This window comes from Methanococcoides sp. NM1, assembly GCF_900774285.1.
Taxonomy (GTDB): Archaea; Halobacteriota; Methanosarcinia; order Methanosarcinales; family Methanosarcinaceae; genus Methanococcoides; species Methanococcoides vulcani.
In genome coordinates this window covers 1-57,448 of sequence record NZ_CAAGTW010000001.1, presented here as the reverse complement: position 1 = coordinate 57,448, position 57,448 = coordinate 1, and the positions used below count along the sequence as shown (strand labels likewise).

The 57,448-nt window shown below is 42.9% G+C and carries 65 protein-coding genes (1 of these 65 cut by a window edge); 29 read left to right on the top strand and 36 right to left on the bottom strand.

Annotated features, from left to right (window positions below):
- The 5 genes in view from E7X56_RS00320 to E7X56_RS00300 are tightly spaced (at most 46 nt apart) and all read left to right on the top strand, a layout consistent with a single transcriptional unit that may run on beyond the window.
- On the top strand, positions 1-19 hold the 3' end of the coding sequence (locus E7X56_RS00320) for an Era-like GTP-binding protein (protein WP_135603725.1). It extends 617 nt beyond the left edge of the window; the window shows 19 of its 636 coding nt (coding positions 618-636); its start codon lies beyond the left edge, outside the window; it ends in the stop codon at positions 17-19.
- Positions 20-24: 5 nt separating this feature from the next.
- Positions 25-384: a DUF2073 domain-containing protein gene (locus tag E7X56_RS00315; protein ID WP_135603723.1), complete on the top strand. Its 360-nt coding sequence runs from the start codon at positions 25-27 to the stop codon at positions 382-384.
- Positions 385-399: 15 nt separating this feature from the next.
- The gene (locus tag E7X56_RS00310; RefSeq protein WP_135603722.1) at positions 400-885 is read left to right on the top strand and encodes a hypothetical protein; all 486 of its coding nucleotides are present in this window, start codon (positions 400-402) and stop codon (positions 883-885) included.
- Between the two features lie 46 nt (positions 886-931).
- Positions 932-1,540, top strand: coding sequence for a 6-phospho-3-hexuloisomerase (hxlB, locus tag E7X56_RS00305; RefSeq protein ID WP_135603720.1), 609 nt, complete (start codon positions 932-934; stop codon positions 1,538-1,540).
- Positions 1,541-1,552: 12 nt separating this feature from the next.
- On the top strand, positions 1,553-2,665 hold the full coding sequence (locus E7X56_RS00300) for a pyridoxal phosphate-dependent aminotransferase (protein WP_135603718.1): 1,113 nt from the start codon (positions 1,553-1,555) through the stop codon (positions 2,663-2,665).
- Here the strand turns inward: E7X56_RS00300 and E7X56_RS00295 are convergent, their stop codons facing one another.
- On the bottom strand, positions 2,666-3,658 hold the full coding sequence (locus E7X56_RS00295; RefSeq protein ID WP_210409214.1) for an NOG1 family protein: 993 nt from the start codon (positions 3,656-3,658) through the stop codon (positions 2,666-2,668).
- Between the two features lie 149 nt (positions 3,659-3,807).
- Between E7X56_RS00295 and E7X56_RS00290 the strand changes: the two genes are divergently transcribed.
- On the top strand, positions 3,808-4,683 hold the full coding sequence (locus E7X56_RS00290; protein ID WP_135603716.1) for a CBS domain-containing protein: 876 nt from the start codon (positions 3,808-3,810) through the stop codon (positions 4,681-4,683).
- Between the two features lie 7 nt (positions 4,684-4,690).
- Here E7X56_RS00290 and hisE read toward each other — a convergent pair whose 3' ends face one another.
- Positions 4,691-4,990, bottom strand: a complete 300-nt coding sequence (gene hisE / locus E7X56_RS00285; protein WP_135603714.1) for a phosphoribosyl-ATP diphosphatase — start codon at positions 4,988-4,990, stop codon at positions 4,691-4,693.
- A 221-nt stretch (positions 4,991-5,211) separates the two neighbouring features.
- On the opposite strand from hisE, the gene E7X56_RS00280 reads away from it, so the two are divergent.
- From E7X56_RS00280 to E7X56_RS00255, 6 genes are all read left to right on the top strand, one after another.
- A complete protein-coding gene (locus E7X56_RS00280; protein ID WP_091690845.1) occupies positions 5,212-5,664 on the top strand; it encodes a MarR family winged helix-turn-helix transcriptional regulator in 453 nt (150 codons plus the stop codon).
- Positions 5,665-5,910: 246 nt separating this feature from the next.
- Positions 5,911-7,098, top strand: a complete 1,188-nt coding sequence (locus E7X56_RS00275; protein WP_091690847.1) for a PGF-pre-PGF domain-containing protein — start codon at positions 5,911-5,913, stop codon at positions 7,096-7,098.
- A 4-nt stretch (positions 7,099-7,102) separates the two neighbouring features.
- Complete coding sequence (locus E7X56_RS00270; RefSeq protein ID WP_135603712.1) at positions 7,103-8,329, top strand: ABC transporter substrate-binding protein; 1,227 nt, start codon at positions 7,103-7,105, stop codon at positions 8,327-8,329.
- An 84-nt stretch (positions 8,330-8,413) separates the two neighbouring features.
- Positions 8,414-9,487 carry an iron ABC transporter permease gene (locus E7X56_RS00265; protein ID WP_091690850.1) on the top strand — a complete coding sequence of 358 codons (1,074 nt, stop codon included), beginning with the start codon at positions 8,414-8,416 and terminating at the stop codon, positions 9,485-9,487.
- Between the two features lie 30 nt (positions 9,488-9,517).
- Positions 9,518-10,282: an ABC transporter ATP-binding protein gene (locus E7X56_RS00260; RefSeq protein WP_091690851.1), complete on the top strand. Its 765-nt coding sequence runs from the start codon at positions 9,518-9,520 to the stop codon at positions 10,280-10,282.
- A gap of 130 nt (positions 10,283-10,412) precedes the next feature.
- A complete protein-coding gene (locus E7X56_RS00255) occupies positions 10,413-10,817 on the top strand; it encodes a cyclic nucleotide-binding/CBS domain-containing protein (RefSeq protein WP_244603342.1) in 405 nt (134 codons plus the stop codon).
- A 192-nt stretch (positions 10,818-11,009) separates the two neighbouring features.
- Here the strand turns inward: E7X56_RS00255 and E7X56_RS00250 are convergent, their stop codons facing one another.
- From E7X56_RS00250 to E7X56_RS00240, 3 genes are read right to left on the bottom strand one after another with little or no spacing between them, the layout of a single operon-like run.
- On the bottom strand, positions 11,010-12,296 hold the full coding sequence (locus E7X56_RS00250; RefSeq protein WP_210409213.1) for a 3-isopropylmalate dehydratase large subunit: 1,287 nt from the start codon (positions 12,294-12,296) through the stop codon (positions 11,010-11,012).
- A 54-nt stretch (positions 12,297-12,350) separates the two neighbouring features.
- Entirely contained in the window at positions 12,351-13,130 is a 780-nt protein-coding gene (locus E7X56_RS00245) for a YkgJ family cysteine cluster protein (protein WP_135603710.1), read from the bottom strand.
- 25 nt (positions 13,131-13,155) lie between these two features.
- Positions 13,156-14,604, bottom strand: a complete 1,449-nt coding sequence (locus E7X56_RS00240) for a DHH family phosphoesterase (protein WP_135603708.1) — start codon at positions 14,602-14,604, stop codon at positions 13,156-13,158.
- Positions 14,605-14,803: 199 nt separating this feature from the next.
- Here E7X56_RS00240 and E7X56_RS00235 point away from each other — a divergent pair, with 199 nt between their 5' ends.
- From E7X56_RS00235 to E7X56_RS00205, 7 genes are all read left to right on the top strand, one after another.
- A complete protein-coding gene (locus tag E7X56_RS00235) occupies positions 14,804-16,249 on the top strand; it encodes an NAD(P)H-hydrate dehydratase (protein WP_135603706.1) in 1,446 nt (481 codons plus the stop codon).
- 13 nt (positions 16,250-16,262) lie between these two features.
- Complete coding sequence (locus E7X56_RS00230; RefSeq protein WP_091689239.1) at positions 16,263-16,442, top strand: hypothetical protein; 180 nt, start codon at positions 16,263-16,265, stop codon at positions 16,440-16,442.
- Between the two features lie 17 nt (positions 16,443-16,459).
- Positions 16,460-16,939: a cyclic pyranopterin monophosphate synthase MoaC gene (moaC, locus tag E7X56_RS00225; RefSeq protein ID WP_135603704.1), complete on the top strand. Its 480-nt coding sequence runs from the start codon at positions 16,460-16,462 to the stop codon at positions 16,937-16,939.
- Positions 16,940-17,026: 87 nt separating this feature from the next.
- Complete coding sequence (locus E7X56_RS00220) at positions 17,027-17,875, top strand: ribose-phosphate diphosphokinase (protein ID WP_135603702.1); 849 nt, start codon at positions 17,027-17,029, stop codon at positions 17,873-17,875.
- 28 nt (positions 17,876-17,903) lie between these two features.
- Positions 17,904-18,389 (top strand): hypothetical protein, encoded by a 486-nt coding sequence (locus E7X56_RS00215; RefSeq protein ID WP_135603700.1) that lies wholly within the window; start codon positions 17,904-17,906, stop codon positions 18,387-18,389.
- Positions 18,390-18,524: 135 nt separating this feature from the next.
- On the top strand, positions 18,525-19,169 hold the full coding sequence (locus tag E7X56_RS00210) for an endonuclease III domain-containing protein (RefSeq protein ID WP_135603698.1): 645 nt from the start codon (positions 18,525-18,527) through the stop codon (positions 19,167-19,169).
- On the top strand, positions 19,162-19,947 hold the full coding sequence (locus E7X56_RS00205) for a C15orf41 family protein (protein WP_135603696.1): 786 nt from the start codon (positions 19,162-19,164) through the stop codon (positions 19,945-19,947). The genes E7X56_RS00210 and E7X56_RS00205 overlap by 8 nt, the downstream gene beginning before the upstream one ends.
- Positions 19,948-19,969: 22 nt before the next feature.
- Here the strand turns inward: E7X56_RS00205 and E7X56_RS00200 are convergent, their stop codons facing one another.
- The 4 genes from E7X56_RS00200 to E7X56_RS00185 all read right to left on the bottom strand — a co-directional run bounded on the left by E7X56_RS00200 (position 19,970) and on the right by E7X56_RS00185 (position 23,549).
- Positions 19,970-20,191 (bottom strand): hypothetical protein, encoded by a 222-nt coding sequence (locus tag E7X56_RS00200; RefSeq protein WP_135603694.1) that lies wholly within the window; start codon positions 20,189-20,191, stop codon positions 19,970-19,972.
- 77 nt (positions 20,192-20,268) lie between these two features.
- Positions 20,269-22,266 carry a ferrous iron transport protein B gene (gene feoB, locus E7X56_RS00195; protein WP_371413320.1) on the bottom strand — a complete coding sequence of 666 codons (1,998 nt, stop codon included), beginning with the start codon at positions 22,264-22,266 and terminating at the stop codon, positions 20,269-20,271.
- Positions 22,226-22,906, bottom strand: coding sequence for a metal-dependent transcriptional regulator (locus E7X56_RS00190; RefSeq protein WP_135603692.1), 681 nt, complete (start codon positions 22,904-22,906; stop codon positions 22,226-22,228). Before E7X56_RS00190 ends, feoB begins: the two co-directional genes overlap by 41 nt.
- Positions 22,907-23,006: 100 nt before the next feature.
- Positions 23,007-23,549: a pyruvoyl-dependent arginine decarboxylase gene (locus E7X56_RS00185; protein ID WP_135603690.1), complete on the bottom strand. Its 543-nt coding sequence runs from the start codon at positions 23,547-23,549 to the stop codon at positions 23,007-23,009.
- A 386-nt stretch (positions 23,550-23,935) separates the two neighbouring features.
- On the opposite strand from E7X56_RS00185, the gene E7X56_RS00180 reads away from it, so the two are divergent.
- The 6 genes from E7X56_RS00180 to E7X56_RS00155 all read left to right on the top strand — a co-directional run bounded on the left by E7X56_RS00180 (position 23,936) and on the right by E7X56_RS00155 (position 30,076).
- Positions 23,936-24,961 carry a hypothetical protein gene (locus E7X56_RS00180; RefSeq protein WP_135603688.1) on the top strand — a complete coding sequence of 342 codons (1,026 nt, stop codon included), beginning with the start codon at positions 23,936-23,938 and terminating at the stop codon, positions 24,959-24,961.
- A 60-nt stretch (positions 24,962-25,021) separates the two neighbouring features.
- A complete protein-coding gene (locus E7X56_RS00175) occupies positions 25,022-25,444 on the top strand; it encodes a hypothetical protein (protein WP_135603686.1) in 423 nt (140 codons plus the stop codon).
- Between the two features lie 92 nt (positions 25,445-25,536).
- The gene (locus E7X56_RS00170) at positions 25,537-26,514 is read left to right on the top strand and encodes a deoxyhypusine synthase family protein (protein ID WP_135603684.1); all 978 of its coding nucleotides are present in this window, start codon (positions 25,537-25,539) and stop codon (positions 26,512-26,514) included.
- On the top strand, positions 26,511-27,563 hold the full coding sequence (locus E7X56_RS00165; RefSeq protein WP_135603682.1) for a decarboxylase: 1,053 nt from the start codon (positions 26,511-26,513) through the stop codon (positions 27,561-27,563). The genes E7X56_RS00170 and E7X56_RS00165 overlap by 4 nt, the downstream gene beginning before the upstream one ends.
- A gap of 250 nt (positions 27,564-27,813) precedes the next feature.
- Positions 27,814-29,406: a lysine--tRNA ligase gene (gene lysS / locus E7X56_RS00160; RefSeq protein ID WP_135603680.1), complete on the top strand. Its 1,593-nt coding sequence runs from the start codon at positions 27,814-27,816 to the stop codon at positions 29,404-29,406.
- A 4-nt stretch (positions 29,407-29,410) separates the two neighbouring features.
- Positions 29,411-30,076: a bifunctional 2-polyprenyl-6-hydroxyphenol methylase/3-demethylubiquinol 3-O-methyltransferase UbiG gene (locus E7X56_RS00155; RefSeq protein WP_135603678.1), complete on the top strand. Its 666-nt coding sequence runs from the start codon at positions 29,411-29,413 to the stop codon at positions 30,074-30,076.
- Here E7X56_RS00155 and E7X56_RS00150 read toward each other — a convergent pair.
- The 5 genes from E7X56_RS00150 to hisF are packed head-to-tail and all read right to left on the bottom strand — an operon-like array spanning position 30,050 to position 34,341.
- Positions 30,050-30,295 carry a pro-sigmaK processing inhibitor BofA family protein gene (locus E7X56_RS00150; RefSeq protein WP_135603676.1) on the bottom strand — a complete coding sequence of 82 codons (246 nt, stop codon included), beginning with the start codon at positions 30,293-30,295 and terminating at the stop codon, positions 30,050-30,052. The genes E7X56_RS00155 and E7X56_RS00150 overlap by 27 nt on opposite strands.
- A gap of 44 nt (positions 30,296-30,339) precedes the next feature.
- Positions 30,340-30,714 carry a nucleoside 2-deoxyribosyltransferase gene (locus E7X56_RS00145; protein WP_244603341.1) on the bottom strand — a complete coding sequence of 125 codons (375 nt, stop codon included), beginning with the start codon at positions 30,712-30,714 and terminating at the stop codon, positions 30,340-30,342.
- 38 nt (positions 30,715-30,752) lie between these two features.
- Positions 30,753-33,188 (bottom strand): DUF3656 domain-containing protein, encoded by a 2,436-nt coding sequence (locus tag E7X56_RS00140; RefSeq protein ID WP_244603340.1) that lies wholly within the window; start codon positions 33,186-33,188, stop codon positions 30,753-30,755.
- 2 nt (positions 33,189-33,190) lie between these two features.
- On the bottom strand, positions 33,191-33,478 hold the full coding sequence (locus E7X56_RS00135; RefSeq protein ID WP_135603670.1) for a MazG nucleotide pyrophosphohydrolase domain-containing protein: 288 nt from the start codon (positions 33,476-33,478) through the stop codon (positions 33,191-33,193).
- Between the two features lie 41 nt (positions 33,479-33,519).
- Entirely contained in the window at positions 33,520-34,341 is an 822-nt protein-coding gene (gene hisF / locus E7X56_RS00130) for an imidazole glycerol phosphate synthase subunit HisF (RefSeq protein WP_135603668.1), read from the bottom strand.
- A 127-nt stretch (positions 34,342-34,468) separates the two neighbouring features.
- Here hisF and E7X56_RS00125 point away from each other — a divergent pair, with 127 nt between their 5' ends.
- Complete coding sequence (locus E7X56_RS00125) at positions 34,469-36,241, top strand: DUF11 domain-containing protein (protein ID WP_135603666.1); 1,773 nt, start codon at positions 34,469-34,471, stop codon at positions 36,239-36,241.
- Between the two features lie 95 nt (positions 36,242-36,336).
- Positions 36,337-36,621 carry a hypothetical protein gene (locus E7X56_RS00120; protein ID WP_244603339.1) on the top strand — a complete coding sequence of 95 codons (285 nt, stop codon included), beginning with the start codon at positions 36,337-36,339 and terminating at the stop codon, positions 36,619-36,621.
- A 47-nt stretch (positions 36,622-36,668) separates the two neighbouring features.
- Here E7X56_RS00120 and E7X56_RS00115 read toward each other — a convergent pair whose 3' ends face one another.
- The 20 genes from E7X56_RS00115 to E7X56_RS00020 form a co-directional block, all read right to left on the bottom strand.
- Entirely contained in the window at positions 36,669-38,435 is a 1,767-nt protein-coding gene (locus tag E7X56_RS00115; protein ID WP_135603662.1) for a ribosome biogenesis/translation initiation ATPase RLI, read from the bottom strand.
- Positions 38,436-38,537: 102 nt separating this feature from the next.
- On the bottom strand, positions 38,538-38,927 hold the full coding sequence (locus E7X56_RS00110) for a hypothetical protein (protein ID WP_091689201.1): 390 nt from the start codon (positions 38,925-38,927) through the stop codon (positions 38,538-38,540).
- 91 nt (positions 38,928-39,018) lie between these two features.
- Positions 39,019-40,014, bottom strand: coding sequence for an MBL fold metallo-hydrolase (locus tag E7X56_RS00105; RefSeq protein WP_135604274.1), 996 nt, complete (start codon positions 40,012-40,014; stop codon positions 39,019-39,021).
- Between the two features lie 137 nt (positions 40,015-40,151).
- Positions 40,152-40,421, bottom strand: coding sequence for a co-chaperone YbbN (locus E7X56_RS00100; RefSeq protein ID WP_135603660.1), 270 nt, complete (start codon positions 40,419-40,421; stop codon positions 40,152-40,154).
- A gap of 152 nt (positions 40,422-40,573) precedes the next feature.
- A complete protein-coding gene (cofE, locus tag E7X56_RS00095) occupies positions 40,574-41,350 on the bottom strand; it encodes a coenzyme F420-0:L-glutamate ligase (RefSeq protein WP_244603338.1) in 777 nt (258 codons plus the stop codon).
- A gap of 1 nt (position 41,351) precedes the next feature.
- Entirely contained in the window at positions 41,352-42,599 is a 1,248-nt protein-coding gene (thiC, locus tag E7X56_RS00090) for a phosphomethylpyrimidine synthase ThiC (RefSeq protein ID WP_135603659.1), read from the bottom strand.
- A gap of 32 nt (positions 42,600-42,631) precedes the next feature.
- Positions 42,632-43,513, bottom strand: a complete 882-nt coding sequence (locus E7X56_RS00085; protein WP_135603657.1) for a methylenetetrahydrofolate reductase — start codon at positions 43,511-43,513, stop codon at positions 42,632-42,634.
- 62 nt (positions 43,514-43,575) lie between these two features.
- Positions 43,576-43,758: a hypothetical protein gene (locus E7X56_RS00080; RefSeq protein WP_135603655.1), complete on the bottom strand. Its 183-nt coding sequence runs from the start codon at positions 43,756-43,758 to the stop codon at positions 43,576-43,578.
- A gap of 59 nt (positions 43,759-43,817) precedes the next feature.
- A complete protein-coding gene (locus E7X56_RS00075) occupies positions 43,818-44,129 on the bottom strand; it encodes a hypothetical protein (protein ID WP_135603653.1) in 312 nt (103 codons plus the stop codon).
- Between the two features lie 84 nt (positions 44,130-44,213).
- Positions 44,214-44,399, bottom strand: coding sequence for a hypothetical protein (locus tag E7X56_RS00070; RefSeq protein WP_135603651.1), 186 nt, complete (start codon positions 44,397-44,399; stop codon positions 44,214-44,216).
- Between the two features lie 285 nt (positions 44,400-44,684).
- A complete protein-coding gene (locus E7X56_RS00065; RefSeq protein ID WP_135603649.1) occupies positions 44,685-45,539 on the bottom strand; it encodes a hypothetical protein in 855 nt (284 codons plus the stop codon).
- 227 nt (positions 45,540-45,766) lie between these two features.
- Positions 45,767-46,849: a hypothetical protein gene (locus E7X56_RS00060; RefSeq protein ID WP_135603647.1), complete on the bottom strand. Its 1,083-nt coding sequence runs from the start codon at positions 46,847-46,849 to the stop codon at positions 45,767-45,769.
- A gap of 78 nt (positions 46,850-46,927) precedes the next feature.
- Positions 46,928-47,434, bottom strand: coding sequence for a hypothetical protein (locus tag E7X56_RS00055; protein WP_135603645.1), 507 nt, complete (start codon positions 47,432-47,434; stop codon positions 46,928-46,930).
- A gap of 109 nt (positions 47,435-47,543) precedes the next feature.
- On the bottom strand, positions 47,544-48,290 hold the full coding sequence (locus tag E7X56_RS00050; RefSeq protein WP_135603643.1) for a hypothetical protein: 747 nt from the start codon (positions 48,288-48,290) through the stop codon (positions 47,544-47,546).
- Positions 48,291-48,619: 329 nt separating this feature from the next.
- Complete coding sequence (locus E7X56_RS00045; RefSeq protein ID WP_135603641.1) at positions 48,620-49,561, bottom strand: ABC transporter ATP-binding protein; 942 nt, start codon at positions 49,559-49,561, stop codon at positions 48,620-48,622.
- Positions 49,562-49,565: 4 nt separating this feature from the next.
- Positions 49,566-50,771, bottom strand: coding sequence for a hypothetical protein (locus E7X56_RS00040; RefSeq protein WP_135603639.1), 1,206 nt, complete (start codon positions 50,769-50,771; stop codon positions 49,566-49,568).
- A gap of 13 nt (positions 50,772-50,784) precedes the next feature.
- Positions 50,785-51,681, bottom strand: coding sequence for an ABC transporter permease (locus tag E7X56_RS00035; protein ID WP_135603638.1), 897 nt, complete (start codon positions 51,679-51,681; stop codon positions 50,785-50,787).
- Between the two features lie 13 nt (positions 51,682-51,694).
- Positions 51,695-52,546: an ABC transporter permease gene (locus E7X56_RS00030; RefSeq protein WP_135603636.1), complete on the bottom strand. Its 852-nt coding sequence runs from the start codon at positions 52,544-52,546 to the stop codon at positions 51,695-51,697.
- Positions 52,536-54,206 carry a Tol biopolymer transporter gene (locus E7X56_RS00025; protein WP_244603337.1) on the bottom strand — a complete coding sequence of 557 codons (1,671 nt, stop codon included), beginning with the start codon at positions 54,204-54,206 and terminating at the stop codon, positions 52,536-52,538. Before E7X56_RS00025 ends, E7X56_RS00030 begins: the two co-directional genes overlap by 11 nt.
- Positions 54,207-54,277: 71 nt before the next feature.
- The gene (locus E7X56_RS00020; protein ID WP_135603634.1) at positions 54,278-54,694 is read right to left on the bottom strand and encodes a hypothetical protein; all 417 of its coding nucleotides are present in this window, start codon (positions 54,692-54,694) and stop codon (positions 54,278-54,280) included.
- Positions 54,695-54,980: 286 nt separating this feature from the next.
- Here E7X56_RS00020 and E7X56_RS00015 point away from each other — a divergent pair, with 286 nt between their 5' ends.
- Both E7X56_RS00015 and E7X56_RS00010 read left to right on the top strand, forming a co-directional pair.
- A complete protein-coding gene (locus E7X56_RS00015) occupies positions 54,981-55,403 on the top strand; it encodes a peptidase domain-containing protein (protein WP_135603632.1) in 423 nt (140 codons plus the stop codon).
- A 17-nt stretch (positions 55,404-55,420) separates the two neighbouring features.
- On the top strand, positions 55,421-56,155 hold the full coding sequence (locus E7X56_RS00010) for a winged helix-turn-helix transcriptional regulator (protein ID WP_135603630.1): 735 nt from the start codon (positions 55,421-55,423) through the stop codon (positions 56,153-56,155).
- A 16-nt stretch (positions 56,156-56,171) separates the two neighbouring features.
- Here the strand turns inward: E7X56_RS00010 and E7X56_RS11655 are convergent, their stop codons facing one another.
- Together E7X56_RS11655 and E7X56_RS00005 are read right to left on the bottom strand one after the other, a co-directional pair.
- Positions 56,172-56,333: a hypothetical protein gene (locus E7X56_RS11655; RefSeq protein ID WP_167879400.1), complete on the bottom strand. Its 162-nt coding sequence runs from the start codon at positions 56,331-56,333 to the stop codon at positions 56,172-56,174.
- A gap of 6 nt (positions 56,334-56,339) precedes the next feature.
- Entirely contained in the window at positions 56,340-57,095 is a 756-nt protein-coding gene (locus E7X56_RS00005) for a hypothetical protein (RefSeq protein ID WP_135603627.1), read from the bottom strand.
- Between the last annotated feature and the right edge of the window lie 353 nt (positions 57,096-57,448).

Below are 57,448 nucleotides of genomic sequence, written 5' to 3'. Positions count from 1 at the left end.
CGCTAAGAGGTTTGGGTGATCGCAATGCAGGGAATTCAAATGGATCTGGTCTCGGAGGACAGGCTTGCAAGGATGCCGCCTGTTGAGAAGATCAGATTTATTCTAGACGAGGTCAAGAGTGGCAAGATCCTTGTTCTTGAGAAAGGACTTACCCCGGAGGAGGAGGCAACTCTTATCGAAATGACCATGACACAGATCCAGCCGGATGATTTTGCAGGTATTGAAATGGAGAGCTACCCTTCACAGACAGATAGCTCATTGATCGGAAAGCTGTTCAAGAAGAACGTAGTACGCACCCGGCTTACTGTAATTGGTCCTGCAAATAAGTTAAAAACACTGAAAAAAGATCGCGACATGATAAGTGCGATTCTGTCAAACAAATAACCGTGTGGTACATTAATGGAAAACTCTTACGATAGATCCAGGACCAACGTCCCGGTACATTCCCTTTCATCCTATGAGATGGGAAGTGATGACGTGAACGTGGTCTGCACTTATGGTAAGATATCGGTATGGTTTGGCCGTCAGACCCCTGATGTCGTAGTAGGCCAGACCCTTATTGCCATCTCAAAAGTAGATAAATCAGCAGTTTACGAAACCGAGCTTATATGTGATTTTGATTCCATAACCAACTATGAAAGCAATGGATATGTGCTGGTATCATATGCTAAAGCAGATAATGGATATCGCGCCATGTTCAATGTGCCATTCCATAGCAACAAAGCACTGTTCCATCTGGCAGAGAATATTATCGAAGAACTGAAGACCGATGATGCCAGCCTGGACATCTACTGGAACGGCGACGATTCGGACATTACCAAGCTCTCAGATGAATTCAGAAAGATAGAAGGATGGGGCATAAAAGAAATTATATACAAAGACTAAGATAAGCGCTGATACTTGCCCTGAAATATGGGAGGAATGATAGTTAATGAAAGACATATCTTCAACAAAGTGTGAACAGTTGATCTCATCCATTGAGCTTATGGCACATCATCTCGAAAGTGTTGCCAGTAGCCTTGACAAGGAAGACATCAGACAGATGATAGCAAACATCCTGGAAGCCGACAGCATCTTTGTCATGGGTGCAGGTCGTTCCGGTCTCGTAGGAAAAGCATTCGCAATGCGCCTGATGCACCTTGGCCTTAGATCCTATGTGGTTGGAGAATCAACTACTCCTGCAGTCCGTAAAGGAGATACAGTAATTGCAATCTCAGGATCAGGAGAAACAAGATCGATCTCAGACCTTGGCAGGATCACAAAAGAGATCGGAGCGACACTTATCACAGTAACATCAAATAAGAACTCGACACTTGGCAATCTTTCTGACACCACCGTGGAGATCAAAGGAAGAACAAAGGACGATGTTGGAGGCTACCTCGAAAGGCATATGCGTGGAGAATACTCACACCTCACACCTCTTGGAACATCCTTTGAGATATCATCTGCTGTTTTCCTGGATGCGCTGGTAGCAGAACTTATCTCAATTACCGGAGCTTCCGAGGACGACCTGAAATCACGTCACGCCAAACTTGAGTGAAGAGGACTTACCATGAGTTCCAAAGAATTTGCACAAAGGGTTCTCGATGTGGATATCTCCGGCATCAGGAAGATGTTCGAAGCTGCCGGATCAGATGCTATCAACCTTGGCCTTGGCCAGCCCGATTTTGACACACCTGCACATATAAGGCAGGCAGCCATCGATGCTATTAATGAGGGCTTTACAGGATATACCTACGGATCAGGTATTGTAGAGTTAAGAGAAGCATTAAGCTGCAAGTTCGAACGGGACAATGGGTTTGAGGTCAGCCCGGACGGCATCATAGTTACATCCGGAGCATCTGAAGCACTCGAGATAGCTCTTGCAGCACTTGTCAACCCCGGTGACGAGGTCATGATCGCAGATCCGGGATTTGTATCCTACAATGCACTAACGGGATTCATGGGAGGAAAGGTGGTCGGAGTTCCACTCGGGGAAGACCTGACCATGAGACCGGAGGACGTTCTTGAGAGGATCACTCCGAAAACAAAAGCAATTATCGTTAACTCCCCATGCAATCCTACCGGCGGAGTACTTTCAAAGGCCGACATAACGGCTTATGCAGATATTGCAGACGACCATAATGTAACTCTCATTTCTGACGAGGTCTATGAGTACTTCATCTATGAAGGGGAACACGTCAGTCCTGCACAGTTCACTGATAATGTTATCACCATCAATGCAGTTTCCAAGACATACTCCATGACCGGATGGCGAGTAGGTTATACCGCTGCCAATCAGGAGTATACGGAACAGATGCTGAAAGTTCACCAGTACGTACAGGCATGTGCCAACTCAATTGCACAAAAAGCTGCACTTGCAGCCATCACCGGACCACAGGACTCGGTATTTGAAATGCGTGATGAGTTCAAAAGGCGCCGGGACGTACTTGTTAAAGGTGTTAATGAGCTTGGGATGGAATGTGAAACACCAAAAGGTGCATTTTACATGTTCCCAAAGGTGGATGACAGTGCGGAAGTTGCTGCAAAACTGATATCAAACGGTGTTGTAGTAGTACCGGGAACTGCCTTTGGACAGAACGGTGACGGTTATATAAGGATCTCTTATGCAACATCCATGGAGGATATCAACAGGGCACTTGAGATCATGAAAAAAGTGCTTTGATCAGTCAAAGATAGACTGATCCTCTTCATTTTCTTTTTTGTTCTCGTCGATCATTTCGACAAGTATGTCTACGATGGAATCAATGTTCTCACCGGTAGCGGTGGACATATTCATGTCTACAAATTCCGGCATATCAAATCTTGGATGATCAGATTTATTTGCCACCACATAGATCGGGAGGTCAAAGTTCTGGACAACTTCATCAAGCAAGCGCTTCTGATCTTCTATCTCATAGCCACAGGTCTCACTTGCATCAAGGATAAAGAGCACAACAGCATCCAGGTATTTTATGGCAGTTACTGCCTGCCTTTCAACATCATTGCGTTCAGACATAGGTCTGTCCAGAAGACCAGGTGTATCGATCACCTGATACCGTTCAAGACCTCGCATGAAATGACCGATCAGAACACCTTTAGTAGTGAAAGGATAGGATGCAACTTCTGGACTTGCACCGGTGACCATTGAAACAAAGCTGGATTTTCCCACGTTCGGATAGCCGGCCACAACAATGGTAGGCTCATCGCGCACATCAGGAAGCTTTCTTAGCAAATTGCGGGCTTCATTCAGGAAAATGAGATGCTTACTCACAGTTGACATGATAGATGCCATACGGCCAAACGCCTCTTTACGTGTTGCAACAGGATCCTTGCTACTACGGATCTTACCAACATACTCCCTGGAGATGTCATGAAGCTTGTTACTTGCCCAGTCAACCGAGCCAAGAGCTAACCGGAGATCATCAACACCGACCACTATATCAGCGAGCTGATAATAGAAATCAGGAAGATCATCAAAATTCGGGAAACGCCTGACAATGTTCGACAGGTTGTCAGAGAGAATGTTACCGGATGTCATGATCATTGATTCGTGCGCCCTCATGCCACTGTCCTTGTCCCTTATGGTCTTGCCTGCTTTTGCACGCGTAGCTCTTCGAAATGCCTTGTCTATAAGCTCATCCGAAGTCGGGACAGTATGGATCTTCTCAAATATCATGATATTTACCTTTATATTCAGGCTCAAACTCTCATAAGCTATATATTTTTGTTCCTTGAGATGTATTTTTCATTATCATCCGTTTCAAATCCTACAACATGTATATATACTTCTTTTGAGTAAGTTTATCGGAAGAAAACGGTGATCTCATGGAACTTACACCTATTCAAAAAGAGATAATTATCGAATTGATCAACCTTCAACGTCAGAAGGACTCAGCAGTAAAGGGCGAAGAGATCGCTGAGCTTATAGACAGGAATCCCGGCACCGTAAGGAACCAGATGCAATCACTCAAAATGCTGGGACTCGTCGAAGGTGTACCCGGTCCAAAAGGCGGTTATCGTGCTACAGGTGCAGCATATGAAGCACTGAATGTTGTAACCATGGACAAGGAAGCCGAAGTTCCACTATACAGAAATGAGGATATTGTCAAAGGAGCTACTGTTGCGGAGATCAGTTTTACAACGGTCAGGCATCCTGAAATGTGCAGCGGCAGACTAAAAGTGCTCGGAAATATCAAGGAATTCATCGGAGGGGACCGTGTCCAGGTAGGACCTACACCTGTAAACCGTCTGATAGTAAGGGGTGAGGTAGTTGGACGTGATGATACAGAAAATCTGTTACTGTTCAAGATCACCGAAATGGTATCCCTGCCAAAGAAATCTGTTAAACATTATATAAAGAAAGATACGATCTCTGTCGATGCAAACGCAAGCATTCAGGAAGCAGCACGCGTATTTATCAAAAATAAGGTCCATGGTGCTCCGGTAGAAGAGCATGGAAGGATCGTAGGCATAGCAACTTTTATGGATATCGGGGAAACTCTTGCAAGTGGCAAGATCAACCTCAAAGTAAAGGATATCATGACAAAGAGCATCATCACGATAGACGGTGAATCGTCCCTTAGTGATGCTGTGAAAATGTTCGATGATCACAACATCGGCAGGCTAATTGTTACAGTTGAGGGAATTCCAAAAGGAATGATCTCAAAAACAGACGTATTGCATGAACTGGTCGTATACTGATACGACCTTAATGCCTTCTTTTTTTCATTTCTTCAGAGATATCCTCAAGGCTTACACCTGTTGCGGCCAGCATGACAAGAAGATGGAACAAAAGGTCAGAAGTCTCGTAAATGATCTCTTTTTTGTCATTATCCTTGACAGCAAGAATGGTCTCTGCGGCCTCTTCACCCACTTTTTCAAGGACCTTATTGATCCCTTTCCTGTGTTCAAGAAGAGAACAAACATATGATCCCTCCACAGGATTGTTCTTGCGATCCATTATCACATCAAATACTTCGTTCAGAACAGACATATCTGCATCAGCCATTGGGAAAACTCCATTATAAACATTTTAAAACGGACTGTATGGTCCGGGTTACTTAGCTATAGCATTCCATCGTTAAAAAGTGTTTCAATGAAAGCTTAATAAAAATCAGAAACAATGAATATTTGATTAAAAACAGATAGTTGCCCTTCATCCAAAAAAAAGAGTTATCTATAGGGCCGATAGTATACTTACAATCGAGTAGAGAATAGTGTGTGAATAATATGGACAAAGAGATAATTAAAAAAATCTTTGAAAAACATCTTGAACATGACCTTTTTTTTGATAAAAAAATACTCAATGTAGCTGATAACTCTTCGCAGAAGTCATTCAATACCATCCCTAACAAAACAATAAGGATAATTCATCAAAAAAAAAGGATCAATCCTTCAAAAATTGGAAAAACGCTTGGAATCGGGAAAAGTACTGTCACTGCAACTATCGATTCTCTTGAAAATGAAGGAATGGTTGTCAGAAAAACCGACCCAAATGATAGAAGGAAACAATGGATCTCACTTACTCAAAAAGGTGAGGTATACCATGAGGAGCTTATCGAAAAAATAACTGAAAACGTAGCTAAAGTCTCAGAAAAACATGGAATGGAGTTAAAAGACCTGGAAGATTACTATAACCATCTATCAAAGATGGTTGAAATACTAGGCAAATATATCAAATAATTTCTGTATTTTACACACTATATCCTGCTTACTGTTTTTCTTTTTATTGATATCGATCATAGGGATCTGATAATCATATTTGAAAGTCTTCACCAATTCGTTATCTTTTTAGATAACTAAAGTTATCCAAAAGCGAACATTAATATAATAGTTCATATATGAACTGTTTGTCGGTGAGCTGCAGCAACATACCATCTAGAAAAATAACATCGACATACCAAATTTGACAATATCTCAGGTGAAGATATGAATAACAAAAATATGATTCATAATGGCTTTATTATGCTATCTTTGTTCCTTCTATTCATAGCAGCCACAATTGCCCCGGCATCTGCTGAATACACAGAAGTGAACAGTATCACAAGAACACTTCCAGACAACATTCCAACAAATAATGAAATTTCAGTAGTTTTGGAAATAGATAGCCAAATTCCTTTTGTTGCTGGTATCGTCGAAACGATTCCTGAAGGTTTTACATTTCCAGATAATAAAGAGGATATTTCAACATCATGCGAATTTAAACTGGACAGAGAAAACAGAAAGATATCATTTTGTTCGATCAACGTTACCAGCATAACTTATAAGGTAATCGCATCTTCAGAAAGTGGAGCTCACACTTTTTCTGGAAATTGGGTAGACCTTCTTGTCCAAAGCACAGAACTTGATGAAGGAACTGAAAGATGGGAAAAAGTGGTTGGAGATAAAACAATAATTCGAGAAGCAAAAAAGACCTCGAGCACTAGTTCCAGTACCAGCCCAAGTTTCAGCAGCAATGAAAAATACGAGAATATTGCAAAAAAGAATGTTGCACAACAATATCTCAGCATAAATAACAAAGCAGAATATACATTCAATGATGAAGCAAACCCTATAACTGAGATCTCATTCATGCCTTTAAAAAATGGCGGGACCATCAGTACAACTATCGAAGTATTAAAAGATGTTTCAGGACTAGTAGAAATCTCACCCCATGGGACTGTTTACAAGAACATGAACATATGGATAAGTAACGACTGGGCATCTGAGAGTACAATATCTGAAACTAAGATTGCTTTTTGTGTTGATAAAGAATGGCTCAATGAATATGGTATCGACAGTTCAAGCATCAAATTGATGAGATACACTTCAAAATGGACCGAACTTCCAACAACAATTACTGGTGAAGATGAAAACAGAGTATATTTCGTAGCAGAAACACCTGGTTTTTCCCCATTTGCAATAACATCGATCAGTGAAAAATCAATAGATTTAGAGCAAACCGAAACAAAATCTACTATTGAAGAACCAAATATTGAAAGTGATTTGGTCGAAGAAGAAACTGTTGAGCCACAGGAAGAACTTCCCGCAAAAACCCCCGGTTTCACTGCATTCCTTGGATGTGCGATGATGGCAGTTGGATTTATGATTACGAAGAAAATGAGCATCAGGAGATGAGAAAATGTTCAGAAATAAAATACTAATGAAAGTTTTGTTAGCACTTCTTGTAATATCAACAACTTTTGTACTGTTCACATCTCCGGTAGCAGCTTATGACAATGAATTGCCATGTGACACAAATAAAGATGCCACCCTTACAAAAGAAGAGCTGTCAACGGCCATTTGTGAGTACATGCTTGGTAATGAAACGAACAGTCTTGATGACGTGGGAGATGCATCTTACATCTACTCGTTCTGGAACGGTGAACCACTTACAATCAACGACCATTATAATGACAGAGAAGTAAAACTTTACAGACCAGTAGAGAGGGTTGCACTTGCGTCAACACCATCTGTAAGGATAGTAGCTTCATTAAATGCAGCAGACAAAATTGTTGGTGTTTACCAGAACATCATTGATGACAATGGTCTTATTGTGACAAAAGCATATCCAGAAATTCGAAACCAGCCCGCGATCGGAGGAGGAAGCAGCCCTAATGCAGAAGCAATACTCGCTGTAGAACCTGACGTGGTATTCTATTCGGCATCAAGCAACGCCGCAGTTCTAGAGGGGAATACCGGAATACCTGTTGTAGCTCTTAGTGCCACATTCGGACTTGAATTTGGCGAAACTAACGGTGCCTACAATGTATGGCAACTTGCCGGACAGATCCTTGGAAAAGAGGAACGTGCTCAACACCTAAGTGAATATTCACAAGACAAGATCGAAACAATATCAGATATTTCATCAACATTGCCTGTAGAGAATGTAAAGAATGCATACATTGCAACAGGAGGCAATAACGACATCATAAAATGTGCTCCCACATATTACTCACTTGACATTGCAGGCGGTAATAACCTTGCCGAAGGCCTCCCTTCTTCATGGGGCTCTGCAACTGTTACGAAAGAACAGATAGTCCTATGGAATCCTGATGTGATTTTTATCAGATATTACACAATAGGCCAGACCTTAACAAAGGACACTGTAAATAATGACCCTGCACTTGCGGGAATCAACGCTGTCCAAAACTCAAGTGTGTACTACATAAGAGGTTCCTCCAATGGAATGGACCCGGCAATCGCAATAGCTGATGCAAACCGCATGGCTAAACAAATGTACCCCGACCTCTTTGTAGATCTGGATGTAGAAGCAGAAGGAAATAGCATATATAATGAATTCTACAATGAGGATGGACTGTACACGCAGATGCTTGAAGACTTCGGCGTGTTCGAAAGATGGGACTAAAAAAATTGACCACATTGTGTGCTGCTTCTAAAATCAGCACACACTATTTATTTTTAATTAAAACCGTCATAGATGAGCATTTAAATGAAACCAAAATCATTAATCAGCAGCGATAGCATCAAAAAAGATTACAATGATCTTATAGGAAGAAAGATCCTTTTCATAATAGCCTTATCTATATCCATCATTGCAATAATAGGCATATCATCAACGATTGGAGTAATAGGACTTTCAGTTAAAGAAGTATATCTGACCATACTAAATGTTTTTTTCCCGGATACTTTTGTGGTATCAGATGTCGCTGCAAGAGTTGTCTGTTATATAAGACTTCCCAGAATATGCATGGGAATACTTGCAGGTATAGGATTAGGGATATCTGGTGCAGTAATGCAGGGAATACTTCGTAATCCACTTGCTTCCCCTTATACACTGGGAATATCATCAGGTGCAGGATTTGGTGCTGCAGTCGCCATTGTACTTGGAGCCGGATTCGCAGGTGGAGAATATCTAATAATTGGAAATGCATTCATTGGTGCATTGATATGTTCTATTGTAATACTACTTCTTTCAAGCAAACAAGGTACGACCACAGAAACCATGCTTCTCGCAGGAATTGCCTTAATGTATCTGTTTTCAGCCAGCACCGCATTGCTTCAATATTTTGCAGATGACGAAGCTTCAAAGGAAGTTACATTCTGGTTAATAGGCAGTCTTTCCTATGCAACATGGAATCAAATAATAGCAATTGCACTCATTATTGTGATAACATTTCCCATATTATTATGGAAATCAAATGATTTGAACCTTATAGCTGCAGGGGATGATACTGCGAAGAGCCTTGGAATAAATGTAAAAAATACCCGACTTATATTAATGATACTTGCATCACTTATTACTGCAAGTATAGTGTGTTTTACAGGAACGATCGGATTCATAGGTTTGGTTGCCCCCCACATGACACGAATGATAATTGGCGGTGATAACAGATTCGTATTCCCGGCATCCGCACTTTTGGGAGGTTTACTTCTCTGCGTTGCAGATATCTTTGCGATAACACTTGCAGAACCCACAATCCTACCAATAGGAATTATGACATCCTATATGGGCGTTCCATTATTTTTGTATCTGATATTAAGAAGAAGAAAATCTTACTGGTAAGACTCCTTATGGGCTCAGGGTGTGTCAAAAATGAAACTTATAATAAATGAACTACAGTTCAACTACTCAAGTGAACCCTTACTTGAAAACGTTAATCTTGAATTAAAACCGGGAGAACTAGTTAGTATCATTGGTCCAAACGGAGCTGGGAAATCCACTTTAATAAAGTGCATCAATAGAATACTTGAACCTGAAGGAAGCATTAAGATCGGGGAAAAAGACACAAAAAAAATGAGTAGAAACGAGATAGCAAAACATATGAGTTATGTCCCACAATCGCCAGAAAATAAGTTCCCAACAACTGTCCTTGATACTGTACTTATGGGAAGAAGACCTCATTCCTCCTGGAGATTTAGTGAAAATGACATTAACAAAGCCCTTAATTCTCTGGAACTAATGGGAATTTCTGATTTTGCATTAAAAGACTATAATGAACTTAGCGGTGGCCAACAACAAAGAGTAATAATAGCAAGGGCTATTGCACAAGAATCAAATATTGTTCTACTTGATGAACCTACCAGCAACCTGGACATCAAGCATCAATTAAGTTTGATGGAGCTATTAAAAGAACTCGTGCAAAACAAGGGAATTTCAGTGATAATGGCTATCCATGATCTGAACATCAGCGCAAGATATTCTGACAGATTGATATTAATGGAAAAAGGGAAGATTGTTGCTGCAGGAGAACCTGCCGACGTACTTACGGAAGAGAACATCGAAGAAGTATACGGGGTGAAGATCAGTGTAAGAGAAGAAAACGGATTATTGCACATCATCCCATTAAGATCCCTTTAAAAAGGATTTCAATTACCCGATGCTTATTTATAGCTAGCTCTTCAAAAACAAATATTGTAACAGTAACCATATGCTGTAGGTATCGAACGCTGAATACTGAATATTCTGGAGATAATAAGGAGGAATGAAATTGATAGCAGAAAACATGCAGGTCAAAGATGTTATGACAAGGGGAGTAGTAACGGTACCAATGGAATCAAATGCTGTTGAGATAGCCAGAACAATGGCAGATAACAATGTCTCTGCTATAGTGGCAATCGAAGACAACGGTGAGACCTTTGGCGTCATATCTGATGTGGATATCCTACGCAAGATGAAGGACAAGAACTGGGAGATCGCTTCCGTTGAAGACATTATGTCCGATTCAGTAGAAACTATCAGCCCATCCTCTACCGTTCATGATGCTGCAGACCTGATGGTGAGCAAAAAAGTACACCGCCTGATCGTCATGTCTGAAGAAACAGTAGGCGCTTCCTACCGACCGATAGGGATACTCAGCGCAAGAGATATAATAAAACAGCTGTTCCAGAAATAACGGAACAGCTTTCTTTTTTAAAAAAATAATGATGTGAATGATCAGAAGTAATGTGACGTTGGCTTGTAATCCTACAAAATATGACGGAATCTTTGTTGGTTTATAATCCAACGCCTTGACTCACTAATCAATATTCAGATATATCTGTTTTGGTCACTGCATAAAAAAAAAAAGAGAACTGAGAGACGTATCTCAGATCTTTCTTGGATCAGTTATCTCACCTGTAAGTGCAGATGCTGCAGCTGTTGCAGGTGAACTGAGATATACGAATGATTCCGGACTGCCTTCTCTTCCCTTGAAGTTACGGTTGGAGGTGGCCAGACCGACCTCACCATCGCCGAGCAGACCAAAAGACCCGCCCATGCATGGTCCACAGCATGGGGACTCTACGATCGCACCGGCTTCCATGAACTGTTCCACGTATCCTGCACGCAGTACCTTCATGTACTCGGTCCTTGATGCAGGGATAATAAGCATACGTACACCTTTTGCAACTGGCTCATCGCCCATCATCTCAGCTACGATCTTGAGGTCTTCAAAACGACCATTGGTACAGGAACCAACAAAGATCTGGTCGAGCCTGGAACCTTCAACTTCAGTTACCGGCTTCACATTGTCAACATTGTGAGGACATGCGACCTGTGGCTCAAGGTCAGATACATCATAATCATGGAACTCTGCATATTCTGCCTCATCATCGGATTTCCAGTATGGGTCCAGCTTGTAATCAGGGATGCGCTCCTGAAGATATGCCTCTGTTGTCTTGTCCGGTTCGATGATGCCTGCTTTACCACCCATTTCAATTGCCATGTTGGAAACGGTCATACGTTCTGAGATAGAAAGGCCCTCGATAGTGGAACCTGCATATTCAGCTGCCATATACCTGGCACCCTCTGCACCAACATCACCGATCAGATGCAGGATGAGATCCTTGGAATAGACATGTTTTGGCAATTTCCCATTAACTTCGAACCTGATGGTGTCAGGAACCTTGAACCAGAGCTTTCCTGATGCGAAAACTGCTGCCATATCGGTTGATCCGACACCGGTAGAGAAAGCACCAAGGGAGCCATACGCACATGTATGTGAGTCAGATCCCACGATAAGATCACCGGGTTTTACATGTCCCATTTCAGGCATGACCTGATGGCAGACACCTTCATAAACGTCATAGTTCAGTATGTCCTGCTCCTTTGCAAATTTCCTGAGCATAATGTGGTTTGCAGATGCGTAGAGGGAATCTGCAGGAACCTGATGGTCAAAAACGATCACGATCTTGCTTGGGTCCCACACCTTTTTCTCGTCCTTGTCACGCATGATATCGTAGAAACCCTCTACTGCAAGCGGTCCTGTGATATCGTGGGTCATTGCACGATCAATGTTCGCAAGTACAAACTCTCCTGCTTTCACCGTTTTTCCTGAAGCTTTGGAGAAGATCTTCTCTGAGATCGTCATTGGATGATCATTACTATTGGCCATGGTAATCACTGCAATTAAGGTATATCTTATAAATAAAACAATCGATGAACAGGATCACTTATATAATTTCAGTGAAAAGACGGAACTCCCATTATTATCGTGAATAACAAATACAAGATCCCCGACTGCAAGGTTCTTATTGAAAATATCGAACGGATCAGGAGAGGTTTGTATCTCCCCAAATTTCTCATAGAGAAGTATCGTATCTTTTATTTCTGTGACATACCTGTTAACCAGGTCCCTCGCAAGCAGAATGGAATCCTCATAAGAGATCTCATCTCCCAAACCCTCACACTCCGAGGTATTCAACTCCCCATCGTCGATATAAAAAGGATATGTCCTGCAAAGCATCGACCTGTTAGCATAGATATTGCAGCGCTTCTGTCCGCCACCTCCGCCACCTCCGCCCGCTTCATCCCCATAATCCCCTTCATCCTCCTCATCCCCTTCATCCTCTCCAATAAAGAAGCAATCCCCACACTCCTTCCTTTTAAGCATCCAGCCAAACGTGTTCAGCCGTCCTTCCGAGTCGACCTCGAACTCCTGAAGATGTTCAAGGACAGAAGAGGAAGAATACATATCCATGCCATCCGGAAGCATTGGAATAGCAGCATCTTCCGGACATATCGAACAACTTTTAAGCATTTCCTTGTCCGCAGATGTAAGAAAAACACGGTTGTCCCCACCGGACCTTTTGCAACAGCTTCCACACATCCGGCATGAGAAACCGATCTCACGTATCTGTGATGCAATATCTTCAATTATAATAGAGCCGGCAGCTTCAAGTTCTTCCTGAAGGCCTTTGATCAAAGACTGCCGGTAATTAGAGAACATGACATGTTATTAGTAATCAGAAGACTTATTCTACTGTTTCGTCAACACCTATAGCGTTGAGGAACTTCTTAACAACTGCTTCGTTAACAAGCCTCAGAAGGGTTTGACGGTCCTTTATATCGTTGAACACTCCAAGCGGGATCTGGGCTCCTGCAGCATTTGAATGTCCACCTGCGGCTTCCTCCCCGAATGCCTTTCTGAGCACTTCGCCAAGGTTGACCCTGATGTCATTGCTTCTGCCCGAAAGGAAGATCCGGTCTTCGGAAACCCCGAAAACGATGGATGTTGAAACACCTTCAAGATTAAGCAGATAATCAGCTGCCTGTGGAAGTGTATCACGGTCACGAACGATACCAACATTGGTCAGAAGATAACTGCCTATCACCTGCCTGTTCATAATGGCTTCACCAAGGATATCAAGTGTCTCAAGAGACATGGATGGCCTTTCAAGCTGGTCCAGGATCTCATGGTCAGCCAGAGGATAAAGGAATGCTGCTGCAGAGAGGTCTGCAGAGTCCGTATTTCTCCTGAAGTCCAGGGTATCGGTCCTGATACCATAAAGCAGCGCCGTTGCAAGATCGCTTCCGATCTCGATGTTAAGCTCCTGAAGGTACTTGGTAAGTATTGTGGCAGATGCTCCCACGTTCGGGCGAATATCTACAAAATCAGCATCTATCTCGACCTCCCCCAGAGGGTGATGGTCAAGAACGATACCCAGGCGCGTTCCCGAAGAAAGCATGTTATTAGCACCAGGCACAGCGCAATCCACCATTGCAATGTCGTCGAATTCAGAGATGTCGTGCTCTTCCATCCTGTTAAGGTCAATACCCAGGAGGTTTACGAATGCTTTGTTCTCCTGATGCCCGATCTCACCGTGGTACAGGATAGATGACCTCACATCAAATGAATCCGCGATCTTTTGCAGTGCAAGAGCACTGGCAATTGCATCCGGATCGGGATTATCATGAACTACAATCGCAAGATCTTTGCCGGAAATGCCTTTGAACCACTGGGATAATTTGTTTCCACGACGCAGGGATTCTGCGCGCCCGAGGGACCTTGCGACCGATCTTGCCACAAGCCTTGAAGGTATTACAACAAGATCCGCACCAAGTCCGTCCATTTCCTGCAGACTTATGACATCAGATGCCCTTGCAACACAGTACGTATCATCCAATCCCAGATTGGATATATTCTCAAGTGCCTTTTTGTTGGCCTCATTATCAGAACTCAGAACCAGTATTCCGGAAAGTTCCTTTGGATTTATGTGCTGGAATATATCCGGATCTGAAATATCACCTGTGAACGCCTCATATGCCTCTTCACGCAGTGTTTCTACCTTTTGTGCATCCCTGTCAACGATTATCAGGTCTTTATCGAGCTCACGAAGCTCCTTTGCAACAGCAAAACCGATACTTCCACTTCCAAGTATCAGATAGGTCGGATTCAACCATTTCTTGACCGGGGCATCCATTTCTTTTAAAGCGGGTATTGTTATACCTCCTCGTTAAGCTATAATTCTGTATTCAGTATTAAGGTTCTTTCGGTGAGATAATGTACAGGAATTAAAGCTCATCCGGGACAAAGGTCGAACCCGCCCCGAATTCCATCCGGCAACAGTAACATTATTGATACATCTAAATACAATGCAAACTAAGGAATAATAGAGGAATATGAGGTCGATAACATCTTCGCGAATGCGGGCAATCGATGCTAACTGTGAATATCTTGGGCTCAAAGGACTGCAACTGATGGAAAATGCAGGAGCTGCCATTGCACGTGAGGTAAAGGAACGTATCGGTAGCGGAAAGGTCATATTCATTGCAGGCAGGGGGAACAACGGAGGCGATGCGTTCGTTGCTGCGAGACATCTGGCATCCGATCCGAATGTAACAGTATATGTCGCACTTGTGGGTAATGCAACCCGCATAAGGACAGATGATGCAAGACATAACTTCAATATACTCAAACACTGCAATATCGAAGGAATAACTGAGATCACTGACGCATCACAGCTTAAGAAGAAAGGATGGATCGACGATGCAGACATTATCGTAGATGCACTGCTTGGAACCGGGATCAGTGGTAAACTGAGAGAACCTGAATCCACCGTGATCGATATGATCAACGATTCAGATAAGCCGGTAATCGCTGTTGATGTACCATCAGGATTTGAACCCGACGGCGGAGATATTGACAAAGCAGTGATAGCAGATATTACTCTCACTTTTCATGAAATGAAGACAGGACTTACAACGTCCCTTGCCAGAGAATATACTTCAGAGGTTAAAGTTGTCAACATAGGAGTGTGTACCGATGCAGAAAGATATGTAGGCTCCGGTGACCTGAAAGTCCTTCAAAAACGCCGTGAAGATAGCCACAAAGGCAACTCCGGCAGGATACTTATCATTGGAGGAGGCCCTTATTCCGGTGCACCGGCACTTGCAGCCATGGCAGCGTTGCGAACAGGTGCTGATATTGTTACCGTCGCGGCTCCTGCAAGTGTTGCAGGGACTATTGCATCATATTCCCCTAATATAATAGTAAGACCACTTTCATCAGATGTCCTTTGTGAAGAGGATGTGGGAACGATCGCTGAACTGATAACATCACATGATGTAGTGGTCATTGGAATGGGGCTTGGAAGAGCAGAACGAACAAAAACAGCGATCTCAAAGATAATACCTTTCTGTAAGAAAGTGGTTGTAGATGCCGATGCCCTCTACGGAATAGAACTGCCTGTCCCCGAAGATACAACAATGATCATCACCCCGCATGCAGGGGAATTCAGATCACTTGGAGGTCACGGGGCAGATGACGTACAGGCATTTTCCAGAGAGAACGGTCTGACCGTACTTCTTAAGGGGAAGGAAGACACCATCAGCAACGGAGAAAGGGTTGCCATCAACAGTACCGGTAATGCGGGAATGACGGTAGGTGGCACTGGCGACGTGCTCGCAGGTATTTCAGGAGCGCTCTTTGCGAGAAGTTCTCCAATCGAAGCAGCATGCTGTGCGGCTTTTATCAATGGTGCAGCAGGTGATGTTGCATTTGAAGATAAAGGATATGGATTGCTTGCAACTGATATTATAGACAGGATCACAGACGTCATGAAATAAAGGGAGTGGTAAAATGGATAAAAGTAGAAATATAACAGTAGATATTGAAAGGAACAGGGTACGCATAGTTGTCAGCCATGGGGAAGACGAAGAGATCGTGAAGCTTTCAATCGCCGAGGCACAGGAGCTACTCACAAAGGTGGGAGATGCTATCGAGGACTACGAACAGAGAAAACAGGTGCGTATCGACTAAGTGGAGAGAATTATCAGATGCAGGAATTTAGTCATATAAAAGATGACCGTGCATACATGGTCGACATCAGCAACAAGGACATTGTGAGCAGGTATGCAACGGCTTCCGGAAAGATCGGTCTTACGGGACCGACCATAGAAAGTATCAGAAGTGGAACCGTTAAAAAGGGAAATGTCCTTGCAACTGCAAGGACCGCTGCAATATTCGCGGTCAAGAGAGTGCCTGAAATGATACCCATGTGCCACCAGATACCCATCACCTCAGTAGATGTGGAATTTGAGGTTGGGGATACAGATTTGACAGCCAATGTTGAGGTCAGGTCTGTGGGAAAGACAGGAGTTGAAATGGAAGCCCTTACAGGAGTTTCCGTGGCCCTTCTTACTATATGGGATATGGTCAAATCCGCTGAAAAGGACGATACAGGCAATTATCCGTCTACTGCTATCAAAGACATACATGTTGTAAAGAAAGTCAAGGAACAACTGACAAACCAATGACTTTTAATGGTTCAATGTAATAAAGGGGAATTATTGTTAATAACACTTGATCACTATTAATAAAATGATACTAGAGAGGTACATTCTTTGAAAATCATAGCAGGACCTGCATCACAGTTGCTCGCATCACGGGTTGCAAGAGAACTAAATATGGAACCGTCACTTTGCGAGTTCAATCGTTTCCCCGATGGAGAGGGTTACACAAGAGTACTTGAAGACATAGTCGATGATGTCACGATTATCCAGAGCACACCCACTGATTCTGACCTTATTTCACTATTGCAGTTGATAGATGCATGCGAGGATGCACCCACTATCACCGTGGTCATACCCTACATGGGCTATGCCAGACAGGACAGGATCTTCAAATCCGGAGAGGCCATCAGTGCACGTGCCATTGCCCGCACCATCAAAGCGGACAGGGTCATCACCGTCAATATTCACGAGAAGAGCGTACTTGAACATTTCAGTGCTGACTCTTTCGATCTTGATGCATCCCACCTTCTGGGCAACTACATCAGGTCACTTAATCTGGAAAACCCCTTGATAGTTTCCCCTGATGCCGGTGCTATTGCACTTGCAGAAAGTGCCTCCGAAGATGTTGGTATCGAGTATGACTATCTTGAGAAGACAAGGCTTTCCGGAGATACGGTCACCATCAAGACAAAGAACATCGATGTCACCGGCAGAGATGTTATACTGATAGATGATATGATCGCAACTGGTGGGACCATGGCAGAGTCCATCAAACTATTACGCAGCCAGGGTGCAAAGGACGTGTACATCGCATGCGTACACCCGGTGCTCACCAAGAACGGTGTCCTGAGACTTTACAATGCAGGCGTACATGAGCTCATTGCGACCGACACGCTGGAAAAAGCACAAAGTCACATCAGTGTTGCACCTCTTATTGCAGATTTCCTGAAGAAATTATAACAAGATAACAGACCCGGAGTGGTTTTACATGGTGTTACCCGAAATATGCCCATTGGACAACGAATTGCAATGCAAGGGAAAGAGCTGCCACCTATTCCATGTGGATTGGAGGACAGGCGAAGAGAACTGTACCATCGGGTACCGTTCAACTCACAAACAAGGCAACAGGTCAGACGTCGTGTCCGACAATTATGCCGAAGAAACCCGCATGCGCCTTGGATATAAACCGGAACCAGTTCCGGAAAGGGCATATGAAAGGGAACCTGTACAGCCAGTTGCCAGAGTTGAAAGGGAAAAAACGGCCCCTATCAAGCCTGTGATAGAGGAAGAAGTTGTGATGGAAACCGAACATACAACGGTGATCCACTCACATGAAGCTGTTGTGGCAGAACAGGCAAATGAAGATATAACTGAGACTTCTGAAAAGGAAGATAATGCAGCAAAAAGCAAGCTTGACAAAATGATGAAGTTTGATGACCTTCCTGAAGATTATGAGAAGGAGTTCTGGAACTAAACTTCCGGATGACTTCAACTCATCCCACATATAGAAGAAGTGAGTATTTTAGAAGTTCTTCGGCTTTTTTTACATTATTACTTTTTTTAAGACAAACGCCCATATTATATAATAAGAAAACATCTTTTAAGGCAGATGCAAAACGAATTGGTCAGTGATATCTACGAGGCACTTCTCGGGATGATCGGGCATCTGCAATGGTGGCCTGCTGATACGCCTTTTGAGGTAGTGGTCGGTACAATACTGACACAGCAGACAAAATGGACAAATGTTGAGAAGGCCATAGGTGCTCTCAAAAGGTCCGATCTGATAGAGCCTGAACAACTGGCAAATGCAGATGTAGAGCATATTGAAGAGCTTGTCAGATGCTGCGGTTTCTACCGCCAGAAAGCAAAACGCCTGAAAGACATTGCACAGTTCTTTGCTACAAAAGGAATAGATAACATATTCCAGTTACCTACAGAGGAACTGAGAGAACTTATGCTTTCCCTGAACGGAGTGGGAAACGAAACTGCAGATAGTATTGTTCTCTATGCTGCGGATAAGCCAAAATTTGTTATCGATGCCTACACCACCCGTATCATGAAATGCATAGGAATTGAAGGCAATTATATGCAACTTCAAAATCTGTTCGAGACAGAACTTCCATCAGATGTACCACTATACAAAGAATACCATGCTTTGATAGTAGAATATGCCAAGAACTACTGTGGAAAGGAACAATGCGATGATTGTGTTCTCCTGCATAGCTTCAAAGACAAAGAGGTAAAGAATGGATAAAAGAACCTATCTCCGGATATATGAAAATGTAAATGATCCGGAAAACATCGATGATCTGGCGATGCAGTTCAATGAGCCTGCAGGAGTTATTGCTGCAATACTTAACCAAAAAATAGTCTCGAAGGTCAAGAGGAAGATGCATAGCCTCCAGAGCAAGAGCAAGAACTATCTCTACTTGTGGAACAAGGGCATAAGCATAATTGTACTGGCAAATGACAACGAAGTTCCGGCTACTCTCATGGCTTCAGTGATCATCAAGGAGCTTGGCTACTCTAAAAAATATATCCTGAAACACCTCGATTCGCTGGAAGATAAGCGCCTGGCAAGAGAAATAAGCGAAGCGATCAATGTGGATCATTTCTTTTCCCCTGAAGCACATAAGGCCCAGTCCATTCGGGGTAAAATGGGAGAAGACATTATTGAAAAATGGCTTAACTACAAGGAACTTGGTTACAGCACCGAAGAAGACCTGAGGGAAATGGGAATGCAAAAGACCCCGGATTTCCTGCTGGATGAGCCGATCTACATTAATGATGTGGAGATCCTCTGGATAGAGAGCAAGGCAATGTTCGGGGATGAAAGGGAGCATGCACATTATCTCAAAAAACAGTTCCAGTACTACGAAAGGGATTATGGCACAGGAATGGTGATATACTGGTATGGCCACCTTGATAGTATCACAATGGATGGGAATATCATACGTGACCACAGTTTTTACAGGGGTTCCACCCCTGAAATCAATATGGACATTGAAGAACTATTAAATTCGAGCATTTAAGCTCATATTATTTTTCGAAAACTCACTTTTTCTTCAGAGGGGCCATGATGCTCATTGTGTGAACATGGTAGATCTCTTCATCTTCATAAGCCACAGCTCCTTCTGTAATTGAACCATGAGTACCCATCACCTCAAGCATGCTACCTACCTCATCAAGGAAAGGTTCGCGCATATTGCTCATTTCAAAGATATCGATCAGAGCGCTTATAGAGTTCTTTTGTGGTGTAGCTGTAATGCGGGTCATTATAGTAAACTTCGTTTAGGTACTATTAATATCTGCCGAAATAGGAAATTTAGGCTCTCTTAACAAAAACATCCTTTTCAAAGCATCATACCTGCTATATGTATCAGGAAACCTGCCAGCAGTGCCAGACAAATAGTGAACATGGAGATAACAGCAGTATCTTTCCAGCCAAGTTCATGTTTTAGTATTGCAATGGTTGCAACACATGGGATATAGATCGTTGTTATGACCGCAAAGGAGTACATCTGTAGCGGGGTCAGCACCTGGACAAAGTTTGCAGTACCGGCAAGCACCGCCAGTATTTGCAAAGCCATTTCCTTTCGGAGTATACCAAAGATAAGAGCAGTTGCTGCAAATGCAGGCAATCCAAATAAGCCTACGGATAATGGCTCGACCGCATTCTGGAACATATCCAGGACACCTAGTGAATCAAGCAACCCAAGCAAGGCACTTCCTGCCACCAGCAAAGGGAATGCTACGTAAACGAACTCACGCACACGCAACCAGGTCTTCTGCAAAGTAGCCCTCGGGTCAGGCCTGCGCAATGGTGCCATCTCCATTATCAGACCGGTCTTTTCACCTGAAAGCCCTTTACCAAGGACCCAGCCAGTGCCGAATATGATCACAAGTTCAAGTACATATATTGAAATTGCTGCCCAGTAACCCACAAAAGTTCCCACAAGTCCCAGAATGATCACAGTTCTTGCAGAGCATGGTGTCAGCGCTATCAGCACCGATGCGATCCTTCTTTCACGCATGGTATTGAGAGCCCGGGTGGACATGATCGCAGGCACATTGCATCCCAGGCCAAGGACCAATGGAATGATCGCCCTGCCGTGAAGACCCACTTTGTGGGTCCAGTTATCCAGAAGGAAGGACGCTCTCGTCAGGTACCCCGAATCCTCGAACAATGAGAGGATGATATAGAACACCGCAATATATGGGATCGCTATAGCAAACCCGGCTTCAATTCCCAGAAGAGAATATATAAAGACATTCCTGAAGATCGGAGATGAATCTACCAGCATCTCCTCCACAGGGAAGATAAGGTAGGTTTCAAACAGAGAGACTATTCCCTCTTCAAGGAAACCACCTAGTGTAAATACAACAAAGAATGTAAGTAAAAGAGCAATGATAAGACCGGTTATTCCCACATACTCAGAGGTCAGCAGGGAATCGATCTTTTCCTTGAACGTTATCTTGTACTCGAACTGGGTCCTAACCCGGTCAACAATGTACCCTGCTTCTCCATACAGATCGCGTGCAATGGTATCCGATATATGCATCCCGTGAGCCTTTTCGATATCTTCGGTGATGGATCCGGAAGTCGCAAGCAAAAGGTCAGCATCATGAGGACGGCAGCTCAATTTAACGAACTCTTCATCCCTTTCAAGTGCCCTGACCTTGATGCCATGACCGATCTCCGGGAAATCTGCATCCAGCCTTTCGATGGCACGAAGAATATGATTGTCATAATGTACCCTGCGTCTTTTCTCAGTTGAAATATCCTCGTCAAGAGCTGAAAGAACAACATCATCAAGTCCAAGGCCTTTGGTAGCAACTGTTGGAATTACAGGCACACCCAGATAATCTGAAAGCTTCTCAACATCTATCTCGATACCCATCTCTTTTGCAGAATCCATCTGGTTTAAGGCTACCACCATTGGGATATCCAGTTCCAGAAGCTGCAATGTAAGGTAGAGATTCCTTTCAAGTCGGGTGGCATCCACAACATTGATGATAACGTCCGGATATTCCCTCAAAAGATACCTTTTTGAGACCTTCTCATCTTCCGTGGAAGCTCCCAGGGAGTATATTCCCGGCAGGTCCACGACATCCACTTTCTTAGAACCTGCATTGATACTGCCATGTGTCAGTTCCACTGTGGTTCCCGGGTAGTTTGCAATGACCACGCCAATACCTGTAAGGCGTGAAAAAAATGCACTTTTGCCCACACTCGGGTTGCCCACAAAGGCCATCGTCATATCATATTTGGAAGAAATCGCCCTTTCAGTAACAACGTCGGAACCAGAATTAATTTCTACCACTTCCACGCGGATATCTCTTTCTTGCACCCAGACGTACAAAGATCTTCCTGGCGATCTCATTTCCAAGAGCTATCTCTGTTCCGCGTGTCAGGATAGAAGTTGAACCTTGCTTCTGCTTACGCTTGACATCCACACTTTCTCCGGCTATCAGGCCAAGGCAGGTCAGACGTTCTTTGGAAGAATCAGGCAAGGTCATCATGACCACTGTTCCACTGTCCCCTTCCTTGAGATCGGACAATGCAACATAGTTCTCTTTGAAAAGACAGCATTCGTCCTCATCAACGGGGTTGCAGTCAATGTTATTACTTCCCATGAACCTGCACATGCTTTCCACAACAATGTCCGATACCGCATGTTCAAGACCACATGCTTCGTTGTGTGAGACCTCGGGGTCTATCTCCAGGACATCCGAGAGGAACTTTTCGATCACATGATGCTTGCGCTTTAACTTTTTTGCCTGCAACAGACCGACATTGGTCAGCCGGACACCATGATATGGCTGGTGATCAACAACTCCTTCCTCTGTGAGTTTTTGCACCATTTCGGAAACTGCAGCCTGCGATACGCCAAGCTCATCAGCTATATCTTTATTCTTAACAGAAAGTTCGCCGTTATTACTAAGTGAGAGTATCGTTTCAAGATATTCTTCAATGCGATCTGCAGTCATTTTCGTTCACACTATAATGTAATGAGTGGCTATAACCCATGATTTAGATATATAAATTTTGGTTCTGCATACCGAAAATCATTCGAATTTCATAACCATCTCAGATAACAAAGACCATTGCAACAACGACCGTGGTCCAGAAGCCATTTTCGTCCCCCTGGACACACTGGCAATAGTGTGTCGTATCAAATATGTAACCACTTGCCTTATAGACCTGCTCGCGCTCTTCCCAGGCAGAGTCAGCATCGAACTCGACCCCCAGTGTCGTAGCGAGCATGGTTGCTGCCAAGTCCTCAGCATAGATCCCTGCGGTCCTCTCATCCTCCCCGAAAGAATGATGCTCGGAAATGTAACCGTAATCCTTGCTGTTGACAGGAACAGCATTCCCGATGGCTGCTGCAATCTGACGTAGGGGTTCATCCGTCTGGTTCTTTGCCATGACACAATAAACGATCTGACCAAGCTTGAGATCACCAAGACCCTCTTCCTGAGAAACCACATCACAATTAGGAGGAAGTATGCTAGAAACCGTCACAAGATTGAACTTCTCGATCCCACCGTCCCTTAATGCAAGCTCAAATGAAGCCAGCTTGTCCTTATGGACACCGGTACCTTTTACCACAAATGCTTTTTTCGGGATCATAGAGAAGCCTATTAAAGAGAAAGATAAATATGTTTCGATAGACAGGACTGTGGAATTGGACTTTTGCTTTAAGATTATCTCTTTTTGGATTTGTAGAAATCCTCATCTCAGGTGATTTTCCCATCACACATAAATGTTCTGTGCAAAGTCTCGAAATAATCCCGAATACGGCAAATCACGGCAATGAAATGCAAGGATTTCAATCAGTTCGATGATATGGCCATAAAATTTATATACATTTCATATAGAGAATTTTACAGGGTTTGACTGAGCCTACCAAAGTGCAGTTGAACCCCAAAAATTGCCCAAAGGCATATTAATGACGGCTTTAAGGATACATAAAGCTTGTCTGATCCTGCCTTTTGGGAAAACAAAAGGTGAAATAAATGAAAACAAAGATGAGATTTGGATTAACCGTGCTGCTAACAGCAATGTTGCTGGTGAGCATGGCGGTTTTACCGGCTGTAAGTGCACAAGCAAATGAAAATATTGGAACAAATACTGAAAATTATGAGTACAGCATAGAAAAAGAATATGGACAGCTGTTTTTAGAAAAAATGGGTTATTCTGCAAAATTAACTTCCCCCGTCCCATTGAAAAATATGGAAGATGATGTTGAAGCTGTTGCTTTTTCGGTAAATAATGAAGGTTATATCATCATTAATGTAAACGATTTATCAGTACCCGAGTTTTCAATGACAAGCGGAAGTCCGTTTGTTGACGAAAGTAAAGACTACTATTATAATGGCCCTCTTGCTTATGTTGAAGCGGAAAAACTAAAAGATAAAAAGATGAAAACTGCGTACATTTACAAAAAGGAAAAAGTGGATAAATCTAAAAAACTCTCTGATCTGAAAAAAACAGCTATAGAAACGCCTAATATTCAATTACTTTCGTCTACAAGTGGCAGTTTACTTCATACATTAGAAACTTGGGAAGATGACAATATTTATTGTGGTCCAATTGCTGCAGGAATCACTCTAATTTATCTGGATGATTATTGTAATCCAAATTTTGTAGATCCGGGTTATGAAAATCAGCAGGATTTGCTAAATCTAATAACCACTGATTATATAAGTAATAGTCCTGATGGCGTATCCCCATATGGAATAAGAGATGGGCTGAACAGCTATATTGCAGATCAAAATCTTGACAATAGTTATAGTTCTTACGGAACTCTTTTTAATTACAACAAACTTGTCTCTCTCATAAACGACAATAAACCTGTAATAGTCTGTACCTTAAACCATCCAACTTTCATTACTCATGCTACAATAGCACATGGATACTATGTTCTGGATGTCCCATATGTTAATCCACAATTGTATATTGTGGTCAATAACGGATGGGGAGACAATAATATCAGCATTCTTGTGGATGACTATCTTAATAAACAAGTGTGGATTGAATAATTTTTTTCTGGAAATATTCTAGTAGAATATTTCCTCCTTTATTTATTAAAAGGGATGAGAATGAACAAAATAATGAGCAATTTGGTTTTAGGTCTATTATTGTGCATCACAGTCATTTATTCTGGTTGCGTATCAGAACAAACGGAGGGAGAAAGGATCACTGAATTGACAGACATCGATAAACATACAATCACAAAAGTCTCTATCAGGAACGGAATGAATGGAGAACTGACCACAACAAATGATAGACTCAAAATAGAAGAATTGATCGACCAACTTGATAGATATCCCTTGAAGATAAAAGAGAATCAAGAATCTGTGGTTGGATATCGTTATTCCATAGATTTTTTTAGCGATTCCAATAAAATTTCAAGGATAACTATTGTAGGGCCTAACAAGATAAATGTCGATGGAATTTACTATGATGTTATTGATTCACCCATTGATCTGGAAGCAATTGACGAGCTTGTCGATTCAATGTAACAATTAATTCGCCATATAGATTGTCATAAATCAGACCAACATTTATATATGATTTCGAGATTCCATCACCCCATACTTAACGGTGATCTTTAATGGTGAAAGTAAAGGACCTAAAATGGAAACAGGACATGCGAGTGTCAGAGCTTGTCGATTCCTACGAATTCATCGGATTCCAGAGCGTTGAGCTCCAGCGGGCATCCGAAGTAATAGTTAAGATGAAAAAGGATTCTGCAAAGGTATTCCTGACATTTACCTCCAACATGGTCACCTCCGGTCTGAGAGGCTTCTTTGCCCAGCTTATCGAGCTGGGAATTGCCGATGTGATCGTTACCACTGTAGGCGGTCTTGAAGAAGATATAATGAAGGCCACAGGTGAAGATTTCCAGATAGGCTCGTTCCAGACAGATGATGTGGAACTGCACGAAAAAGGCATTAACCGTGTGGGAAACCTGCTTATCAAGAACGAGAGCTACATGAACTTCGAGAGCCTTATCGAAAGGATGCTCAAGAAACTTTACGAAAAACAAAAGCGCTGGGCTGTTTCCGAGATGCTTCGCGAGATCGGGCTGATGCTCGATGACGAGAACTCGATCCTTTACCAGGCGGCAAAGAACGATGTACCGATCTTCTGTCCGGCCATCACCGACGGTGCATTCGGTTTCCACTTATACCTGTTCCAGCAGGACCATCCTGATTTCATGGTCGATGTTGTCAAGGATTTCGGCAACATTTTGTTCGCAAGCAGCTTCGATGATCGCAAAGGCGTCATCGCACTGGGCGGATCGATATCAAAACACCATGCTATCCTGAGCACACTCCTGAACGGAGGTGCCGAATACGCAGTATATATGACAACTGCCCACCGCACCTCGGGAAGCATGTCCGGAGCAAACACCAACGAAGCAAAGTCATGGGGAAAGGTCAAGGACGAAAGCGATGTTGCCACTGTTATTGGAGACGTGAGCATCACATTCCCTCTTGCGATGATACATGCACTTGATGAGCTTGCAGAGGACGGTCTGCTGAAAAGCCTGAAAAAGAGCAATGAGGACAGCGGAGTGGTCAAATGAGCAGTTCAACCGTCCCGTCCCCAAAATTCACATTATCAAAAAAGGTAGTCCTTGAGCAATACAACAAGGTAAAGGAAGTCGTGGACATCCTGGGTTTCAGCTCCAAGACGAACCCCAGGATCAGCCCGATGATCGAAGAGAACACCGACGGATTCCTCAGCGTGCACATGATCAACGAGCTCAAGCACGTAAAGGACATGTCAAGAGTACTTTTCCTGGCACAGGGCTGGAACTCGGAGATCATAGAAGACCTCTATGAGAGAGGCATTCGCTCCTTTGCCGTTGACAATGAGTTCGACCTTGACGTCCTGCTCTCAACAATTGAGCCCACCGACTGGAAGATCACACTTCTGCTCCGTTTAAAGCTCAAAGAGCATTCCCTGAGGACAGAAAGATATTTCGTTTTCGGCATGAGCTCGGACACTATCAATGAAAGGGTAGCACAACTTAAGGATGATACCCACATGGAACATCTTGGAGTACATTTCCACAGGAAGACCCAGAACGTCAACGAGTGGAAGATCCAGCAGGACATAGAGGACGTGCTGTCAGAAGAAACACTTGAAGCCATCGACATACTCAACATCGGAGGAGGCCTCCCTTCAGAATATGCCAATACCAACGTCGATGTCATCGGAGGAATTTTCAGGCGCATTACCGAACTTCGGGAATGGTTGCATGAGAAAGACATACAGCTTATGATAGAGCCGGGAAGGTTCATTTCAGCACCTGCCGGAAAGCTCATCACCTATATCACAGGCGTCTATGACAACAACATCATTGTGAACGCTTCCGTCTACAACAGTGACATGGATGCGATCCTGGTACCTGTGAAACTGAGAGTTGAAGGCGAGGTTGGCAACAATGCCGGCAAACCTTATGTGATCAAGGGATGCACACCGTGCTCAATGGATCTTTTCAGGTACCGTGTGTACCTTAAGGACGAGCCGAAGATCGGCGATGAAATTGTGTTCATCAATGCAGGAGCTTACAATTTCACTTCGAATTTCTGTGATCTGGAAGAGATCCCTACGGAAATAATAGAATGATGATCAGTTGTCGGACACATCAGTTGTCGGACACATCAGCGGTCAGACCGATCACCTACGAATACCATTGCAGCCACCACGGTGGTCCACTATCTTTTTAATCCCCGGTTGCTGCATCGTAGCAGCAAGACCTTCGGCAAAAGGAACATGTTATATATAAAATAAAACATGCAGATATTCCTCAGATCCAAAAATAGCTTTAAACATATCAACACTTATACTGATCAGATAACACACATGGTGATAATTAATGGCAGATATCAAACACTGGGCAGAAGTCATTGCTGACGAAGCTCTGGAAAATGGGACCAAACACAGGATATCCACAGGGATCACACCTTCCGGCCACATCCATATTGGAAATATGAGAGAAGTCGTAACCGCAGATGCAGCATACAGGATGCTCGTAGAAAGAGGTGCTGAGACCGAATTCATATATATGGCCGACAACTTCGACCCGCTCCGAAAAGTATACCCGTTCCTTCCTGAAAGTTATGCAGAACATGTCGGAAAACCAATCTCCGAGATACCCTGCCCATGCGGAGAATGTGAAAGCTACGCAGAGCACTTCCTCAAACCTTTCCTTGAAGGGCTTGAAAAACTTGGGATCCACCCGAAGGTCTACCGTGCAGACCAGCTTTACAAGAGCGGCAGGTTCGTTGAAGCTATCAAGACAGCACTTATCAAAAGGGATGATATCGCAAAGATCCTCAAGGAAGTATCAGGAAAGGATGTGTTGCCTGAATGGAGCCCGTTCAACCCTATCTGCCAGGAATGTAAAAAGATAAATACAGCAGTTGTCACCGGATTCGATGCAGATGCTGAGACGGTCGATTATGAATGTCCCTGTGGCCATTCCGGCACAGTTCCAATGGCCGGAGGCGGAAAGCTCACCTGGCGTGTGGACTGGCCTGCAAAATGGAAGATGCTGGATGTAACAGTTGAACCATTCGGAAAGGACCATGCTTCAAGAGGCGGTTCCTATGACACAGGAAAGAGGATCGTTCGTGAGATATTCGACCACGAGCCACCACAGCCTATCGTCTATGAGTGGATCATGCTTGGAAAGAAAGGTGCAATGTCATCATCCACCGGTGTCGTGGTATCAATTTCTGACATGCTCAAGGTCGTGCCACCTGAGGTATTGCGCTATCTTATCATGCGTACAAAACCTGAAAAACACATCAAGTTCGACCCTGGACAGCCACTGCTGACACTTGTGGACGAGTATGAACGCCTCAACGCCAATCCTGAGGTCGAAGGTCTCAACAAGCGTGTGCTGGAACTCTCACATGCAAAGGGCATCTGCCACACCGATATTCCTTTCAAGCACATGACCACCATATTCCAGGTTGCATATGGTGACTTCGAGAAGATCATGAAGATCGTGGAACGTGCAGGATATGACACCACCAACGAGAAATGTACCAGGGAACTGACAAACAATGTATCCAACTGGCTTGAGATGTATGCACCACCGTTTGCAAAGTTCAGCGTAAAGGACGTACTTCCTGAGCAGACCGCAACACTCTCTGATGTGCAGAAAGCATTCCTTGGAGCATTATCTGAGATCATTGAAGGTAGCGGTGAACTGACAGGTGAGGATTATCACAACCTTGTCTATTCCTCAAAGGAAGCAGGCTCTGACCTCCATCTTAAGATCGTAGAGAAACTTGGCGTCGCCGAAGATGAGCTGGAGATAAATCCTAAAGAGATGTTCAAGGCGATCTACACTTCAGTGCTTGGCCAGCAGTCAGGACCTAAAGCAGGATGGTTCCTGTCATCCATAGACCAGGCTTTCCTTGCAAAGCGCTTCAGGGAAGCATCAACATACAGACCATAAGAACATGACATCAGGACCGGCATCCCACCCTCATTTTTCAGCATGGGACAGGGAATATTCCCATGTCCGGTGGGGCGGGGCAGCACCGATCGAACCGATCCGCTCCCGCATTCCTGATGGATGCCGTATCCTTGATGCAGGCTCGGGGAAAGGTCGTCACCTTCTCCCCTTATCTAATTTTTACGATTGTACAGGCATCGATGTGTCCCCCACAGCACTGAAAGCTTCAAGGGACTATCTTGCAAAACGTGAACGTGAAGCACACCATGTCGTATCTTCAATAACATATCTTCCTTTTGCAGACAACAGTTTTGAAGCGATCGTTTGTTTCGGAGTATTGCAGCATCTCTTAGAAAACGAACGTGAAAAAGCGGTCATTGAGTTTAAACGAATACTGAAACCAGGCGGTACGATCTTCCTGGAAGTCTTCGGGGTAAAAGATATGCGATATGGAGGAGATGCCGTTGAACCCCATACATTCATCCGCCAGAGCGGTATAATCTACCACTATTTTACAAAAGAAGAATTGCAGCATCTTTTCCGGGACTTCGGGATGCTGGACATCAATGATGTAATTACGGTAAAAAAGTTCAAGGGCGAGTTACACACCCGCCATATGGTCAACGGAACTATCCAACTGGCATCAGAAGAAGATACCAAGATAGGCTAAAAGCACTATCAACAGTGCCCCAACAACTCCTGCAAATGCACAGACCAGTATCACAACCCATGAGAAAGCAATATTCAGACCCAGTGCAAAGTTGGCGATCAGAAGGAGGACCACACCCAATACGGTGTTCACCACCATGTTCTTGACAGTCTTCAGCACCTTGTATAGAAGAAGGGCTATTATGATAGCCACCAGTACTACTATAAATTCCATTACCATGTTTATCTATTGAAAATAGATGTCAACGATATTTAACACTTACTTCAAAAAGATGCAAGGAATTCCCGAAGGATCACTTCGAGCTCTTCAGTGTTAGAATACTCTTTTACAGTGGCGTTACCATTGGTATTTCCCAGTATCATGGCAGAGACATTCGTATCCGGCCTATGGACACAAAGTATTGGAATACCCTTGTTTATCGCTGAACAAACCTCATAACCCACACCTGTGGAAGCAAGGCTGACCTCTGCGATCATGCATTCACTTTCCTTTAAAAAGCCCATATCACGTTCGTATATCTGACTCTCGCTCATGAGTGACTCCGTCATTTCGACACCATCGTGAGCCACATGCCAGCTCAACACCTCATGGCCGTTCCTGCGAAGATATCCGCAAATGAACTGATACGTGGGAAGCATCTGTCTCCCCCCACGAATAGAGCCGGAAAGGAATACCTTCATAGAACTCCCCTCATGTAATGCCCTGAAGTGTAACCGTCAGTAATATCCTTGCATTTGCCGGGCTTTTTCCCGTCCAGAGCACCACGATAGCGTTGTGTGACCTTTTTCACCTTCGAAGCATCCATAGTCCTTGCCTCGACCCTCACCGCTGCCACACCTGCCTTGATAAGCTTGCCAATATTCTCGATCATGCAAAGCTCTTTTGAATTCAGCACATGCATCCTGCAATCGTTATCCATGAGCAACGGGAAGCAATACTCTTTCTCATCGAACAGCTCGAACTCCCCATCCTCGCACGGACGGGAACAGCCAGTTCCTTCACCGAGTATGTCACCGACCATACAGTAACGTGATTCCATGACTTCCAGCCTGCCATGGACAATGCACTCCACAGAGCCACATTGTGCGACATCCTCTACCTGGGACAATGACATTTCCGGGGATAATACCACCGAACCTGCACCAAGCTGCTTCATAGCTGCATAAGAATGCAGATTGAAAACATTCATCGGACTGTCCGCGACCACCGTCATACCTGCTTCCACTGCAAGCCTGAATGTACCGTAGTTCGAGACCACAGCACCATCAAACCCAAGCCCCTTTGCAACCCTGAGTGTTTCCTTCACGCGGCCCATATCGTCATCCGATACGATCTTCGGAGTGTTCACGTAGATCTTTCGGCCCTCTTTTCTGCACCTCTCGAAGGCTTCCTTCATGTCCAGAGGTGCTCTGCCCCTGAAAACTTCCCCTCCGGCATAGATTACATCTGCTCCGCCATCAATAGCAGCCTCAAGCCTCCGGGAATCATCAACACTCACGACCAACAGAGGCTTATCCAGATTCACTTCCTCACAGGCAACATCAGGAGCTTTACACTTGTCTTTTGGATTACGTCGCCCTTTTTCAATCCTTGAAGCTTCCAGTTGGGAAACTGCCAGGTTCCTGATATCGTTAAGTGCCCTGATGGGAATGAATACATCTCCCGTAACAGTCACATCCATATCAACCGGCTCAAAAACAGAATTACCCAATTTTGAGAGCTGTTGCCTGACCTGCTCTTCAGTTGTCGGTTTCTTCTGGGCGACCTCAACAACATAATCAGAATCCACAGAAACCATATTGTCATCAGCATCCACCATTTCCAGCTGCAATACTGAACCTGCAGCGATATCTGACCGAAGCCTCACAGGCACGTTCCGTATAGGCTTTGGAGATGTGAATGTCTTTTTCAGCGAGTCCATTAAGGACCGGTCCATAGTTCTGTAGATAAAGCTCCCGGAACGAACCTTTTCAAAGAATGGGATCTCAACAACATCGCCTTTTGTACCGGAATCGACTTCTTCGCCATCCAGGACCATGCGTGTGATATTCTCACCTGCATTTTCCAGCCCTTCAGCGCCTATACCGTCGCCTAACGCCAGTTCGGTGGAAAGCTCTACTATGATCCGCCTTTCATCGCTGTTGTAGCCTACAACAGTACCTGCGACCACACCTCGGTTGTATGGTTGCTCGCGGCTCATCATGCCTGTTCTTGATGTGCCCTCAAGATAAACATCAGTAAACTCCCTGTTGAAAAGCTGTTCAAGTACAAGGGACTCCTCAGGAGATACGAAATACGAATCCGGATCATCCATGTAGCGATCGATCAAACGTCTGTAAGTGCTCACAACGCCTGCCACATATTCAGGCCTTTTCATCCTGCCTTCTATCTTGAAGGAATCCACACCTGCTTCGATCAGCTGTGGCAGCATTTCTGTTGTGTTAAGGTCTTTCGGGCTTAAGAGATAAGGACCATCAGTGTCAACCACTTCGCCGTCCATTTCCAGTTCGTACATCTTCCTGCAGGGCTGGGCACAGTGTCCGCGATTACCACTCCTGCCACCGATCATACTGCTCAGGAGACATTGACCGGAATAGGAGATGCAAAGTGCTCCATGAACGAAAGTTTCGATCTCAATGCTGGTAGCCTGCTTTACAGAACGTATCTCATCAAGAGACATTTCCCTTGCAAGCACCACCCTTTTGACACCGAGGTCTTCAAGAAAACGTACACCTTCACTATTATGAATCGTCATCTGGGTGCTTGCATGTATCGGAAGTTCGGGAACGATCTCTTTTGCAAGGGAAAGCAAACCGATATCCTGGACAATGACCGCATCTACACCGTATTCACTCAGGGAACACAGCATTTTCGCAGCTTTTCCAATCTCCTGATCCTTGACCAGAGTATTTACCGTAACAAAGACCTTGACACCACGAAGATGTGCATGATCGATAGCTTCCCGTATCTCTTCAAGGGTAAAATTGCCGGCATAGGCCCTTGCACCCAGGATCTTAGCACCAAGATAGACAGCATCTGCACCGTTTTCCACAGCAGCTACGAAAGATTCCCAGTTGCCTGCCGGGGCCAGAAGTTCAGGTTTTTTTCTCATGATCAGTCAGTACAAATGCAAGGGTTCTTCCCACATGTAGGACATACAAGCGGATACTTTTCCAGGAATGCTGCCTCGAGGTCGATCTCGAAGAGATTTGCCAGAGCACCTATCCAGGCAAAACAATCTGCAAGCTCTTCCCTCAGGTTTTCCATGTCCTCCCTGCGAACTGCCTCTGCCAGTTCCCCGATCTCCTCGACCAGCCAGAGAGTGGTTGCAGCAGCTCCTCTGCGTTTATCATTGTGTGCGTACAGGTCGTACATCAGTTTCTGGAATTCTGAGATCTCCATATTGTCAGCTCCTTAAATGTTATCAGGATAATTGATTGTGATCAAAGCCTGACAGGGATGTCCTTTTTCTTCAGTGCTTCTTTCACATCACGCACAGTGTACTCCCCAAAGTGGAAAATACTGGCAGCAAGTCCGGCATCGGCCTTACCATCAATGAAACCTCCATACATGTGCTCAGGTTTCCCGACACCGCCGGAAGCGATGATAGGGATCTCCAGCTCTTCTGAAAGCTTCCTTGTGATAGGGATGTCAAAACCATCATAGGTCCCGTCACGGTCCATACTTGTCAGCAATATCTCGCCTGAACCAAGCTCTTCGACCTTCTTCGCCCACTGGACAGCATCCAGGCCTGTGGGTTTGCGACCACCATAGATCACAACTTCATACCATGCAGGAGTTCCGTCCTCAAGCTCGAGAATTGTCTTGTCCTGATTGTTCTCAACATCCGGATTGCGTTTGCAGTCGATAGCTGTCACAATGCACTGGGAACCAAAGATATCTGAAGCCTCTTTGATAAGCTGAGGGTTCTTCACCGCAGCAGTATTGATGGATACCTTATCTGCACCTGCACGCAGTATCTGCCTGACATCCTCGACAGAATTTATCCCTCCACCGACGGTCAGGGGGATAAAGACCTCATCAGCGGTACGCTCGATCACATCGATCATTGTTGAGCGGCCTTCGTGGGATGCTGTAATATCCAGGAAAACAAGTTCATCCGCACCCTGCTCATTATAGCGTTTAGCAAGGTCCACCGGATCGCCTGCTTTTTTGAGATCTACGAATTCAACACCTTTGACAACGGTGCCACCTTCTGAATCAAGGGTAACATCAAGACAGGGGATAATCCTCTTTGTAAGCATAGTTTAGGTAATGAATGTCCTCTAATTAAATGTTGTTGAAGGATAAGAGTATGTGCTCAAAAGGACGTGCTCCATCGTCACTCTGAACGGAATATTTAAACGCTATGAGCCACATAAAAAATGGCTAATGTATTTAAAGCGTATTGCCCTTGCAATCCTGATGGTCCTTTTTTTAACAGGCACATCCTCCGCTGCAGATGATTTCCAGTATGAGGAGATCTGGGTACATCAGGGGGTCTTTGATCTTGCAACAGGAGACCGGGCATCCGCTGAGAAATACACTGTCAAGCTCCATGAGGTTAATGAAGATGAGGACGGTTTTCCCGCTACATTGCTTCTATACGTTGACGGCGAATTCCGGAAGAGCTTCTTTGCAGATGCTTCGCTGAACAATGAGTTCATCCATGACGGGGACCTCACGGTAAGAACGCTTTCAATTGACGAAACGAAGGTTACTCTCGAACTGTATCTTCACGAATACGAACTTGTATGGATACCATCTGAGAGCCGGAAGCTCGCAGTCGAAGACACGGTACAGGTGGACAATACCATCATCAAATTGCTCAATGTGAGTGACAACGTTGCAACCCTGGAAGTTACAATCAATGAAAAAACCTATGTTGACGAATACGAAACAAACGGCTACAAGAAGTATTCAGATGACATACTGTTAAGGGTAACATACATTGACAGGGACAAAAAAGAGATGAATTTACAGCTGTACCAGCCAGGTGAACCCTACTTCAAAATAGAGATCAACGACCTTGGAGAGGAATATTCCCCCAACATACCTGCTTCTTTTGAGATATACCTGAAGAACACAGGAACGATACCTGCCAGGGGAATAACCATCACCGCATCTGCCAGTAACGGACAACTTGATCCGGTAAGCTACGAGCTTGCAATGCTTGATACATTGAAGATCCACAAAATACCGGTCAACCTCACATTACCCGAAACACCGGTAAAAGAGAACATAATGATCGATGTGAACGTTGACGGTTATGACTACATGGGAAACAACTACCGGGATTCCACCACATCACAGACCATTGTTGAACCGTACATATCTATTGAAAAGGCAATTGACACCCATCTTCTGACAGAAGAGGACAAAACTAAAAGAAAGATCATCGTCGAGATGGTGGTCTACAACAATGCAAGTATTGGACATGAAGTTAACATACATGACCCAATACCTTCAACTTTTATGCCTGTGGGAGTGGAATCAGCGGACTGGACAGTATTCATTGGTGCCGGAAGATCAGAAAATATACGATATAAGGCATTGCCCACAGTCGCCGGGACGTATGAACTGGAACCGGCAATTGCAAGCTGGTACTCACAGGGAGAAACTTACAGCGTTGTATCGGATGGTGCTGCAGTGACCATCGATGTTGAAGGAACATCACTGGAAGTCAAAAAGGATGTTAGTCTCAGTGATATTTTCACAGGAGAGGAAGTCGACGTAACGGTCACTATCACGAACATCGGAAAAAGTGATGTTGAAGTTTCTTTAACAGAGGACATACCTGCTGGATTCAGGTTCGTCAGTGGAGAAGATAACTGGGAAGGCTTACTTGAGGTCGGAGACAAAAAACGAATCACCTACACGATGATTGCACAGGAAGAGGGCATATTTGAACTGACCCCTTCAATAGTTTCCTACACCGATGAAGATGATCTCCAGGGTACGTTCGAATCGAATGTGGTCAAACTGTATGTTTATTCGCTTGGACAAACTGATATGAACATAGAAAGTGAGAACACAAAAATTGATAATGAACCCCTCTCAAGAGGAGAACATGCCAGTTTCCTGTTATCCGCATTTGTCACGATAGCAGGCGTACTTTCCATAATCCCGCTTATTGCATATTTTTATATACGCAGGTCGCATTGAATAACTCAAAAAGGTTGCAGTAAACGCATAGCATAAATTTATCTGAAACTAAAGGAGGATCTGGAACGGACATTGTTGGAACAGGCACAGCAGTATTGATATTCGCACTGTTCGCTGCTATTGTGCTGTATCTGCTTGTCAACTACTCTTCTTTAATGGCAGCCATTGTACTGCTTGCAGTTCCTTTAGTTACCATTGTTGCTATACCTGAGACCGCAAATGCATTTCTGGCACATGAACATGCAAGGCTTGCTGGAGGACTTGTGCCCATCAACAACTATCATCTGCTGCTGTTCGTCTGGTCCACCATCATAGGGATCATACTTTACACAGAGTTTCTTACGTGGTACCTTTCAAAGAACAAAAGATCAGTAAAATAAAAACAGATTTGTGAAATAAAAGATCAAAAAATGAGAAGGATGAGCTTTCACTCATCCAGCCTGTAGTAATATTCACCCTGTGCTTTCTGTTCCCTGTCCAGACGGGAACCCTGTTTGTTCACCCTTGGACGTGCTGTATCCTCATCCCTTCTGAACGTGATATTAAGGTCTGAAAGGAACTTGTTCATACCATCCTGCATACTCGAGGGAGGATGTGCCTTACCATAAACAGCAGGTTTGCCTTCGAATACGATCAGCCTTTCGCTGAGCATATCGATCATGTAGATGTCATGGTCTACCACCAGAGCGGTCTTACCGTTGTTCTCAGCAAATCTCTTGATGGCCTTTGTGGCAAGGGAACGCTGTTCCACATCAAGGTGTGCACTTGGCTCGTCAAGAATGTACAGGTCAGCATCCCTTGAAAGACATGCAGCAATGGCTACCCTCTGCAACTCACCACCACTGAGATCATTGAGCATTTTCTCAAAGAGAGGTTCAAGCTGGAGTGGCTTGATAACTTCTGCCTGATAGTAACTTGTATCGAACCTGCGGGTAATGCTCCTCAGGAACATCTGCACCTGCATCGAATTCTCACCTTTGATATACTGTGGCTTGTAGGAGATAGAAATATCAATGTCCATCTCGCCCTCATCGGGCTCGACCTCCCCTGCAAGTATCTGGACAAACGTGGATTTACCAATACCATTCGGACCTACGATACCGATAACTTCTCCTTCTTTAAGGGAGCCAGCATCTGTCTCCAGTGAGAAAGTATCACCGTATTTCTTGGAGAATGCATTATAATCCACAAGCGATGCAATATCCGTTCCCACGCGTGGAGGGTGGACCTCGAAAGTAATGGCATCCGGCCGAATACGGACGTTCTCTTCAGGAAGAAAACCCTTAAGGTACTGGTTGATAGCTACACGTACACCTTTCGGATGGGTTACTACACCGTAACCACCAGGCACACCATAGGCCACCTGGACCACATCCGACAGCATATCCAGTATAGCAAGATCGTGTTCCACAACAAGAACTGCCTTTTCGGCTGAAAGCTCCTGTATGAGCTTTGAAGAGTTTATACGCTGGTAGATATCCAGATATGGACTTATCTCATCAAAGAAGTAAAAGTCGGCATCCCTTGCGGCACAGGCTGCAATGGCAACCCTCTGCAGTTCACCACCACTGAGGTCTCCGATATTGCGGTCGATTATAGGACGCAGATCAAGCCTTTCAACAAGTTCATCCAGTACACCGCGCTCATCGGTACCTTCCAGGAGATCACGGGTCTTCCCTTTGAAAGCTTTCGGGATCATATCCACATACTGTGGCTTTTGGGACACCTTGACCTTGCCATCGATCACATCCTTGAAATAATCGTACATGGCAGTTCCGGAATAGTGCTCCAGAACCTTATCCCAGTCGTTGTTATCGCCACCGAAGTTAGGAACAACAGCTCCTGAAAGGATCTGGACGGAGGTACTTTTACCAATACCGTTAGGTCCAAGGATACCAGTGACCCTGCCCACCTGAGGCGTGGGGAGCCCATACAGGGCAAATCCATTGGGACCATACCTGTGGGTTGGTTCGGTCAATGCTTCAGGCAGACCGATTATCATGATAGCATCAAAAGGACATTTGTTGACACAGATACCGCATCCTACACAAAGTTCCTCGGAGATAATGGCCTTGCCGTCCTCTCCAAAGACAATGGTCTCATCGCCGGTCCTGACCCTCGGACAGTATTTTTCACATTCATGGCTGCATCGCCTTGGCTGGCATCTATCCTTGTTCAATATTGCAATTCGCATAGGGCATCACTGAAGTTATTTAATGGAATGTATAAATTAAATTGAATTAAACTAAACTGAACTGGCTGTGGAAATTCAAAAAAAGCAGGATCATGGGCTGTGTCAGTTCAACAACAGCGTCCATGTCACAAGACAGAAGTCAATTACGATGAATTCGACGTAGAACCAATCCTTGACACCGAACTCCTTCGTATCTATCTTGATGGCGGGATAGATAACACGCTGCGCATAATATGCCAGCACAGCAACGATGATCAATGCTGCATACCAGGGAGTTTCAGTACCTGCGCCGAACCTGTAGAAGGCACCAAATCCTGCGATCATACCAATGAATGCAGCGATAGCGGTCTTGACTATACCTTCTACATGAGCTGCCTTACGTTCCTCGGGTGTCTTTTCCTTGATGATCTTAGGCTTTGAGACAACAGGAGCGTCAGACTGATCTGCATTATCCTTTGTGCCACCTGACTTCTTTTTGCTTTCTTTTTTCAATTGGCTTCTTCTCCTGAGATAAATATGATTGGGTGTTATAAACATCAGAACATATATAAACGTTTATTCCTGAAGCATAAAAATTACAAAATCAGAGGAATTCATTGCCAAGAATGTTGTCAACATCCTCAAGGCAAACAGCTCCCCTTCCAATGCTGTTCAGGTGAGAAGCGAATTTTCCGGGACGATCTCCACCCGGATGATATACCAAAGTCATTTCGGGATCGACCTTCTCGACCATATCCACAAGACCGTTCGCATCCAGATGGTCACTTATCTGAAGGGAGGGATAATAATAGTCCTGCCTGCCCGTCATCACATATTTGGCCATGTTACGGGGCAGCTTCCCTAGATCCCACGGAGGCACGATGCAAACAGCATCCCCATCAAACTCGCCCAATCCCACAAGCTCCCCGGGTTCGTCCAGAAGCCTGTTTGAAAGCATTAGTGATTTTTCTTCCATGGCAATAGGACCATCATGTCCGATCTCACGCAAAAGCTCCACTGCACGCTGTGCCTTTCCAAAAGCATATGCTCCAAAAGCAACCTGTGGGCTGGATTCCAAGGCACTCCTGAAGCCTTCGATGTCATCCTCAAAATGACATGATGGATCGTCATGGTCACCATAATTTGCCTCGGTTATCAGCAGATCACATTTGGGCAATGCGGAAGGATCTTTCACATCTCCTGTGACAAGTATCCGCGTTCCGACATCATTTTCCCAGTAAAATGCAACCGCTCCTGCAGTATGCCCTGTGGGATATGTCCGGACAGTTGCGCCATTGACCTCTATGGATCCGCACATGTCAACGGTCTTGCCTTTGAACTTGCGATCATGTCGTATCTCAAGCGCTACTGCGGTCTTATCAGTACAGACCGAAAGCTCAGAGAGCATAGCAGACTTCCCGTGGTGATCAGAATGAGCATGAGTTATAAGATAGGCATCCGGTTGAGGCTGCTTTTGGGGGACACGTGTGGAATCAACGGAAAATGTGCAAACCTTCTCATCTTCTGACCTGAACCTTACAGCAAGATGGGGCTTGAAAGTTCCTCGCGAATTCTTCTGGCGGCATGCCAGAACACCCATGTCTATCAACCGATCCAAGTAATACCTCAGTTCAGGGATATGTATCAAGGTATTTACATGTTGTCAGAATGAAGAACTTAAAAAGAATAAAAATGAAGGAAAATGAGGGGAGGAAATAATGAAGGAAAAGAAAAAGATTATAAGAGCTGGCTAAGCTCTGAGCGAAGTACATCGGCACTTGTCACACCGGTGAAACGCCTGACCTCAGCTCCGTCCTTCTCAATGATCAGAGTGGGAACTGCACTGATTCCGTATTTGCCTGCAAGGGCATTGTTCTGGTCAACATCCACCATCTTGAATTCTACCTTGTCGCCCATCTCACCTTCAAGATCCTCAAGGATCGGTTTCTGCATCTGGCAGGGTCCGCACCATGTTGCGGTAAAGTCCATTACTACTACATTGTTCATTGATAATCACCTTTGGTTTTGTAAAAATAAAAAGGGTATTGTATGCTTCACACAAAACCATGTTGTTATTCTATAAATAATTTTTGTATTCATTACTGAGTACAAAGATCGTACATCAAGGGCCCAATTACAAAATAAACAGCATAAGCCACTTACTTCCGTTTGATATTACTGTAATACATACACTCATCAGGAGTGAAAATCGGCATTTCTTCCGAACCCCTGACCATCTTCACAGGTGCACCACGTATCAGAACGCACGGAATGCATTCATCTGCTTCACCCATTAACAGCTGGGCAGCAGACGCCAGATTATCTGCGACCGCCTTGCGTGTAATATTAAGGGTTTTTCCGAACAGGTCACGTGAGCCTCTTGCATCCTCCACAGGGACGATGCCTGATGTGCCCAGTGCCACACCCATGCACCCAAGGCGCAAGGGCTGCGTACGGCTGTCCCCGATTATCACACCGAGATGACAGCAGCAGAACTCCTCTAAACCGGCACGGATAGTAGCTGCACTCTTCTGTGCGTTCTCAGGCAGAAGGACAACGTGCCCCTCGGGAGCGTTGGAACCATCGATACCAGCATTCGGGGAAAGGGTTCCCTTTGTAATAGTAAGAGCTGCTCCCGGCACACCGCCGATGATATCATCACATTCACACAGGACAAGCTCCATTTCCCGGGAATCAACGCAGTACTTACCTGCAAGTTCCTCTGCTTCTTTTCCGGGAATGACAGTGGAAAGGTCTACCATTCTTCCTTCTGCAGTGGCTACCGCAGACTCTGCCAATACCAGGACATCGCCGTCCTGCAGGAAGATCTCATGCGCGTTGAAGGATCCACATAGCACATTCACCATGTCATCGCCGGGCTTGATCAGGCGAGTACGTACACCAATGATCTGCATAGAAGGAAGTTCAGAGCTCAATTCATACACCGCCGGACAAATAATCGGACATTATCTTGATAGCACAGTATTCCCCGCACATGGAACAGGGACCTGTCTGCGGGCACATGCCTTTTGGCTTATCCGGGTCAAGAGCAAGTTCCATCTGCCCTCCCCAGTCAAAATTAGCGCGTCTGTCAGCAAGGAGCTTATCTCTTTCATCAAGACCGTATTTCATAGAATCGCCAATATGTGCTGCGATCCTGAAAGCGATCAGTCCTTCCCTTACCTGTTCAGGTGTCGGGAGGGAAAGGTGTTCGGCAGGAGTGATGTAGCAAAGATAATCAGCACCGTTGCCACTTGCAATACTTGCACCGACCGCACCGGAGATATGGTCATATCCCATACCGACATCAGTTGGCAGCGGACCGGCCACAAAGAGCGGGAAGTTCGAAAGGGAACGGTGTGCTTTGATGTGCTCAGGAATATCATTTGCCTGCACATGACCGCCCATGCCCTCGATTATTACCTGCACACCTGCTTCATTTGCCTGTTCTGCAAGCTTTGCGTTTGTCTTGATCTCCATCATCTGGGGACTGTCGCAAAGGTCATGGACACAACCACTTCGCATGGTGTTCCCGAGTGAAAGGACAACATCGTTCTTTTTCAGTATTGAAAGGACCTCATCGAAATTCTCAAGATAAGGATTCTCACACCCTTCCTTGAGCATCAGCACACTGGTAAAAGAACCGCCTTTTGAGACCATTCCCATGATACGACCTGTGCCTTTCAATTTCTCAAGCATCTGTTTTTCCGTACAATGAACCACAACAGAGCTTACCCCTTCATCCACCTGCTTCCTGAGATAGGAGATCATGTCATCGCCGGTAGCATCCTTCATCCCGCATTCCACCACTGCCTGGTAGACAGGTACAGTGGTAATCGGCAGGGTAGTGTTCTCAAAGACCATCTTCCTGATGGCAGAGATATCGCCACCCATTGAAAGATCTGTGATGGTATCAGCACCATATTTCTCTGCGATCCTTACCTTTTCCAGCTCTGCATCGGGATCAATGCTTGCCGAAGATGTCCCGAGGTTTACGTTGATCTTCGTGGTTGCGCCTTTACCGATTGCAACAGGCGGACAGCCTTCACGAACCATCACAACAAGACTTCCATCGGCAACCCGTGCCAGTACAGTTTCCTCATCGAGGGACTCAACTTTAGCCACATGTTCCATTTCCGGAGTCAGCGTGCCGTTCTTTGCGTATTCTACCTGTGTGGATCTCATGTTATTCTACTCTTAAATGTCGTTTTTATAAATTATTGTAAAGCGGAAATTCCTGCCATTTCAAGAAGTTTCGGTGTATTGGAATTGCCCCCGATAGGCATCAGGTGGACTCCCCTGCACATCTTCCGAAGTTCCCGGATGCTTTCAGCAGCCATCTCGAGCCCTTCCTGAACAGGGTCTTCAGCATCTTCCATGCGGGATATCATCTCATCCCCTACCCTTATCCCCGGAACATTGGCATTCATAAAACGTGCCATCCCTGCCGAACGCAGCGGGATTATCCCTGCTATTACCGGCACATCCGGATCTGGGAATGAATCCATGAACTCGCCAAAACCTTCCACGTCATAGACCGCCTGTGTCTGTATGAACTGTGCACCTGCATCGATCTTCTTCTTAAGTTTTATCATCTGCATCCTGCGTGCTGCATCCGTATTGGAGACCGCGCCCACAGTAAATGACGGAGCACCTGAAAGCTCATTGCCTGCCATGTCATGTCCGCCCATCATCTTAGTGATAAGTGAAAGAAGCTGCACAGAATCCAGATCATACACCGGCTTTGCACCCGCATGATCACCCTTGGTGGGATAATCCCCTGTCATCACACAGAGATTCCTGATGCCAAGGACAGATGCCGCCAGGATATCGGACTGCAATGCCAGACGATTGCGATCACGGCAGGTGAACTGCACTATAACCTCATGACCGGCATCCATCAGTAATTTGCCTACCGCTATCGGACTCATGCGCATCACTGCGCGCTGGTTGTCCGTGATATTGATAGCATCCACCCATCCCCTGATAAGGTCTGCATCCTCAAGTACCGCCGAGATATCAGTACCCTTTGGGGGCGCCACCTCTGCGGTCACAATGAAGCGGTCTGAATTGAGCGCATCGTTGAAAGTTGATAGCATCGTGGGGTAAATATGTAGGTTTGGTTTTTAAATGCATCGCGACAGTGAGGGAAGTTCAGGGTTCAACTTTTCCTTTTGATAAATTCCCGGATGATCGAGGAGAGAAGAATAAGAACTATAGTTGCCCAGAAAAGGAGCTGACTGAACTCACCTTTTGCCCATAAAAGATAAGCGTTATAGAATGCTACAACAACTGCAGTGATGGCAAAAATGCGGGACAGGGTGTTCATTGTTTTTAGATCCATATTACAACACCGTATAACAAACAGAACTCATCATATTAATTTTTTATCAGCGTGTCCGATTAAGCAAATCCTCTAAAGTAAAATATCAGGTAGAAAAGACATGAGCAGATTGCAATCAGGTTATATTCCACTTTTTTAATTGATGCCAGATATCCGGTCAAGCCTCCTAACATTACCAGAACTCCAAAATAATATACAGCATCTACCCTGTATGAGGCTCCTGAAGAAATGTAAATGGAATAATAAAGCACAATCGGACCTGCGACACCTACTGCAGAACTCAAATACTTGTTCTTTAACGCTAAGCCACATAATATGGCTGCAATTGGGGCTAGTAATCCAATAATGAAAAGCAGGTATGAAGGAAGCATATTATCACCTTTTATTAAAATCACATTTCTACATTTGCAAGAAAAAAAATCAAATACTGAACAAAATACCCATAAGTTGCCTCTTTAATCCGCATTTCTTTTAATGGTCTCTTTGATTGAAGCTGCTAACAACGAAAATAGCAAGGAAATAGACAACAATAACTGACTGGAATTATCGTAATACCATCCCTGATAAGCATTGTAAAATGCAGTTATCAGAGCTATTACAATGAACAAATTGAAGAAAATACCAAGATTTTTTGTACTCATTGTATTTTCCCCGTTCTTCGATAAATTCCTGCATACTCGTAGAGTGTCCCACACAGAAAAGCAAAACTTGAAACTACTAACGATCCGGCAAGATCATCCAATACATAGCGGGGCACCATATATATTCCTACAAAAAAAAGAGAGACTTGAATTAGCGATGCTATTACTTTGTTTCTTTCCATGCTATCACAAAGACTTTAATTGAAGCTTTGTCTCTGCCAATATGATCAATGCCTGAGTTATTATCATCTTATTCTCTTCCGTTTACTTTTTAACCCTGTTACTTCACCCTGATCGATCCAATTTTTCCAGTATTTTTTCCATGAAAAACGCCAAGACAGGAACACAGATAACTAATTTGATCCCCCGAGGAAATATCGACCACGGTATAGTCATATTATAGAGTTTTTCTTCAGAAGGTGATGGAAATTCCTTGTATGCTTCAGGGAAAACCTGCTTTATGTATTCGCCATATGTAATGTCGGTACCATACAACTTATTTGCAATCTCAAGCCTATCCTCGGACATTGTATAACTTTCAGATGCGCCCTGAAATGAGCTATTGGAAATGAGTTCATCTTCAACAATTGTGTTTGCTTCTGCCTTTTCCAGCTCCAGAACTTCATTGTTGTACCATATTTCTGCCTTATCATGAATCCTGGATACCGAACTTTCGTCACCGGCAATTCCCACATAGTGACTTGTTATCCCGTCATCATTAATTCTAAAACAGTACGCTACAATGCGTCCTCCTTCCGGAACCTGAGGTACTGAATATATTACAGAACCATATGAAGCTCCTTTCTCCGACGTATTCGTATAATAGCTATTGATCACATCGTTTCTTGCTTCATTTAGTTCTGTTAGCGAAATCGAAGCTGAAAAATTACGTACCATATACACATATTTTGTGCCTTCGTGTGAACGCACCATCCCATCAGCCGGTACTTCATCGGGTATTTGATAATCCCACGTAATATTACCAAAAATTGCCATTACTTCATCCGGTGTTCTAACTATTTCTTCCTGAGGCTGTTCTTCAATAACCACACAACTTTGTTCTGCATTTTCTTCAATTGCCAATCCGGACCCGATCATGCCGATCACAAACAGCAATCCCAGAAATAGCTTTATTTTCATGCAATAACCTCTTGAACCCATTGATCCGGAAGCAAAGATAACCATAGGAGTAAACAGTAAACCTGAAATCAGACACTGATATTTGGATTGGTTGTTCCGTCAAGGCTTCCCAAATATCACAACATCTTTCAATGCCGTATTACGTTCTAAGTGATAAGCAGTATAAATATTTTATATCCATTCCATCAAATTGTTCCTTTTTGGTTTTGGAGATGAAACAAAAACCATCACTTTCTACTCCTTGCCGATAACAACAGTCCGATAATGAGCATTATTGAAGTGAAACCTGGTGTTTGCTTGTTTGTCCCGGGTTCTTCTTGTGTTGTTTCATTATCTATAATCGCGAGATCTGATTCTGATAAACCGGGACCTACAACATCGCTTTCTTCCACAATTTCGACATCATCTATAATCATTCCACTTTCAATGAAAGTTACTGGAATTTCATTGATGCCCATTTGTTTTGCTTCCTCGTCAAATATTCCGTATACTTCATCACACAACGTTTGGACATCATCAATTTCATTTTTGTTCATCCCAACTTCAACTGAGGGACCAAATGTTACACCATATTCTACGACTTGCCCGTTGTCCATATAAGGTTCCATTTCCAACCTGACATCATGCAGGATATCCATCAAATCATTGCCAAAATCAGATCTTTGTTCATCCGTTGTGAGAAGCGGTAATTTTCCATACCTTGCAATAACTGTTGGTTGATATATTCCCCTTCCACTTTTCATGAATTCTTTATCGGCTTCGAGCTCTGATTCACTTAAAAAATTCATGTCAATTTCATACTGTTGCCAGTATTCCCCACGCCCAAACTCTACCGGGACATCCTGAATGTTTAAGTCCCTTGCTTTTTCATCCACAAATGTGTATATTTCATCCATTGTGTCCTGTTCTATTGTCTTATTCTCGAACAATATCACAAGAATTCCATTTGAATTATATCCGCATGTCAGCACTTCTCCATAAGGATACATGTAAGAAGAGACCATACCGTCTTTTAATCCCTCATTCAGTTCCTTGAGCCCAAGAATCCATTCTTGTTTCTCTTCCACCGTATTGAACTCGGGGAGTGTTCCTACGCTGGCAATTGCTTCATGCTCGAAAGGACCTAAGCCGAAAATGAATGTGTATTCTGCATTATTTGTTTGATCAATATCCAATATATTGCCTTCATCGTTGTTTTCCAACGATTTAGGAAGCCTGTTGTTTGTATCTGCAGAGCCAACAAATGCCAATCCAATAAGTAGCAGCAACACAAATGATACACTCATTCCAAATTTTAGTTTTATTTTCATTCATTTCACCTTTGTTGGTCCCAAAAAGAAAGTGAGTGACACTATCCTGTAAATCCGATGGCATTATGTCATATTGTTTCAATCCAACCCATGTTTATCTGGTTCGGATCCATATAGATCATCCCAATATCTATCAGATACACAACTTTCAAATCCCGGTTCATTGGGAGTGTAGTGGACTCCATTGATCTGAGCATGAGACTCATTCGAAAAATTCATAATACTAATCCGTGATATTCGGTGACGCCCATTATAAAAATCAATTAAATAGTCCCAGCCTCTACGTCCTTCCAGAGAAGGGGTTTCAGTGTATGAAAATCCAGAAATACAATTTATCAAAGCATTTATTTCATCTTTATCACGTATTTCAATTAAATTCCCATTGCATCCACGAATAGACATTTTGGTTATATCGGCATAACTGCCATTTACCATCTCCAGATTGCCATTAGCATTAACACTCAATGCCATCCCCAGATTGCCATTAGCATCAACACTCAATTCCATGTCAGATTCATATTGGGTAAATTGTATGAAACTTACCACTCCGATTACAAAAAAAGACAAAATTAGTACATGTGCCATTTTAACCAATAAATATCACTCCCCGCATAATTTTATTTAGTCCAATGATTAATATGAATTTCCTAAAATATAAAAATAAAAGGAAATCAGTTGTATTTTGGAAATATAATTAGGACCTGGTTGTCTGCACCTGTATTCCAATCCTAATTCCAGTCTCACGTAGAACCTCTAGTACATTAGGCACGAATACCGTTGCAGAATTGTTAGTCAAATTTGAATTCAGCGAATGGGTAGATATTGCCCAATTCATAACGATTTTATCGCCTTCAACTCTTGCATTTTCAATTCCCGTATTTCTTGATGATGCCCTATTCATAGAAACATCTTCAATTCCACTTACCAAGAACATCCCTTCAGGAGCATTAGCATTTATTTCAGCAATTTCTTCAGGTGTAAGTGGTTTTTTATCTTCTTTTTCAGATACTATTGTTCTTTTAATTGAATCCTGTCGTAATTCTTCAGGTATTTGATAATCCCATGAAGCATTGCCAAAAGCTGCCATTGTTTCGTCCGGTGTCAGAGCTTTTCCGGGTAATTGTTCTTCAATTCCACTTACCAAAAACATTCCTTCAGGAGCATTTGCATTTATTTCAGCAATTTCCTCAGGTGTAAGTGGTTTTTTAATCATATTTTGCCTTAATCTCTCTTCACGCAACCTTTTCTTTTCGATCGACTCTGGAGTTTCCTTATATATTTCAGCACGCACATGATCAGGCATAATCCAAGTAGGATACATTTCATCTACTTCTTCCGGAGTCAATTGACGACCATAATCGGTTTCCTTATATTCAGTTGCCGATCCCAATCCGATCATACCGACCACAATAAGCAGTCCTAAAAGTAGTTTTAATTTCATATTTTACCCCTTTATTCCATTCACCCCAGAGGCAAGATCAGGTAAGCTCTAAATATGTACAAGGAAAACATATCCATGCCACTGTAGATGAAGTTCAAATTCGCCCAAGAAAATTAATTGGAACCTCCATCATATACTTTTTGAATGTGCATGCTATTCTAGGAACTCACCCTATAAATATTTTCTAGCCATATCATCAAACTGTTCTAGTTCAGTTGGAAGATATGGTCACAAGATTAAGGAGTTTTTTTACAATTTCGCTAAAGATTTTAGGTGAGATTTTCTGCAATATTTCCACCATCATCTTGTTGATCAAAACAACATATATTTCATTCTGCAATCAATTGCAAGAAGATATCATGAAGTGAAAGTTCTTCCTCTGCAAACTTCAAAATTGTCCAATTATTTGAATTTATTGTTTTTGCGATTTCCTGATAATTATTAGTCTTTGTATGAAGTAAAATATTATCTTCTGAAACGTTAGCACTAATAACACCATTTATTGAGCTTAACATTGCAGCTAACTCTTCGAGTGGTTTACCTTCAACTTCAAGTTTGTAATAAACACCATTTATAGTATGGATCATTTCCCGAAGTTCATTTTTAGATCCAATGGCCCGAAGACTCCCTTTTTTTATAATGGCAACACGATCACATATTTCTTCGACTTCTTCCATTGAATGTGAACTCAAAAAAACAGTAGCTCCTTTATTTTTGCTGAGATCAACAATTAAGTTTCTCATCATCTGTGCACCCTCTGGATCAATACCACTTGTAGGCTCATCCAGAAATACAATTTCAGGATCATTTACGAGTGCCTGAGCAAGTCCAAACCTTTTTCTCATCCCGGTTGAAAAACCACCTAATTTCTGATCTATTGCATCACTTAATCCTAACAGTTCAAGTAACTTTTCGATTTTATATTCCTTGTCAGGAATATCATAAAAGCTGGCATAAAACCTCAGGTTTTGTCGAGCAGTCAGATCATCATAATAACCGGCCGGTTCTGGAAGAACCCCTGTTATTTGCCTTATATTTATAATCTCTTTCACGATATCAAAGCCGGCGACGTGACCCTCGCCGCCGGTTGGTTCCAATAAACCAATCAACATCTTCATAGTTGTGGTTTTACCAGCACCATTAGGACCAATAAAACCAAAAATCTCACCTTTGTTAACTTTAAAACTAAGTGAATTAACTGCTACGATCTCATTTTGTTTCCCAAATTTCTTCGTTAATTCGTTTACAATAATTGGATATTCATATTCCATAAAATCATCTCCTTCCAAATTTATAAATAATCAGTCCAAGAACACATATAGAAATCAGAATAAGTCCCACACCGAAAAAACCACTACTTTCTGATCTTTCAACTACTATAGCAATTGTTCCATCTTCGCTATTGGTAGTATCGCTTATTGCACGCATCAAAATATCCTTAGAACCAGAAGATGCATCAGCCCTTACTGAGATCTGGACGGGGATTTCTTTTGATTCACCGGAGTCAAGCTTTTCGATGGCGCCAAACATCCTTACATCAGTTGATATTCCAGAAACATCCTGCATCCGAAGTTCAACATTTTCAAGTTGTTGTATTCCTGTATTCTTGATTGTCACATAAATCTCGGAATCGGAACCCGGACTTAAAATTAAGTTTACTTCTTCGGGGATGAGTACCAATGCTTCATTTGTCTCAATGTTACCATTAATTTCCAATTCCAATGTTTCTTTGGCACTTTGCTGACCATTTTCCGGGGTTGCTGCAACAGTAATAGTATAACTCTCATCTACAGTATTAATAGGCGGATTGACACGAACAATAAAATCCTGCTGACTCTTTTTTTCAAGACTTTGCTTCGTGATTCTATATTTTTTATTTTCAATTTCAAGAAGTTGAATGTCCCAATTCTCAGGCTTTTCCAGAACATCCAGATTGACTTTAATCCGGTGATCATAATTATTTTCAATCGTGACAATAAACTCAACCGGTTCTGCCGGAGAGGTTTCAAGACCTGGGATTGCAGAATATAATTGCATGTTTATATCCGCATCACTATCGATTTTTACAACAAATTCCTGTATGGAAATGTCTCCTTCATCCGGAACAAAATTTACCCAGACTGAATATACTCCATCGTTCGCTTCTGAAGGAGTTCTCACTCTTAAAATGACATTTCTCTTTTTGTTTTCGTTTTCAGGAAAATTCAGAAAAAGAATTTGTTCGTTTTCTTCATAAAAACCAACATCCCAATTTTTGGGACCACTTGAAACTGATAGCCCGATCCATGCTTTTTCACTGCTATTGTGTCCCCTTTGAATCGTTATAGGAAATTCAATGATATCTCCTGAGATTGCTACTTTCCCGGTGGTTTCCGATGTTGCAACCACAGTTCCCCAATCTGCAGAAGCTATAGAAGATACCGGAGAAAGAAGTACAAAAAGTACTAACAATAGCGCTTTTATTGAATTATTTCGACACATGGCACTCCCCATCTTATAAAGTGATATCCTTTTTCAAAAATGCAATTACAGAGGCTATTAGTGATACAATGGAAAATGATATGAGAATCACCAAATTTGGCCAGAATTCAGCAGCCCAATCAGATAAGGTATAACTGGTATCAAAAATTCCTCCAATTGCTGAAGAAGAGCCAAGTGATTCTTTTTCAATATCCTGCATGCCTACTGTAAGTGCCGCATAATGGTGTTCCGGAATGAAATTTATATAATACAGAGTTTGCTCAGTTGCAATTTCAGCGCTGTCTGTCAATATGTATGATGATGTAAATATTAATTCAGCAAACAAGACCGTAATGACCAGCCAGATGGCAATGTTGAATAGTAATGATATGTTAGCTTTTTTTGCAATGATCGATATAGTCATTGATAATGCAAGGAAAAACAACACGTAGAAGAAAGTTAAAACTACAAAGAGCTCTATTCGGATTATGTGTTGCATTGTTACCGGCAAACCGGAAACAATCAGCATAGCTCCTGCAGCAATATTTATTGAAATGAAGAGTATCAATAAGATGCAGGTAGCTAATCCTAGGATTTTTCCCAATATTATATTGTCCCGAAACACTGGATGCGTCAATAATACATTCATAGAATTGGATTTTGTTTCTTTAACAATTGCATCGAAACCAAGAACAATTCCAATAATGGGCGCAAATCGTCCAACGACGCTGGAAACTCCCTGAAATCCTCTCATGACGTCGGGCATCCCCAGTACAGTTGAAGTATATTCAACTTCCATTCCTTTTACATATGACCATGCAAGAATTACTAATGTGAATGTGGCAACAAAAGAGAGGAAGATCGGGCTTTTCAAATGATCAACAAACTCTTTTTTTGCTATTAATGTTGCATTGTGAATATTGATTGACATTGGATCCGTCTCCTTAGATGTCCTCTCTCAAAAATGAAATATATGAACCAACAAGCAAAATTACAGGAAGTACAAGTAGAATTATTATATTTTGCCAATAGTATCCAATTAAGTAGGATATGGAATGTTTTGTATCAAGAAAACCATGTACATCTCTTTCAATATGGAATGTGCCGTAGCTTAAATCCAGAGATCCTACAGTAACTTCTGCGAAATGATGGATGGGGGATATATTAAAAAGCAAGGCACCTGTGGAAAAGAACTTGTCCGTCATTTCAAACATGGATTGACCTGTTATGACAGACGATAGCATTATGATTGTAGGACCTAAAACAAAGCACATGTTTATCCATACAATAACACCCCATGCGAGAGATGTGATCTCTGTCTTACACCGTATTGATGTGAATAGACCAAATAAAGCAAAAGTCAAAAGATATAGGTATCCAAAAATTCCAAAAATCATCAGGCGTGAAAGTGCTTCAAATTGTACAATTTTCCCGGAAACTAGAAAATCAGATGCTGTGATAATCATCATGGACAGGAGCACAACCAAACCAAGAGTTGTGCCTATTCCAAGGAATTTGCCTGTTATGATGTTGTCGCGGAATACCGGATGTGTAAGAAGTACATTCAAGCTTCTGCTGTTCTTTTCTCGTATGATAGCATCGTACCCCAGAGCAATAGCCAAAAGTGGGAAAAAAACACCAAATGTTTGTGCAATGTCTCCAAGCGTGTTATTGCCTTGCGTATATACAAACAATGTAATCATGAAGATGGACATTAGCACGAGAAAACTGGGCTCATGCAATTTATCTGAAAATTCCTTTTTTGCAATTATTAGCACAGCATTTTTATTTGTCATAAAAAAACCTCTTTTTTTGTAGCATCCATACACCCATCAAGCAGAAAACAAATTGAAAAAGACGAAAAGATGGACTCTGTTTATTTTCAGTTACATTGGCCAATGAGTCATTTAGAACGGGTGTTTCGTTCAAATCTTTTTCATTATTGATCTTAGTAGGATTATCATTTCCGATAATCTGACTCACAGCCATCTCTTCCCATCCATTTGCAATATCTTGATCATTTAAAGAGATCAGATGGGGGCTTCCATGCATATTCCCATTTTCAGAAAAATGAATAAAATCCACTGTCAATATATTTCCATCTGGACTCCATCCATCTAAAAAATCATGCCTGCCTTTTAAAGATGGTGTCAATTGGGTTAGATTTGTACCATCAGAATTGATTATAAAAAGTGGAGCTGCAACGTTTTTTGCCTTCTTGAGAGAGGGTTCCATATCTATTAATTCCCCATTCTGGTACAACGCTGATGTGAAAGCAATACGTTCTCCAGTTGGGCTTATCGAAATTTGTTCCCATTCATAAGTATCCCATATGTGGTGAGTTGTCAGTCCAATATCTGCTATAAATGAAATATTTGTACCATCAGTATCTATCGAGTAAATTTTGTTCTCGTTTTCAAGAAAGAGTATTTTAGTTCCATCAGGGAACCAACGAGGTTCAGTTGCATTGCCTTCGTACAGAAGACGTTTACTATGATCTTTTCCTTCAAGAATGTATAAACTTCCATTTTTATTTATTAGCATGGCTGAACCATTGGGTTGCCAGCTTCCAACATATGCTTTTGTAAGGGTTGACCCATTAATATTTGATATATAATGATGATATTTATCATCCACTGAATATATGGGGAATGTCATTTTTTGTTTGTCGGGACTGAATGAAACAATTCCATGTTTTTCTCCATCATTATCTGAAACAAAAGCCTGGACAGAATTACCTCTATCATCAGTAACCAACAACGAACCATCTCTTGTTAAGAAAAAAACCGTCGTAGAGTTATACCATACGAGTTTTCTTGCTTTAGCTCTCAATTCAAAAGAGTTTGTTCCATCTATGTTTTCAATCCACAGATTTCCGAGAAAATTATCCGGATCTTCATATTCAAAAGCTACTTTGGTACTATCCGGACTAAATGTTAAATCCCTGTACCGGACTCCCCCTCCAAGATTGTTTATTGCTTTGTCAAGAGTGGTTTTGTTTTGGGAACCGATTACTCTCATATCGGTGCCATCCGGATCACAAATTATATAATTACTGCCGCCTGTCCCCTTTCCCTGTCCCCATTTTGAAACTGAGAAATAAATTTTGGCTCCAGAGGGAATCCATCCAATGAATGGGGACAAATAATTACTTTCTTTCTCTGTAATTCCATAATCAATTTCTCCGAATGCTCTGTTTTCAATATCTATCAAATAATGTTTATTGATTCCTTCAAACATTGAAATTGATTTATGTGATCGGACGAGCAAGTACCCCCCATCTGGACTCCATTCTGCAAGGGATGAACTAAATCCTTCTTCAGTTTGAATCAAATCATTGATTTGGATGGAGCTGATGGCATTATTACTCGAGCTGGATGATGCTGACACTAATCCAACCATAAAAATTACTATGAATAGAATTGACATACTTTTAATCATTTTAAACGATCCCATTAGAAATTAAATTTGTCACATCCTAAAAAATTAGTTCGTTCTGGTTTAGTTCCAAAACGAACAATGCTATTTTAGTTTCTATACACAGTGAAAGTATAGGCTCTATCTTCGAGATCACCAGTAATTTTCACATATGCAGGTGAACTGTCCAATGAGTAATCATATCCTGCATTGTTGTTCTTTTCAAGACGTTGCATCAGATCTTTATCATTATCAAAGAGTTCTGCTTTCACGTTGTTGTTATATGATGTACTATCAAGGAACATTTCAAGATAATCTCCTGCATCTGGAGTTGTACTTATCCACACATCAATATTGTCAACAGGACTTTCTGTCAGTTGTCCACTAACAAAATTGTATCCATTGTTCATGGTAAAACTCTTGGCTGTACTCCATGTACTTCCTGCATCAGGAGACTCTGCTGCTGCCACACCTACCAATGCTACACAAACTGCAAGTGCTACCAGTATACTACTTATTTTTCTCATTTCTTTACCCCTTTACTCAAGTTACTCCAGAGGCAAAGCTACGCTTATATAGTGTAAACTACAAACCTAACCTTGCCTCCGGGCACGGGGTTCAGATATCACTGTAAGATTAAGCTGGACCCCCACTAACATCTTTGCGATGTTGCACTATATCCTAGATGAGAGATAGTATAAATATAATCTGTCCATATCATCCAACTGTTTTCTTTCAGTTGGATGATATGGACACAAAACTTATATCCTATTTTTTTTACAATATTGTTTGTAAAATTATGGAGGATATTATATGATCAAGAAAATAGGATTATTGTTAATAGTGATGCTTGTGTCGGTATCTTTTGCCGCAGCTACCGCCAGTCAGGACAACGGATATACTATCGTTCCTGTCAAGTCAGACGATACCATTACACCCAGATGGGTTGCTGACACTATAACTCAAGGAGAAACAAACTGGCATAGTAGAACAGTCAGTTCTTACACAACTTCACACCATATAGACCTGAACTGGGGTGACACAAGCGACTCGCTCAGGTTAAAAGTGTATACTCCAAGTTACCAGCTGATCGGGACATACTATGACAGTTCTGATGGCGTCATCGATGGAAGAATTAACATTGAAATAACAAACTCAGGTGGAATTGAAATCGGAACATGGCATCACGAGGTTTACGGCTATAGTGTTACAGGTACAGAAGATTATTATATCTGAAAATTGTTTCCATTGTTATGAAAAATTTATGGACCACGTTTTTGCTTTTCATACTCGTTTGCAGTCCAGCTTTAGCCAGTGCAAACGGCTATGAAGTAGCTCCATATACGGGCCCAGAAAGAGGTATGTATGAAGGTGGTGGCGACGACACCACCCTGTCTTTCTGGGAACTTCCTTTTAAGCTTCAACTAATTTATATATCAGGACTGCTGGTGACTTCCGTAACCCTTTACAAGTTCCTGCCTTTGTTGCTCGGAAGAGTAAGACAAAACTGCAAAAACCAAAATCGGGATGAAATTCTTGAATTTATAACCGCTAACCCCGGAAGTACGATCTCTGACATTGGAAAACAACTCAAATTGAACAGAGGTACTATTAAATATCACTTAAAAATACTTCAGATGTGCAATAAAATAAAATGTGTAAGGAAAGGAAAAATTGTAATGATTTTTAAGAATTCTTACAAATGGTCCAACACAGAACAAAAAATTGCATTCTTTCTGCGAAATGACACGGGAAAAACAATTTTGATTTCCATTCTGCATAAACCGGGAATGACAAACCAGGATCTCACGAAGACATTTAATCTAGACAAAAGCACCGTGCACTGGCATATTAATGACATGCACAATGAAGGACTTGTACATTTCAAGAACGATGGAAAATACAAAAGATGCTTTATTAATCCGGTGATAGAGGCAGATCTGATAAAAGCCATATCGGAATCGGAACCTGCCATTTCAGCAAGTTAATCATCAGATCGTGATTTCAGAATGTGCCCAGTATCAAAGAAATGGAAGGTGATACCAGATCTTCTTTTCTCCTGTACCAGACCATGAATAAAACGTGGGCAAACGTAACAAAGAACGCCGGAATGAATATTCCCATCACATCATCGTAATGTTCCTTTTTGGTTTGGAGATGCACCAAAACCCATCACTTTCTACTCGTTGCCGATAACAACAGTCCGATAATAAACATTATTGAGGTAAAACCTGGTGTTTGCTTGTTTGTATCGGGTTCTTCCTGTGTTGTTTCATTGCCTATAATCACAAGATTTCCATCTTCATCAAAATAGGCTTCATCCCTGGTATAGGTTATAACATTTCCGTCGTCATCTATCACGCAAATATCTTCTTCATCTGATGATGGTGGAGTGGTTACAGCTTCACATAAGATAATAGGCTCTTCCCATTCAAAGAGCACTGGCACCCCATTTATCCCTGCTTCCTGTTCAAAGTGTCTGTCTATTGTCTGGTATATTTCATCAATTACTGACTCATTTACTTTTTCCGGGTTTTCTAAGTCCATCCCCACAAACAGATATCCGTTAATGCTGACCCCATAACCTATTACCGGCCCTCCAAACTCAGCAAAAAAAGGGTCCAGTTCCCTGCCCTTGGAATGGCCAAGTAGATCCGTCCATTTTCTTTTTTCACTTTCCTGCTTGATTACGGGCATTGTCCCGTAGGCAGCTATGAACAATGGATTGCTTTTAGCTTCTTCAAAGATCTCTGGGCCATAGTCAGGTAAGGGCATATCTTCGTCATCCTGTGCCCACATAAAGACCACGGGTATATCGCTGATTCCCTCTTCCTTCTCACAGTGCTCCTCTATTTTCCGGTAGATTTCATCAATTTCTGACTCATTCATTTTTCCCTGATAAGCAGAACCCAGATGAACTTCCAGCAATTCATGGGCGCAAAAGATGTATTTTATAGAACTGTCAATTGTATAGGAGGGACCCATTTTTATGGAATCATAGCATCTGGTAACCGACTTTTCCCATTCCTGATCAGTTATTTCGGGAAAATTTCCCCTGCTTGTTATGAACAGTGGGTGAATCTTACATTCTTCAAAATAGGAATTAGAGGTATTTGAATCGGCGATCTCATCGGTATTTTCAGAATCATTTAATTTCAGTAGTTCCCTAATTTTTTCTCATTTTTGTCTTAGCTCCACTATGTCTCACCTCAAACATTCCACCACTGTCTGAATCCTTAACTTTCTCCTCAGCCATTCCTCTATCAAGAGAATGAACCTAT

Coding starts and splice junctions, on each gene's coding strand:
- E7X56_RS00315 (WP_135603723.1), top strand. CDS start 25: ATGCAGGGAATTCAAATGGATCTGGTCTCGGAGGACAGGCTTGCAAGG.
- E7X56_RS00310 (WP_135603722.1), top strand. CDS start 400: ATGGAAAACTCTTACGATAGATCCAGGACCAACGTCCCGGTACATTCC.
- hxlB (WP_135603720.1), top strand. CDS start 932: ATGAAAGACATATCTTCAACAAAGTGTGAACAGTTGATCTCATCCATT.
- E7X56_RS00300 (WP_135603718.1), top strand. CDS start 1,553: ATGAGTTCCAAAGAATTTGCACAAAGGGTTCTCGATGTGGATATCTCC.
- E7X56_RS00295 (WP_210409214.1), bottom strand. CDS start 3,658: ATGATATTTGAGAAGATCCATACTGTCCCGACTTCGGATGAGCTTATA.
- E7X56_RS00290 (WP_135603716.1), top strand. CDS start 3,808: ATGGAACTTACACCTATTCAAAAAGAGATAATTATCGAATTGATCAAC.
- hisE (WP_135603714.1), bottom strand. CDS start 4,990: ATGGCTGATGCAGATATGTCTGTTCTGAACGAAGTATTTGATGTGATA.
- E7X56_RS00280 (WP_091690845.1), top strand. CDS start 5,212: ATGGACAAAGAGATAATTAAAAAAATCTTTGAAAAACATCTTGAACAT.
- E7X56_RS00275 (WP_091690847.1), top strand. CDS start 5,911: ATGAATAACAAAAATATGATTCATAATGGCTTTATTATGCTATCTTTG.
- E7X56_RS00270 (WP_135603712.1), top strand. CDS start 7,103: ATGTTCAGAAATAAAATACTAATGAAAGTTTTGTTAGCACTTCTTGTA.
- E7X56_RS00265 (WP_091690850.1), top strand. CDS start 8,414: ATGAAACCAAAATCATTAATCAGCAGCGATAGCATCAAAAAAGATTAC.
- E7X56_RS00260 (WP_091690851.1), top strand. CDS start 9,518: ATGAAACTTATAATAAATGAACTACAGTTCAACTACTCAAGTGAACCC.
- E7X56_RS00250 (WP_210409213.1), bottom strand. CDS start 12,296: ATGGCCAATAGTAATGATCATCCAATGACGATCTCAGAGAAGATCTTC.
- E7X56_RS00245 (WP_135603710.1), bottom strand. CDS start 13,130: ATGTTCTCTAATTACCGGCAGTCTTTGATCAAAGGCCTTCAGGAAGAA.
- E7X56_RS00240 (WP_135603708.1), bottom strand. CDS start 14,604: ATGGATGCCCCGGTCAAGAAATGGTTGAATCCGACCTATCTGATACTT.
- E7X56_RS00235 (WP_135603706.1), top strand. CDS start 14,804: ATGAGGTCGATAACATCTTCGCGAATGCGGGCAATCGATGCTAACTGT.
- E7X56_RS00230 (WP_091689239.1), top strand. CDS start 16,263: ATGGATAAAAGTAGAAATATAACAGTAGATATTGAAAGGAACAGGGTA.
- moaC (WP_135603704.1), top strand. CDS start 16,460: ATGCAGGAATTTAGTCATATAAAAGATGACCGTGCATACATGGTCGAC.
- E7X56_RS00215 (WP_135603700.1), top strand. CDS start 17,904: ATGGTGTTACCCGAAATATGCCCATTGGACAACGAATTGCAATGCAAG.
- E7X56_RS00210 (WP_135603698.1), top strand. CDS start 18,525: ATGCAAAACGAATTGGTCAGTGATATCTACGAGGCACTTCTCGGGATG.
- E7X56_RS00205 (WP_135603696.1), top strand. CDS start 19,162: ATGGATAAAAGAACCTATCTCCGGATATATGAAAATGTAAATGATCCG.
- E7X56_RS00200 (WP_135603694.1), bottom strand. CDS start 20,191: ATGACCCGCATTACAGCTACACCACAAAAGAACTCTATAAGCGCTCTG.
- E7X56_RS00190 (WP_135603692.1), bottom strand. CDS start 22,906: ATGACTGCAGATCGCATTGAAGAATATCTTGAAACGATACTCTCACTT.
- E7X56_RS00185 (WP_135603690.1), bottom strand. CDS start 23,549: ATGATCCCGAAAAAAGCATTTGTGGTAAAAGGTACCGGTGTCCATAAG.
- E7X56_RS00180 (WP_135603688.1), top strand. CDS start 23,936: ATGAAAACAAAGATGAGATTTGGATTAACCGTGCTGCTAACAGCAATG.
- E7X56_RS00175 (WP_135603686.1), top strand. CDS start 25,022: ATGAACAAAATAATGAGCAATTTGGTTTTAGGTCTATTATTGTGCATC.
- E7X56_RS00170 (WP_135603684.1), top strand. CDS start 25,537: ATGGTGAAAGTAAAGGACCTAAAATGGAAACAGGACATGCGAGTGTCA.
- E7X56_RS00165 (WP_135603682.1), top strand. CDS start 26,511: ATGAGCAGTTCAACCGTCCCGTCCCCAAAATTCACATTATCAAAAAAG.
- lysS (WP_135603680.1), top strand. CDS start 27,814: ATGGCAGATATCAAACACTGGGCAGAAGTCATTGCTGACGAAGCTCTG.
- E7X56_RS00155 (WP_135603678.1), top strand. CDS start 29,411: ATGACATCAGGACCGGCATCCCACCCTCATTTTTCAGCATGGGACAGG.
- E7X56_RS00150 (WP_135603676.1), bottom strand. CDS start 30,295: ATGGTAATGGAATTTATAGTAGTACTGGTGGCTATCATAATAGCCCTT.
- E7X56_RS00145 (WP_244603341.1), bottom strand. CDS start 30,714: ATGCTTCCCACGTATCAGTTCATTTGCGGATATCTTCGCAGGAACGGC.
- E7X56_RS00140 (WP_244603340.1), bottom strand. CDS start 33,188: ATGAGAAAAAAACCTGAACTTCTGGCCCCGGCAGGCAACTGGGAATCT.
- E7X56_RS00135 (WP_135603670.1), bottom strand. CDS start 33,478: ATGGAGATCTCAGAATTCCAGAAACTGATGTACGACCTGTACGCACAC.
- hisF (WP_135603668.1), bottom strand. CDS start 34,341: ATGCTTACAAAGAGGATTATCCCCTGTCTTGATGTTACCCTTGATTCA.
- E7X56_RS00125 (WP_135603666.1), top strand. CDS start 34,469: ATGTATTTAAAGCGTATTGCCCTTGCAATCCTGATGGTCCTTTTTTTA.
- E7X56_RS00115 (WP_135603662.1), bottom strand. CDS start 38,435: ATGCGAATTGCAATATTGAACAAGGATAGATGCCAGCCAAGGCGATGC.
- E7X56_RS00105 (WP_135604274.1), bottom strand. CDS start 40,014: ATGGGTGTTCTGGCATGCCGCCAGAAGAATTCGCGAGGAACTTTCAAG.
- E7X56_RS00100 (WP_135603660.1), bottom strand. CDS start 40,421: ATGAACAATGTAGTAGTAATGGACTTTACCGCAACATGGTGCGGACCC.
- thiC (WP_135603659.1), bottom strand. CDS start 42,599: ATGAGATCCACACAGGTAGAATACGCAAAGAACGGCACGCTGACTCCG.
- E7X56_RS00085 (WP_135603657.1), bottom strand. CDS start 43,513: ATGCTATCAACTTTCAACGATGCGCTCAATTCAGACCGCTTCATTGTG.
- E7X56_RS00080 (WP_135603655.1), bottom strand. CDS start 43,758: ATGGATCTAAAAACAATGAACACCCTGTCCCGCATTTTTGCCATCACT.
- E7X56_RS00075 (WP_135603653.1), bottom strand. CDS start 44,129: ATGCTTCCTTCATACCTGCTTTTCATTATTGGATTACTAGCCCCAATT.
- E7X56_RS00070 (WP_135603651.1), bottom strand. CDS start 44,399: ATGAGTACAAAAAATCTTGGTATTTTCTTCAATTTGTTCATTGTAATA.
- E7X56_RS00065 (WP_135603649.1), bottom strand. CDS start 45,539: ATGAAAATAAAGCTATTTCTGGGATTGCTGTTTGTGATCGGCATGATC.
- E7X56_RS00060 (WP_135603647.1), bottom strand. CDS start 46,849: ATGAAAATAAAACTAAAATTTGGAATGAGTGTATCATTTGTGTTGCTG.
- E7X56_RS00055 (WP_135603645.1), bottom strand. CDS start 47,434: ATGGCACATGTACTAATTTTGTCTTTTTTTGTAATCGGAGTGGTAAGT.
- E7X56_RS00050 (WP_135603643.1), bottom strand. CDS start 48,290: ATGAAATTAAAACTACTTTTAGGACTGCTTATTGTGGTCGGTATGATC.
- E7X56_RS00045 (WP_135603641.1), bottom strand. CDS start 49,561: ATGGAATATGAATATCCAATTATTGTAAACGAATTAACGAAGAAATTT.
- E7X56_RS00040 (WP_135603639.1), bottom strand. CDS start 50,771: ATGTGTCGAAATAATTCAATAAAAGCGCTATTGTTAGTACTTTTTGTA.
- E7X56_RS00035 (WP_135603638.1), bottom strand. CDS start 51,681: ATGTCAATCAATATTCACAATGCAACATTAATAGCAAAAAAAGAGTTT.
- E7X56_RS00030 (WP_135603636.1), bottom strand. CDS start 52,546: ATGACAAATAAAAATGCTGTGCTAATAATTGCAAAAAAGGAATTTTCA.
- E7X56_RS00025 (WP_244603337.1), bottom strand. CDS start 54,206: ATGGGATCGTTTAAAATGATTAAAAGTATGTCAATTCTATTCATAGTA.
- E7X56_RS00020 (WP_135603634.1), bottom strand. CDS start 54,694: ATGAGAAAAATAAGTAGTATACTGGTAGCACTTGCAGTTTGTGTAGCA.
- E7X56_RS00015 (WP_135603632.1), top strand. CDS start 54,981: ATGATCAAGAAAATAGGATTATTGTTAATAGTGATGCTTGTGTCGGTA.
- E7X56_RS00010 (WP_135603630.1), top strand. CDS start 55,421: ATGAAAAATTTATGGACCACGTTTTTGCTTTTCATACTCGTTTGCAGT.